Annotated in this window: 42 protein-coding genes, 1 other RNA gene and 1 pseudogene; 27 read left to right on the top strand and 17 right to left on the bottom strand. The window is 44.3% G+C overall.

Going from position 1 to position 53,155, the window contains the following annotated elements; all coding sequences use genetic code 11:
• The 6 genes from RTR63_RS03670 to purB all read left to right on the top strand — a co-directional run.
• Positions 1–306, top strand: a 306-nt coding sequence (locus tag RTR63_RS03670) for an LrgB family protein (protein WP_312522716.1), incomplete at its 5' end; no start/stop codon positions are given.
• Between the two features lie 147 nt (positions 307–453).
• Positions 454–1,275 (top strand): 2,3,4,5-tetrahydropyridine-2,6-dicarboxylate N-succinyltransferase, encoded by an 822-nt coding sequence (dapD, locus tag RTR63_RS03675; protein WP_312522718.1) that lies wholly within the window; start codon positions 454–456, stop codon positions 1,273–1,275.
• A gap of 103 nt (positions 1,276–1,378) precedes the next feature.
• The gene (locus RTR63_RS03680) at positions 1,379–1,783 is read left to right on the top strand and encodes a carboxymuconolactone decarboxylase family protein (RefSeq protein ID WP_312522720.1); all 405 of its coding nucleotides are present in this window, start codon (positions 1,379–1,381) and stop codon (positions 1,781–1,783) included.
• Positions 1,784–1,855: 72 nt separating this feature from the next.
• Positions 1,856–2,578 (top strand): 7-carboxy-7-deazaguanine synthase QueE, encoded by a 723-nt coding sequence (gene queE, locus RTR63_RS03685; protein WP_312522722.1) that lies wholly within the window; start codon positions 1,856–1,858, stop codon positions 2,576–2,578.
• A 59-nt stretch (positions 2,579–2,637) separates the two neighbouring features.
• Positions 2,638–3,654: a multidrug resistance efflux transporter family protein gene (locus RTR63_RS03690; RefSeq protein WP_065252818.1), complete on the top strand. Its 1,017-nt coding sequence runs from the start codon at positions 2,638–2,640 to the stop codon at positions 3,652–3,654.
• A gap of 80 nt (positions 3,655–3,734) precedes the next feature.
• Complete coding sequence (gene purB / locus RTR63_RS03695) at positions 3,735–5,117, top strand: adenylosuccinate lyase (protein ID WP_065252819.1); 1,383 nt, start codon at positions 3,735–3,737, stop codon at positions 5,115–5,117.
• A gap of 121 nt (positions 5,118–5,238) precedes the next feature.
• On the opposite strand, the gene nfsA is transcribed toward purB, so the two are convergent.
• The 6 genes from nfsA to pepN form a co-directional block, all read right to left on the bottom strand.
• Positions 5,239–6,015 (bottom strand): oxygen-insensitive NADPH nitroreductase, encoded by a 777-nt coding sequence (nfsA, locus tag RTR63_RS03700; protein WP_312522724.1) that lies wholly within the window; start codon positions 6,013–6,015, stop codon positions 5,239–5,241.
• Between the two features lie 70 nt (positions 6,016–6,085).
• Positions 6,086–6,949, bottom strand: a complete 864-nt coding sequence (locus RTR63_RS03705; RefSeq protein WP_179286556.1) for an HpcH/HpaI aldolase/citrate lyase family protein — start codon at positions 6,947–6,949, stop codon at positions 6,086–6,088.
• Between the two features lie 123 nt (positions 6,950–7,072).
• Complete coding sequence (locus RTR63_RS03710; RefSeq protein ID WP_312522725.1) at positions 7,073–8,428, bottom strand: solute carrier family 23 protein; 1,356 nt, start codon at positions 8,426–8,428, stop codon at positions 7,073–7,075.
• 39 nt (positions 8,429–8,467) lie between these two features.
• Positions 8,468–9,253 (bottom strand): nitroreductase family protein, encoded by a 786-nt coding sequence (locus RTR63_RS03715; RefSeq protein ID WP_312522726.1) that lies wholly within the window; start codon positions 9,251–9,253, stop codon positions 8,468–8,470.
• A gap of 21 nt (positions 9,254–9,274) precedes the next feature.
• Positions 9,275–10,552 (bottom strand): YbfB/YjiJ family MFS transporter, encoded by a 1,278-nt coding sequence (locus tag RTR63_RS03720; RefSeq protein WP_312522728.1) that lies wholly within the window; start codon positions 10,550–10,552, stop codon positions 9,275–9,277.
• Between the two features lie 55 nt (positions 10,553–10,607).
• Positions 10,608–13,307: an aminopeptidase N gene (gene pepN / locus RTR63_RS03725; RefSeq protein ID WP_409418193.1), complete on the bottom strand. Its 2,700-nt coding sequence runs from the start codon at positions 13,305–13,307 to the stop codon at positions 10,608–10,610.
• A 183-nt stretch (positions 13,308–13,490) separates the two neighbouring features.
• On the opposite strand from pepN, the gene RTR63_RS03730 reads away from it, so the two are divergent.
• Positions 13,491–13,958: an MgtC/SapB family protein gene (locus RTR63_RS03730; protein WP_198001250.1), complete on the top strand. Its 468-nt coding sequence runs from the start codon at positions 13,491–13,493 to the stop codon at positions 13,956–13,958.
• 93 nt (positions 13,959–14,051) lie between these two features.
• Here RTR63_RS03730 and uvrB read toward each other — a convergent pair whose 3' ends face one another.
• Positions 14,052–16,169 (bottom strand): excinuclease ABC subunit UvrB, encoded by a 2,118-nt coding sequence (gene uvrB / locus RTR63_RS03735; RefSeq protein WP_312522731.1) that lies wholly within the window; start codon positions 16,167–16,169, stop codon positions 14,052–14,054.
• Between the two features lie 442 nt (positions 16,170–16,611).
• On the opposite strand from uvrB, the gene metK reads away from it, so the two are divergent.
• Together metK and RTR63_RS03745 are read left to right on the top strand one after the other, a co-directional pair.
• Positions 16,612–17,778 (top strand): methionine adenosyltransferase, encoded by a 1,167-nt coding sequence (metK, locus tag RTR63_RS03740; RefSeq protein ID WP_007115720.1) that lies wholly within the window; start codon positions 16,612–16,614, stop codon positions 17,776–17,778.
• Positions 17,779–17,864: 86 nt separating this feature from the next.
• Positions 17,865–18,176, top strand: a complete 312-nt coding sequence (locus tag RTR63_RS03745) for a DUF3144 domain-containing protein (RefSeq protein WP_065263831.1) — start codon at positions 17,865–17,867, stop codon at positions 18,174–18,176.
• A gap of 108 nt (positions 18,177–18,284) precedes the next feature.
• Here RTR63_RS03745 and RTR63_RS03750 read toward each other — a convergent pair whose 3' ends face one another.
• Entirely contained in the window at positions 18,285–18,644 is a 360-nt protein-coding gene (locus RTR63_RS03750) for a hypothetical protein (RefSeq protein ID WP_312522733.1), read from the bottom strand.
• A gap of 378 nt (positions 18,645–19,022) precedes the next feature.
• Between RTR63_RS03750 and prpB the strand changes: the two genes are divergently transcribed.
• From prpB to acnD, 4 genes are all read left to right on the top strand, one after another.
• Positions 19,023–19,916 carry a methylisocitrate lyase gene (gene prpB / locus RTR63_RS03755; protein WP_312522735.1) on the top strand — a complete coding sequence of 298 codons (894 nt, stop codon included), beginning with the start codon at positions 19,023–19,025 and terminating at the stop codon, positions 19,914–19,916.
• A 90-nt stretch (positions 19,917–20,006) separates the two neighbouring features.
• Complete coding sequence (gene prpC / locus RTR63_RS03760; RefSeq protein WP_312522737.1) at positions 20,007–21,176, top strand: bifunctional 2-methylcitrate synthase/citrate synthase; 1,170 nt, start codon at positions 20,007–20,009, stop codon at positions 21,174–21,176.
• 90 nt (positions 21,177–21,266) lie between these two features.
• Positions 21,267–23,003 carry an AIPR family protein gene (locus RTR63_RS03765; RefSeq protein WP_312522739.1) on the top strand — a complete coding sequence of 579 codons (1,737 nt, stop codon included), beginning with the start codon at positions 21,267–21,269 and terminating at the stop codon, positions 23,001–23,003.
• Complete coding sequence (gene acnD / locus RTR63_RS03770) at positions 23,000–25,606, top strand: Fe/S-dependent 2-methylisocitrate dehydratase AcnD (RefSeq protein ID WP_312522741.1); 2,607 nt, start codon at positions 23,000–23,002, stop codon at positions 25,604–25,606. Before RTR63_RS03765 ends, acnD begins: the two co-directional genes overlap by 4 nt.
• 78 nt (positions 25,607–25,684) lie before the next feature.
• Here acnD and RTR63_RS03775 read toward each other — a convergent pair whose 3' ends face one another.
• Entirely contained in the window at positions 25,685–27,163 is a 1,479-nt protein-coding gene (locus tag RTR63_RS03775; RefSeq protein ID WP_312522743.1) for an anti-phage dCTP deaminase, read from the bottom strand.
• A gap of 378 nt (positions 27,164–27,541) precedes the next feature.
• Entirely contained in the window at positions 27,542–28,807 is a 1,266-nt protein-coding gene (serS, locus tag RTR63_RS03780; RefSeq protein ID WP_060994290.1) for a serine--tRNA ligase, read from the bottom strand.
• 293 nt (positions 28,808–29,100) lie between these two features.
• On the opposite strand from serS, the gene RTR63_RS03785 reads away from it, so the two are divergent.
• The 6 genes from RTR63_RS03785 (at position 29,101) to RTR63_RS03810 (ending at position 35,155) form a co-directional block, all read left to right on the top strand.
• Positions 29,101–29,787, top strand: coding sequence for a YcxB family protein (locus RTR63_RS03785; protein WP_312522745.1), 687 nt, complete (start codon positions 29,101–29,103; stop codon positions 29,785–29,787).
• Positions 29,788–30,059: 272 nt separating this feature from the next.
• Entirely contained in the window at positions 30,060–30,653 is a 594-nt protein-coding gene (locus RTR63_RS03790) for a Dps family protein (RefSeq protein ID WP_409418194.1), read from the top strand.
• Between the two features lie 318 nt (positions 30,654–30,971).
• Positions 30,972–32,105, top strand: a complete 1,134-nt coding sequence (gene nrdB, locus RTR63_RS03795; RefSeq protein ID WP_312522746.1) for a class Ia ribonucleoside-diphosphate reductase subunit beta — start codon at positions 30,972–30,974, stop codon at positions 32,103–32,105.
• 40 nt (positions 32,106–32,145) lie between these two features.
• The gene (locus RTR63_RS03800; protein ID WP_007115706.1) at positions 32,146–32,406 is read left to right on the top strand and encodes a 2Fe-2S iron-sulfur cluster-binding protein; all 261 of its coding nucleotides are present in this window, start codon (positions 32,146–32,148) and stop codon (positions 32,404–32,406) included.
• A 271-nt stretch (positions 32,407–32,677) separates the two neighbouring features.
• Positions 32,678–34,582, top strand: coding sequence for an RNA polymerase sigma factor RpoD (rpoD, locus tag RTR63_RS03805; RefSeq protein WP_203172040.1), 1,905 nt, complete (start codon positions 32,678–32,680; stop codon positions 34,580–34,582).
• 228 nt (positions 34,583–34,810) lie between these two features.
• A complete protein-coding gene (locus tag RTR63_RS03810) occupies positions 34,811–35,155 on the top strand; it encodes a YbeD family protein (RefSeq protein WP_312384040.1) in 345 nt (114 codons plus the stop codon).
• Between the two features lie 120 nt (positions 35,156–35,275).
• Here the strand turns inward: RTR63_RS03810 and RTR63_RS03815 are convergent, their stop codons facing one another.
• A complete protein-coding gene (locus RTR63_RS03815; RefSeq protein ID WP_312522747.1) occupies positions 35,276–37,651 on the bottom strand; it encodes a hypothetical protein in 2,376 nt (791 codons plus the stop codon).
• Positions 37,652–37,865: 214 nt separating this feature from the next.
• Between RTR63_RS03815 and RTR63_RS03820 the strand changes: the two genes are divergently transcribed.
• Positions 37,866–38,759, top strand: a complete 894-nt coding sequence (locus RTR63_RS03820; RefSeq protein WP_312522748.1) for an ATP-binding protein — start codon at positions 37,866–37,868, stop codon at positions 38,757–38,759.
• On the opposite strand, the gene RTR63_RS03825 is transcribed toward RTR63_RS03820, so the two are convergent.
• From RTR63_RS03825 to RTR63_RS03835, 3 genes are read right to left on the bottom strand one after another with little or no spacing between them, the layout of a single operon-like run.
• A complete protein-coding gene (locus RTR63_RS03825; RefSeq protein ID WP_219332721.1) occupies positions 38,752–38,994 on the bottom strand; it encodes a hypothetical protein in 243 nt (80 codons plus the stop codon). The two genes, RTR63_RS03820 and RTR63_RS03825, sit on opposite strands and share 8 nt — an antisense overlap.
• A gap of 58 nt (positions 38,995–39,052) precedes the next feature.
• A complete protein-coding gene (locus tag RTR63_RS03830) occupies positions 39,053–39,295 on the bottom strand; it encodes a hypothetical protein (RefSeq protein ID WP_219332720.1) in 243 nt (80 codons plus the stop codon).
• A complete protein-coding gene (locus RTR63_RS03835; RefSeq protein ID WP_312522750.1) occupies positions 39,261–39,851 on the bottom strand; it encodes a hypothetical protein in 591 nt (196 codons plus the stop codon). Before RTR63_RS03835 ends, RTR63_RS03830 begins: the two co-directional genes overlap by 35 nt.
• Before the next feature lie 165 nt (positions 39,852–40,016).
• On the opposite strand from RTR63_RS03835, the gene RTR63_RS03840 reads away from it, so the two are divergent.
• From RTR63_RS03840 to RTR63_RS03860, 5 genes are all read left to right on the top strand, one after another.
• The gene (locus RTR63_RS03840) at positions 40,017–41,366 is read left to right on the top strand and encodes a DUF2868 domain-containing protein (RefSeq protein WP_312522751.1); all 1,350 of its coding nucleotides are present in this window, start codon (positions 40,017–40,019) and stop codon (positions 41,364–41,366) included.
• Positions 41,367–41,368: 2 nt separating this feature from the next.
• Positions 41,369–41,926, top strand: a complete 558-nt coding sequence (locus tag RTR63_RS03845; protein ID WP_312115098.1) for a hypothetical protein — start codon at positions 41,369–41,371, stop codon at positions 41,924–41,926.
• A 32-nt stretch (positions 41,927–41,958) separates the two neighbouring features.
• On the top strand, positions 41,959–43,503 hold the full coding sequence (locus RTR63_RS03850) for a DUF3482 domain-containing protein (protein WP_312522753.1): 1,545 nt from the start codon (positions 41,959–41,961) through the stop codon (positions 43,501–43,503).
• A gap of 170 nt (positions 43,504–43,673) precedes the next feature.
• Positions 43,674–44,372, top strand: a complete 699-nt coding sequence (locus RTR63_RS03855) for a VIT1/CCC1 transporter family protein (protein ID WP_312522754.1) — start codon at positions 43,674–43,676, stop codon at positions 44,370–44,372.
• 215 nt (positions 44,373–44,587) lie between these two features.
• Positions 44,588–46,081, top strand: coding sequence for an alanine/glycine:cation symporter family protein (locus RTR63_RS03860; protein ID WP_312522756.1), 1,494 nt, complete (start codon positions 44,588–44,590; stop codon positions 46,079–46,081).
• Between the two features lie 89 nt (positions 46,082–46,170).
• On the opposite strand, the gene RTR63_RS03865 is transcribed toward RTR63_RS03860, so the two are convergent.
• Entirely contained in the window at positions 46,171–47,310 is a 1,140-nt protein-coding gene (locus RTR63_RS03865; protein ID WP_312522762.1) for an MFS transporter, read from the bottom strand.
• Between the two features lie 509 nt (positions 47,311–47,819).
• On the opposite strand from RTR63_RS03865, the gene RTR63_RS03870 reads away from it, so the two are divergent.
• Positions 47,820–48,836 (top strand): alpha/beta hydrolase, encoded by a 1,017-nt coding sequence (locus tag RTR63_RS03870; RefSeq protein WP_312522757.1) that lies wholly within the window; start codon positions 47,820–47,822, stop codon positions 48,834–48,836.
• A gap of 833 nt (positions 48,837–49,669) precedes the next feature.
• On the opposite strand, the pseudogene RTR63_RS03875 reads toward RTR63_RS03870, so the two are convergent.
• A pseudogene (locus RTR63_RS03875) lies at positions 49,670–51,067 on the bottom strand (DEAD/DEAH box helicase); the annotation flags it as partial.
• A 751-nt stretch (positions 51,068–51,818) separates the two neighbouring features.
• An RNA gene (gene ffs, locus RTR63_RS03880) (signal recognition particle sRNA small type) lies at positions 51,819–51,915 on the bottom strand.
• A 325-nt stretch (positions 51,916–52,240) separates the two neighbouring features.
• Between ffs and RTR63_RS03885 the strand changes: the two genes are divergently transcribed.
• Entirely contained in the window at positions 52,241–53,032 is a 792-nt protein-coding gene (locus RTR63_RS03885) for an SIMPL domain-containing protein (RefSeq protein WP_312522758.1), read from the top strand.
• Positions 53,033–53,155 lie beyond the last annotated feature (123 nt).

A 53,155-nucleotide genomic window follows, 5' to 3' on the forward strand; every position in this document is an offset into this window, starting at 1 on the left:
TCTACCCCATTTGCCATTGATTTGGCACAGCAGATTCATGGTTCAGCGGCGCTCGTCTCGCTATTTACGCTAATCACTGGAGTGGTCGGCATGGTGATTGGCGATATGGTACTGGCCTGGTCAAAAATCCGTTTCCATCTTGCCCACGGCGTGGCATTGGGTAATGCGTCACATGGTTTTGGTACTGCAAGAGCCAGTCAGCGCCACGAAAGCGAAGGCGTGATTGCCAGTCTGACGATGGTATTGGCAGGGTTATTTATGGTATTTTTTGGTCCTGCGCTGATTCATTTAATGACGGCTATTTAACACATGCCTTTCAATACGCACCTTGATTTTACAACACCTCAAAGCTCTCTAGTCATGAAAACTTGCCAAAATGACGTATTAATATTTGCCAAACAAAATAAAATTAGCGACAATGACCTACCTTTTTTTGGATTGTAGGAAAAAATTATGTCATTACAACAGATTATTGAAGATGCGTTTGAAAACCGTGCCAACTTCAACCCCAATGACGCCACCGACGATGTGCGTGCCGCCGTCAATGATGTGCTCGCCCAGCTCGATGCGGGTACCTTGCGTGTGGCAGAAAAAAAAGACGGTGAATGGATCGTCAACCAATGGGTCAAAAAAGCAGTATTATTATCCTTTCGTCTGAACGACAACCGCATCATGAATGGCGGTCGTGACCTGCAGTTCTTTGATAAAGTCGAAACCAAATTTTCAGATTGGGGCGATGAACAATTTGCCAAAGCAGGCGTGCGCGTGGTGCCGCCTGCCGTCGCGCGTAAAGGCTCATTCATTGCCAAAGGCGCTATCTTGATGCCATCCTACGTCAATATCGGCGCCTATGTCGATGAAGGCACGATGGTCGATACGTGGGCGACGGTGGGGTCATGCGCCCAAATCGGTAAAAACGTGCATCTATCAGGCGGTGTCGGCATTGGCGGCGTCCTTGAGCCGCTACAAGCCAACCCAACCATCATTGAAGACAACTGCTTTATCGGTGCGCGCTCAGAAATCGTTGAAGGTGTGATTGTTGAGGAAGGCTCGGTGATTTCGATGGGCGTGTATATCGGTCAATCAACCAAAATCCTAGACCGGGAAACAGGCGAAATCAGTTACGGCCGTATTCCTGCAGGGTCAGTTGTGGTATCAGGTAGCCTACCAAGCAAAGACGGCTCGCATAGCTTGTACTGTGCGGTAATCGTGAAAAAAGTAGACGCACAAACGCGTAGCAAAACATCTATTAATGATTTGCTCAGAATGGACTAGATTTTTAGTCAAGATAACAGTAAATTATTTAAAGCAAATCAGCCATGGTTTGCTTTTTTTATAGCCTTCAGAAAATTTTATAGCCTTTATTAAAGGAAACAGTATGTCGTCACAACAAAACACCACCTATGACAACGGCATTGCAGTACGCAAACAAGTCATGGGCGAAGCGCATGTGGAGCGTGCCATGTCACAAGTTACCGAATTTACTGCGCCACTACAAGACTGGATCAATGAACACGCCTGGGGCTCAACATGGCAACGCGACGGCAGTCATGGGAAAGGAATAGACCGTAAAACCCGCTCGCTAGTCACCCTTGCCTTTTTAATCGCGCAAAAATCCCCAACAGAACTAAAAGGGCATATTCGCGGGGCGATTAATAACGGTGCAAGCGTGGCAGAAATTCAAGAAGTGCTACTGCATAGTCTACCTTACTGCGGCGCACCAGCGGCTCAAGAAGCCTATCGTGCTGCAGTGGACGTGTTAACCGAAATGAAATTGCTTTAACCGCTGAACACAAAGATTTATTGGCATAAATTTGATAAAATAAACGCTAATTTTTATTAGTTAATCACATTTATGCCAAATTCAACGCTACCCATCCGCAATACCGCCATTCCCACCACTGACCCCGAAGCAGGACTTAAAGTCACTGAAATTTTTTATTCGCTGCAAGGTGAAGCCTTGACTGCAGGATTACCGACGATTTTTATTCGCTTGACGGGCTGCCCGCTGCGCTGCGTGTATTGTGATACCGAATATGCCTTTGTCGGCGGCGAGCGCATGAGTTTGGCAGGGATTTTGGCAGTGTGTGAGAGTTTTCCGTGCCAGCGTATTTGTTTGACAGGTGGCGAGCCTTTAGCCCAGCCCAATGCAATCGCTTTGATGAATTTGCTACTTTCGCATGGCTACGAGATTTCGCTTGAAACTTCGGGCGCACTGTCCGTGGCAGAGGTGCCAACGGCGGTATCTAAGGTTATGGATATCAAAACCCCAAGCTCTCAAGAAGCCGATAAAAATCTGTGGCAAAACCTCCCCTACTTAACTGCCCATGACCAAATCAAATTTGTCATTATGAATCGCGACGATTATGACTGGTCAAAACAAATCCTCGCAGACTACCAACTGGATAAAAAAGTCGCGACGGTATGGTTTTCTCCGATGTTTAATGTGGAAGAACGTCAAACCAATATACCTACCCTTGCCACTGACTTGGCAGAATGGATACTTGCCGATGCGCTGCCAGTGCGTTTTCAACTGCAACTGCATAAAATCATTTGGGCAGATGCCAAAGGCAAATAGCCGCTGTCAACTAGCCGCTGCCAAATCGTTAGAACACAACTTAGGGAAATATCAAGCCGATGGGAAAAATGATTGTTTGGGGGCTGATTGCGTCGGCTTTTTTTAGCACGTCGTTTGTACTGTATCAATTGATGAGTGTACAAGGCGGACATTGGTTTTGGTCAGCAAGTTTTCGCTGTTTTTTTATGTGGCTGTTGTTATCGGTTTTTATTTTGCTGCAAAACAAATTGAATCCGTCCAAGCTGATAGCGCTATGTAAACTATTTGCCAGTCATTGGCAGTTTTGGTGTGTGACGGGCGGTATTGGGCTTGGCACATATGGACTGCTGGCGTTTGCGGCAGATTATGCCGAAGGATGGGTGATTGCCGCAACCTATTTATTCACTGTGGTGGCAAGCTTGGTGGTGCTGAGTTTTTTTGGGCAATCATTTCAAAAAAAAGTCATTGTGTATTCGGTGATTGTATTTATCGGTGTGGTACTTGCCAATGTGGGTGAAGGGTTAAGGCATAGCACGAGCCAAGGCACTGATTGGCATGCTTTGTTGCTATTTGGTGCGCTGCCTGCCTTTATTGCCAGTTTTTGTTTTCCCTTAGGTAATCAATTGATTTGGCAAGCAGCACAACCCAAAGGGCACTCTACCCATCCTACCGATGCAATAAGCAAGGCAGCGAACAATGAAACGAGCAAATTGCTACAAAAAGTGCCGCAAGTGACTTCCCCGCTGCTATCAAATCCCTTGCATAAAGTCTGGCTGATGTCGCTAGGGTCATTGCCGATGTGGTTGGTATTAGGCATCATGGTACAACCGCCCGCGCCCAGTGTCTCACAAATGACCATTAGTTTTTTGGTTGCCTTGATGGCAGGTGTGCTCGGTACGACCACTTTTTTACATGCCCGTAGTCTTGCCAAACAGCCACAACAACTGGCCGCCGTCGATGCCACACAAGGCAGTGAAATTATTTTTGCGTTGTTAGGCGGCATGTTGCTGCTGCACACGCCGATGCCGTCAGGCTTAAGTTTTGTGGGGATTGCGTTGGTGATTATTGGGCTTGTGCTGTTTGCCAAGCAACGCTAGCGGTAGTCCACGTTGTGATAGTTTGCTATAATGCAGGCACTTTTATTTTAACCCTTTATTTAACCGATTAGGATTATTTGATGAATACTTTGACCGCTCTTTCACCTATTGATGGTCGCTATGCCAGTAAAGTGGATAGTTTACGTCCTTACCTGTCAGAATTTGGCTTGATTCATGCCCGTGTGACGGTGGAAGTGCGCTGGTTGCAGACCCTTGCCAATCATGCAGATATTCATGAAATTCAGCCTTTTTCGGCAGCGACCAATGAGCGCTTGGACGCGATTGTAGCCAATTTTAGCGAAGCAGACGCGATGCGTATCAAAGACATCGAACGCACCACCAACCATGATGTCAAAGCCGTTGAATACTTTTTAAAAGAAAAAATTGCCGACATCGATGCGCTAAAAGACGCGGGTGAATTTATCCATTTTGCCTGTACCTCTGAAGACATCAATAACTTATCACACGCGTTGATGTTAAAATCGGGTCGCGACGTACTGGCGCAATCGATGCAAAAAATCATTGATGAGATTGCAGCGCTCGCAGAAATCCATGCCGACCAACCCATGCTGTCACGCACGCATGGGCAAACCGCAAGCCCAACGACTTTGGGTAAAGAAATGGCAAATGTGGCATACCGTCTGCATCGCCAACTCAAGCAATTTAATAACGTAGAATTGCTAGGTAAAATCAATGGTGCAGTGGGCAACTACAACGCGCACCTGTCAGCTTATCCACAAATTGACTGGGCAAAAAATGCCGAACACTTTGTTACCAGTCTTGGGTTGACCTTTAATCCCTATACCACCCAAATTGAGCCACATGACTATATCGCCGAATTGTTTGACGCGCTGCGCCGTTACAATACCATTTTGATTGATTTTAACCGCGATGTATGGACGTATATCTCCTTGGGTTATTTCAAACAAAAGCTCAAAGATGGCGAAGTGGGCTCATCCACCATGCCACACAAAGTCAACCCAATTGACTTTGAAAACTCAGAAGGTAATCTAGGTATTGCCAATGCCATGCTCGCGCATTTGGGTGAAAAACTGCCGATTTCTCGTATGCAGCGCGACTTGACCGACTCAACGGTCCTTCGCAATATGGGGGTAGGTTTTGCTCAAAGTTTGATTGCCTTTGACGCCTGCTTAAAAGGTATTGGCAAATTAGAGCTTAACGCTAGTCGTCTCAATGAAGACCTAGAACTTGCACAAGAAGTGTTGGCGGAGCCAATCCAAACCGTGATGCGTCGCTACAATGTTGAAAAACCTTATGAGAAACTAAAAGCCTTGACCCGCGGTCAAGCCATGACTCGTGAGATGATGGTCAACTTTGTCAATGGCGATGAGCTGGCAGCCGTGCCAGAAGATGAGCGTCAACGTTTGGCTGATTTGACCCCTGCCACTTATACCGGTAATGCAGCGCAGCAAGCCAAAAACTTGAAAAATTTATTAAAATAAGACTTTTTCGCTCATCAAAAATCAAAAAGGACGCCTAAGCGTCCTTTTTTTACGTGACTTTTTTTTAAATCGAGTTTTTTACAGAATTTTTTTTAGGTGAGTTTGTTGATTAAACTTTGGGTTATTTTTTGGCATAGCCTTGTTGGTTAAGATAAGGCAGCACCTCGGGACGTACGGGTTTATCCAAATAACTTTCAATGGTTTGCACCCAATCCGACCCTGCTTGACCACGCGCCGCATAATAGTCTGCAACGGTTTGGTTATACTGGTCTAATGCGGATTTGTCAGCGGGTTCATATTGGTTGGTGGAAACTACCAAGGCCTTTGGCAAACGTGGACGCATGGCAGGGTTTTGGTCAGGATAACCCAATGCCATGCCAAATAGCGGCACCACGCCTTGTGGCAGTTTGAGTATGTCGCCCATCCGTCTGATGTCATTGCGGACGCTGCCCAAATACACACCACCCAATCCAATGCTCTCAGCCGCTAGCAGCAGATTTTGCGCCATAATGGCTGCATCAACCGCCCCAACAATGGTGACTTCAGTCCAATCAATTTGCGCATTGGGTACAAGGGTTTGGTGGCGGTGGTTGTCCATACAAAAAATTAGTAGCTCGGCACACTGCTCCACATAGGGATGACCGTATTTTTCTCCGTCTTTGGCTTGCTGGGCATCGGCGCAAATACGGCGTATGTCATAGCGCTGCGTTGCATCTGTCACCCGAATGATGCTTGCTGACTGCAAAAATCCCGATGATGAGCCTGCCATCCCCGCTTCGATAAGCTGCTCAAACGTCGCTGCATCTATTGGCTGATTGGTGAATTTGCGAATTGAACGATGATTGAGTATCGTCTCTAGGGTGGGTTTACTGTCGCTATGCTCACTATGTGTTGTCATAATTTACCTTGTTATGATTTGCCTTGTTATGGTTTGTGTTGTTATAAGTTGGGTTAGGGTTTGATTAGCCTTAGGGTTGGTATGTTTGAATCAGCTTTTGGGCTTGCACAATCACCGGAGTATCGACCATCTGTCCATCCATGGCAAATGCCGCAAGCCCTGTCTGTGCATAATGGTCAGCCACTTTTTTGGCAAAGGCAAGCTGTGCTTGGCTGGGTCTAGCCAGTGCATTGACAATAGCGACTTGGTTTGGATGAATACATAGCATCCCTGAAAAACCCAAATCGCGCCACCCATTGACACGCTGGGTCAAACCGTCATCATCATTGAAAGGCGGGTATACGCATTCAATCGGTGGGGTGAGCGCATTGATAGCACTATGCAAGCTTAGCTGATAACGGATTTGGTTGGCAACCATCTGACCTGCCTCGCTGTCTGCGCGCACGCCCAATTTTTCACAGATATCCAAAAAGCCAAAACTGAGCGCAGTCAAGCCTGCCGCAGCGGCGATGTCGGGTATATTTGCCATGCCTTTGGGCGTCTCAATCAAGGCAATCATGGGTTTGGCGAGCGCATGACGGACGCGGTCAATCTCTATGGCGTGCTCGACTTTGGGTAGCACTACCCCAATCACGTTGTTGATTGCGGACGCTGGCAAAGATTTTAGCAAATCAATATCGCCCGCTTGGTGGTTACTACTTGCGGCATTGATACGCACCCAAACAGGCTGGGCATCGGCGCCGCTTAGATAATTGACCACATTGTCACGTGATTGCATTTTGACACTATCACTGACCGCATCTTCTAAGTCAATTATCACCGTATCTGCGCCACGGGCAAAGGCTTTTTCCACCCGCTCAATATTGATGGCGGGTACAAACAAATAACTGGTTGCGCTCAATCCCTTGGGTTTTGCTACATTGTTTTCGCTCATGCGACATCCTTTTTCGTCCATTTTTGTTGACATATTTTTCTTTTTGGCAAACAACTTATCAAACAGCTTATCAAACAGCTTATCCAGCAACAACGCCCTACCCAAAGTAGCGCGTTTTTTAGCTTATTTTAAAACCGTCAATTTGGCTTTTTCACTGCGGCTAAACAGTAAATTTAACACGATGGCGACCACTGTCGCAGTACCGATACCACCCAAATTAAATTGTCCAATATGTAAGCTAAAATCCCCAGCGCCCATAATGACGGTCACTGCAGCAATGATTAAATTAGCATTTTTGCTAAAATCAATGTGATTATCCAGCCAAATTTTGACCCCTGCTACCGTGATAAGCCCGAACACCACGATCGAGGCACCGCCCAATAATGGCGCTGGGATGGTATGGATAAGCGCGCCAAATTTTGGTGACAGCCCCAGTAGCACAGCAATCAAGCCTGCCACCACAAAAACCGTGGTCGAGTATACTTTGGTCACTGCCATCACGCCGATATTTTCCGCATAGGTTGTCACGCCCGTACCGCCCATGCTCGATGACATCGCTGTACATAGACCATCAGCAAAAAAAGCCCGTCCCATATAGGGCGATACCGCTTGTCCTGTCATGGCTTCCACCGCTTTGATATGTCCTAAGTTCTCGGCGATTAAAATAAAGGCAACCGGGGCAATCAAAATCATTGCGTTGATATCAAACGTCGGATGATAAAAATTGGGTAATCCGACCCAAGCTGCTTGGGCAACTGGGGTAAAATCAATCGGCTTGCCATACCCAAGCACATTGGTGAGCACAAAATATGCCATATACGCCAATACCAATCCAATCAGTAGCAACAAACGACGCAGCATACCGCGGCTAAACACAGCGACCGCACTGATACACAATATCGTCATCAACGCAACCCAACTATCAAACTGGTTGCCCGACACGCCTTTGATAGTCACTGGCGCCAAATTTAGCCCGATAATCATCACAATCGCACCGGTTACCACAGGCGGCATGAGTTTCTCAATCCAGCCAACCCCTGTTTTCATCACAAGTAATCCGACCATGGCATAAAAAACCCCACAGACAAAAATACCACCGAGCGCCACGGATAAATTACCGTTAAAGCCTGAGCCTGTATAAGCCGTCGCGGTAATCACGGGCGCGATAAAGGCAAAACTTGACCCTAAATAACTGGGTACTCGCCCACCCGTTAAAAAGAAAAACAGCACCGTACTGAGCCCCGCCATCAAAATCGCAAGGTTGGCATCAAAGCCCATCAATAACGGCGCAAGCACCGTTGCCCCGAACATCGCAAACGCATGTTGCAGCCCAAGTAGCAGACTTTTATCAGCAGGTAAATACTCGTGGATACGCACAGGATGATGATCTAAATGCCCATCGTAAGGCTGCCATTTTGGGAACCAGCCGCTATCATTACCGGTATTTTGATGGGTTGGTTGTCTTTGCGAATTTGCCATAATTTTGCTCTCATCTGTCAACTGCGCGAATTTTACACGTTATTTTTGTTTTGTCAAAAAACCCTGCGCTTTGAGCCAATCTTCTGCAGCAGCGACATACGGTTGACTGTAGTAATCGGCAAATTTTTGACGGTATGGCTTACGCTCACGCGCTTCATTAAACGCCAAAATGGTTTGCTCATAATCGGCGAGCATTTGTGGTAACGCGTCAACTTGATACTGATTGTCAAAATACACCGCAGATTTTGGTAAACGCGGTTTTAGGCGCATTTCCACGCTAGGTTTACCGATACATAAGCCAAAAATTGGATAGGTATATTTTGGTAGCTGCAGCAGTTCGATTAAGTCATTGGCAATCATACGCAAACCACCAATCGGACAGGTGGCATAACCCAAACTCTCTGCCGCCACCGTGGCATTTTGCGCCGCTAATGCTGTATCAGTAGCGAGGGTAATCAATGTATCACTATCCTTAAACCCCTCAAAGCTGCCGTCATACGCTTGACTGCTCAAATAGGAGCGATAGCCATCCATCACAAATACCAAAAACACACTACATTGGGCAATCTGAGGGTTACGCGGTTGCAAATCGACGATTTTTTGACGTAACGCTTTATCGCTAATATTGATGATGCTGTAGTGCTGTCCGTTTTGCCAACTAGGTGCTTGCTGGGCGCATTTGATGATGTCGTTTAATTGCGAATCTGGCACGGTGGCGCTACTGTCAAACTCTCGATACACCCGATGATTTTGTAAAAGCTCAATGGTTTGATTGCTCACAGTTTGATTACTCGTAGCTTGGTTATTCACAGTTTGATTACTCATGATTGCCCCGTTAAAAGTGATTTAAACATGATTTGATGATTGTTGATGTTGATACGGTCGCCAAAGTAGCGCCACCCCAATAAGCAAAACAATAGCTGAGACGGGTAACAACGCAAGCCAAATATTTTTGCCTGTTGCAACTAGCGCAGTTAAGGGTCCGATAAGCTGCCCAAATGCAAAACTTGCGGTCATCAGCGCACTTAAATTGTATTTAGGGTAGTGGGTGACTTGGCTTGCCGCCACTTGCAGCCCTGCCATCGTCACCACCATAAAGGTGCCGCCCACCATCAGCGCTGACAACATCAAACCTGCCAACGACTGCCAAAGCGCAGGCAATAACGTACCGACCGCCATGATAATTTGCGACACTCGCCAAACGCCGAGTAAAGAAACATTGTTATAACGGCGTTGTAACCCCTGCGACAACACCACCGACAAAGCCGCCGCCAAGCCAAAAAACGGCCAAATCAGTAAATAACTTTGCCCTGATAACCATTGCTTGGCGATTTGTGGCAAAAAAGTCGCAGGCAAAATATAGCCAAACCCGAATAAACCATAGGCGGTTAATACATTCGCTAATTTTAGCTTATTAGGTGTTATGCTAGCGGTAGGATTGGTATTTGTGGCTTTGGTATGGGTAGCTTTGGTATGGGTAGCTTTGGTATGAGAGGTTTTGGCAGCGGCTGTTGAGGGAGATTTTGAGTTGATTTTCACCAGCAAAAAGGTGACAAGCAGGGTGGCGAGCAGCGCAATCCCGCCTAGATACTGCCATAATCGACTCGATAATGGGCTCAATGATGATTGAGCCGCGATAGTCACTGTCGCTGATTGAAAAATAAAATAGCTACAAATCAATCCTGTGAGGGTGATACCGATACCGACACCCGTATAAATCAAGCCACTGCTGGCTACCTGTCTTGATTTTAACCAATTGATTGCAAACGCACTGATAGATACCAGCACCCAAGCGCTTGCCACACCCGCCAAAAAGCGTAACACCAGTAACCAACCAAAACCGCTTAGCGAAGCCAGCCAAGTGGAAAGGGTCACCAAGGTCAGACCTAACACGACAAAAAGCGGATGTCGGTTACTTTTAAGCAGTGACAGCGCCCCGACCAAATAGCCAATATAGTTGCTACTTGATAACCACGCCGTTTGCGCAAGATGGACCGTGCCTTCTTGTATCATCAACGGCAAAATCGGTGTAAAAGCAAATCGCCCGATTCCCATTGCCACCGCAAGCGCAGTAATCGCTAGGATAAAGCAAAATATAATCTGCTGTCGGTCAGATTGTGACATTTTGCACTACCCCTTGATTTTATTGACACGGCTTGTCAGCGTTTAAGCTTGCATTTTAAAGATTGTTGAGCATACTTTGCAAGGTTTCCTTCACATTTTTGGACGACATATTAGCTTGGCTTAATATCAAAGCCTGTTTAACCATTGACTTTTTGTCTGCTACCAAGGCATTCCAATTTGATAAACCTTGAATCAAACGTGACGCCAACAGTGGGTTACGTTTATCCAAATCTTGCATCATGCTCAAATACTGCTCAACGCCTTGCTGTGTCCAAATTTTGGTGGGCTGCGCAAGCAATCCGCCGAGCACCGCCCGTACCCGGTTTGGGGTATTGATGTCAAAGTCTTGATGTGAGGTTAACGCAAAAATATCAGCAACACTCGCCTGACTGTCATTGGCTTGGACACCAAACCATAAATCCATCACCAATGCATCATGGTGAAAGCGTTGGTAAAAATCGGCAAGCCATTCGGCTTTTTGCGGCAAACCATGCGCCACCGCCGCATTTAACGCGCCTAAACGCTCAGTCATACAAGACGCTTGTTGGTATTGGGTAATCGCCCAGTGTTTGGCATCACTCACGCCTGCCAATAACGCCATATCCAGCACCACATTTCGCCACGCCCGCACGCCCATGGCTTCGGCTGTATCTTCATACGCGGTAATCGGCAGTTTGGCATACGCCCTTTGCCAAATGTCTTTAAGCTGTACCGCTACGGCTTTTTTGACCGCTTGATGACGGGCACGAACTTGGCTAGGGTCATAGTCGGTTTGAATCGCACTACCCAGCTCTCGCTCGCTTGGCATATCTAGTAACCGCGCCGCTAGCATGGGATCGGTTTCTGATAGCGCTGGCAGACTGGCTTTTAGTGCCGTGATATAGGCATCGGTATCAGCATTTTGCAATAAAATACGATTGACCAACAACTGCGCCGCTTGCCAACGGTTAAAGCCATTGGTCTCATACTGCATCAAAAACGCCAAATCATCATTGCTATACTCAAAATTGAGCTGAACAGGCGCGGAAAAATCACGAAGCAATGACACCACAGGGTCAAAATCCGCCTTAGCAAATAACCCATCAAATTCAAAGCTCTGGCTATCATCTTTTAACAATACCAAGTCTTCTTTCGCCAACTCACCCGTGGCACGGTTAAAAATCGCCATTTTAACAGGAATCGGCAAGGCTTTTGGTGCAGGATAGCCTGCCACTGGGCGCGTGTTTTGGCTTAGCGTCAAGATAAGCTTGTCAGCTGTTTTTTCAAAATGCCCCGACAACACAGGCGTGCCTGGCTGGGTGTACCAATCAATAAATGTTTCAATACTTGGGTCTGCAACGCTCAGTGCAGATAACAAGTCTTCAACCGTGACCGCTTGCCCGTCATAACGGCGAAAATATTCGTCCGTGCCTTGGCGGAATTTTTCTTTGCCAAGCGTATTGGCAATCATGCGCACGATTTCTGCGCCTTTCTCGTACACTGTGGCGGTATAGAAATTGTTAATCTCAACAAAATGGTCAGGGCGTGGCGGGTGCGCCAATGGGCTGGCATCTTCAGGAAACTGCGCCGCTCGCAATGTTGCCACATCATCAATCCGCTGTACCGCAGCAGAATGCAGACTTTCGGAAAAAGACTGGTCCCGAAATACGGTAAAGCCTTCTTTTAGACACAGCTGAAACCAGTCACGGCAGGTGATACGGTTGCCCGTCCAGTTATGGAAGTATTCATGGGCAATCACCGCTTTGACATTAAAATTACGGCGATCGGTGGTGGTCTCTGGGCTAGATAGTACGCAAGCGGTGTTAAAGATGTTTAATCCCTTGTTTTCCATCGCGCCCATATTAAACTGGCTCACCGCCACAATCATATAGCGGTCAAGATCATACGCCCGTCCGTAGTTGTCTTCGTCCCATTTCATTGAGTCTTTTAACGCTTGCATGCCGACATGGCACTGCTCGATGTTTTCATGCTTGGCGTATAATTCAAGCAGCACCTCACGCCCTTCACTGGTGACATACTGATCGGTCAATACGTCCAAATCTGCCATCACGCAAGCGAATAGATAACTCGGTTTTTTGGTGGGGTCTTGCCACACTGCAAAATGACGGTCGCCCGCAAGCTCGCCTTGGTCGATTAAATTACCATTGGCAAGCAGCGTTGGGTAAGTTTTATCGGCTTCAATGCGTGTGGTGAAGGTGGCAAGCACATCGGGACGGTCCGGATAAAAGGTAATTTTACGAAACCCTTCTGGCTCACACTGGGTACAGAACATTTTGTCCGCCCCTTCCCCTGCTTGGTATAACCCTTCAAGACTGGTATTGGTTTGCGGCACGATGGTGACAACGGTAGTAATCTGACAAGTGTCTGGCGCGTTAACAATCGTTAGGCTTTCTTGGTCTAGTTGGTAGTCGCTTTCGCTTAAAATTTTGCCGTTTAAGGTAATTGATTCAAGTTGCAATTCTCGTCCAAAGAGTACCAAATCGCCTGCTGTGTTTCTTGTCATGTCAAGATTGGCGGTGACGGTTGCATGCTTTTTATCAGCGCCGTCAAACAACTCGATGTTAAGGTCAATGTGATTGACGCTAAAGACTGGCGGTGTGTAGTCTTTTAGATAGATTTTTTGCGGTTGATTACTATTTAATTGGTGACTATTTAAACTGGGGTCTGGTGTGGGTATATTGGTGGGTACATCCGGCATTTCGCTGTTTAATAGCTGTGGATTTTCGGTTTGGTTGGTTTCGGTGACGTTGGTCATATATTTCTTTAGCTCGCAATGTGTTGTTAAAAATTATTCTCATTCAATGTGGCTATTATGCCATAATTAATGACGTTTTTTGGTCACAAACCATAATGACTTTGTTATTACATTTGCATGCTATTTTTTTTATTTTTATCGGATAAAATTTCAACTTTTTTTGACTCGCTTGTTGGTGACATGATGGATAATTTTGTAGGTAATTTATTTGATTTAGATTGGAAATTGATGGTCGTTCACATGTTTCAAATGGTGATAGCATTTGTGTTGGTGTTACCTGTCGGCTACAATCGTGAGAACAGTCGACAAAACATTGGGCTGCGCACCTTTCCGCTTGTAAGCCTGGCAAGCTGTAGTTTTGCGCTGCTTGCGTTTGAAGTGCAAGGCGATGACCCCAGTGCAATGGGGCGCATCGTAAGCGGCGTGGTAACGGGGATTGGCTTTATCGGCGGTGGGGCAATTCTCAAAAAAGATGGCATGATTGAAGGGACATCGACAGCGGCTGCGATTTGGTCGGCAGGCTGTGTGGGCGTGGCAGTGGCGATGGGGCGGCTAGAAATTGCGGTATTGATTAGTGTGTTTATGGTAGGGATTTTTTATTTTGTTAGTCCATTAAAACAAAAACTTAGCAAGGATAATGATGATGTTTAATGTAAAAAGTTGGATGATAGCTTAAACTTGCCCCAAGAAAAGCTGTTACTCTTCTTGGGGTAAAACCGCACATTTAACACCCATCGTCCACTATCATTGCAACACAAACTCTCTTAGGCTCACCACCTTATCGCGCACTTTTGCCGCTTCCTCAAACTTCAAATCACGCGACAAGGCTTTCATTTCTTTTTCTAGCCGTGCAATCTCTTTGGCAAGCAAATCAGGCGAACGCAAAATCGAAATATCCACATCAGGGAACGCATGGGTGACCGCAATCGCTTGGTTATCATTCGGGGCTTCTGCCTCGCCTGTGTCGATTTTGTCGGTAATCTGACGGCGAGCGGACGTCGGCGTGATGCCATGTTCCTCGTTATACGCCATCTGTTTGGCACGGCGACGCTCGGTTTCTTCAATCGCTTTTTGCATACTTGGGGTAATGCTGTCAGCGTACAAAATCGCCTTACCATTGACATGGCGCGCGGCACGACCGATGGTCTGAATGAGCGAACGCTCCGAGCGTAAAAAGCCTTCTTTATCCGCATCAAAAATCGCCACCAAACTCACCTCAGGCATATCCAACCCCTCACGCAACAGGTTGATACCAACCAGCACATCATGCACGCCTGTCCGCAGTTCGTGGATGATTTTCATCCGCTCCACCGTGTCAATATCCGAGTGCAAATAAGCGACTTTGATGTTGTACTCTTTTAGATAACCGGTCAAATCTTCTGCCATGCGTTTGGTGAGCGTGGTAATCAGCACTCGCTCATCTTTGGCTTTACGAATGTTGATTTCTGATAGCACATCATCAACTTGGGTCAAGACAGGGCGAATCTCTAGTATCGGATCGACCAGACCTGTCGGACGCACCACTTGCTCTACGATTTGCTCGCTGTGCTCAAGCTCGTACTGCGCCGGGGTCGCCGACACATACACTGTACTTGGGGTAATACGCTCCCATTCTTCAAACATCAGCGGGCGGTTATCCATCGCAGATGGCAGGCGAAAGCCATAATTGACCAAAGTTTCTTTACGACTTCTATCGCCTTTGTACATCGCGCCGACTTGTGGCACGGTTACATGGCTTTCATCAATAAATAGCAAGGCGTCGGGCGGAATATAGTCAAACAACGTCGGCGGTGCTTCACCCGCAGGACGTCCCGATAAATGGCGCGAATAGTTCTCAATGCCGTTACAGTAGCCAAGCTGTTGAATCATTTCCAAATCATAAGTGGTGCGTTCTTTGATACGCTGGGCTTCAATCAGTTTGTCATGCGCTCGAAAATACTCAAGGCGTTGTTCAAGCTCGGCTTTAATAGTGCCACTGGCTCTTTCTAACTTGTCTCGTGGGGTGACGTAGTGTGATTTTGGATAGATGGTAATGCGTGGCACACTGCGCACGTTCTTGCCTGTCAACGGGTCAAACCAAGTGATTTTTTCCACTTCGTCATCAAACATACTGATACGCACCGCAAGCTGTTCAGACTCAGCTGGGTAAATATCCAGCACTTCGCCACGCAAACGGTAAGTACCTCGCCCAAAGTCAAGCTCGTTACGCGTATATTGCAGCTCCACCAAGCGTTTGAGCATGGCAGTGCGGTCGATTTTGTCACCCACTACGATGTGAAGAAGCATTTTTAGGTAGCTTTCTGGGTCACCGAGACCATAAATACAAGACACCGATGCAATGATAATGGCGTCACGACGTTCGAGTAGCGCACGCGTGGCGGACAGTCGCATTTGGTCGATATGGTCGTTGATGGCGCTGTCTTTTTCGATAAAGGTATCGCTGGCAGGTACATACGCTTCAGGCTGATAATAGTCATAATAACTGACAAAATACTCCACAGCATTGTGGGGAAAGAATGCCTTAAACTCGCCATATAGCTGGGCGGCAAGGGTTTTGTTGTGTGCCATGATAATGGTAGGACGCTGGCATTGGGCAATCACTTTTGCCATGGTGTAGGTTTTACCTGAGCCTGTCACCCCTAAGAGCAACTGACCGTGCATGCCTTTGTCGACACCGTCAACCAATTTGGCAATCGCTTGCGGTTGGTCGCCTGATGGTTCAAATTCGGTCACCATCTCAAAAGGTTTACTTGAGATTTGGGTGCCACTGGCATTGACACCGGTGATTTGGGCATCATCTTGGATTTGGCGGGCAAGTTGGCTAAGTTCACGTTCGGATCGGGAAGATTGAGGTGGTCGCATTTTATTGTCTTTATAGTAGTCATAGATGGGTAAATAATGGGGTTGATGGGTAAGAAGTTAAAGCAAAATAACGCGAAATATTGTATCAGTGACGGGTTATATCGAAAAAGACCACCCATTAACAAACCAGCCCTCATCAAATTTGTTCAAATTACCCCATTAACCTATTCCAGTTAGGCATTTAAAAGCATTAGGTTAATTTGGCAAAATCCCTTATAATATCCCCTAACTTTTTCCACTGTAGCGGCAATGACTTGTATGAGTCATTTTGCTATTAGTCATATTAATCATTTTTTCGTTAATCATTTTGCAAACTTGCTCGTGCTGTATCGCAGTCCGTGACTTTCTATTTTTGCTTTGTTCTCGTTTTGAAGATGTAAAATAGAGATAGGTTTGCAAAGCGATTAATTTTCTATCACCCTTGATGTAATGAGAAAATTAAATGCGTGAATATCAACTATTTACCTCTGAATCCGTCAGTGAAGGTCACCCAGACAAACTCGCTGACCAAATCTCTGATGCTATCCTTGACGCCATCCTTGAGCAAGACATTCATGCGCGTGTGGCGTGCGAAACCTTGACCAAAACAGGCGGCGTGGTGCTGGCGGGTGAAATCTCTACCACCGCCAATGTTGATTTTGAAAAAATCGTGCGTGATACCGTTCTGCGCGTTGGCTACAATAGCTCAGAATTAGGCTTTGATGGCGCCACCTGTGCGGTTATCAATATGCTTGGCAAACAATCTCCCGAAATCGCCCAAGGTGTTGACCGCTCGCGCCCTGAAGAGCAAGGTGCCGGTGACCAAGGTTTGATGTTTGGTTATGCCACCCATGAGACGGATGTGTTGATGCCTGCCCCCATTCAGTTTTCCCATCGTTTGATGGAAAAGCAAGCGCAATTGCGTAAAGACGGCACATTAGCGTGGCTGCGTCCCGATGCCAAAGCGCAAGTCACGGTACGCTATGATGGCGACAAACCTGCGTTTATTGATGCGCTGGTACTATCAACCCAACACGATCCAAGTATCTCGCAAAAAGACTTGCATGAAGCAGTCATGGAAGAAATCATCAAGCCTGTCATTCCAGCCGCGATGCTGCACAAGGACACAAAGTATCATATCAACCCAACCGGGTTATTTGTGATTGGTGGTCCTGTGGGCGATGCGGGTTTGACGGGTCGTAAAATCATCGTAGACACGTATGGCGGTATGGCGCGTCACGGCGGCGGTGCGTTCTCAGGTAAAGACCCATCAAAAGTTGACCGTAGTGCAGCCTATGCAGGGCGTTATGTTGCCAAAAATATCGTAGCGGCAGGACTGGCGGAGCGCTGTGAAATTCAAGTAAGTTATGCCATCGGTGTAGCAGAGCCAACCTCTATTTCTGTCAACACTTTTGGCACGGGCAAAATCAGCGATGACAAGATTGTCGATTTTATCCGCCAGCATTTTGATTTACGTCCGTATGGTATCACGCGTATGCTTAACCTACTCCAGCCCATGTATGAGCAAACAGCGAGCTATGGTCACTTTGGTCGCCAAGGCACTGAAACCGCTTTTACTTGGGAGCGTACTGACCGCGCAGCACTACTTAGAGCAGACGCAGGTTTATAATTTTATTGACGTAGTACAAGATTTGTAGGGTGCGTTTTACGCACCTTTTTAACGTTTAATTGATGGTAGAGAATTAGAGAAAAGTTATGAGCGAAAACACCAACCAAATCACCGAAGAAATGAACGCGTTTTATGAGCGTGCTGATGAGTTTATCCAGCTTGCCAATACCCTTCGCACCGATGATATACACGCAGGTAAAATCAATGCCTCCATGTTGTATGCGGTCGCACGTTTTAGCGCATGGACAGCGGCAACGGGCTTTGTCAAAGGCGCTGATTATGCCAAAGAAAAGCAAGATATTATCGAACATTTCACCAAGAATTTTGAGCGAATGTTGTCTGACAATATTGACGACTATGCCGAAAACTTCCAAAAATACATGCAAATTGGCAATTAATTGCAGTCCAACAACACGAGCATTTCATTAAAAAAGCGTATTGAATCGTCATACGCTTTTTTTATTGCAGTGCTTATCATCTAAACCCGCAATTATTTGAACAATTAATTATTTAAACCATCGATAAAACAACCAACCTATTATCAAGATGACCAAGATAATCACACTCACCCGTTTCACCCATCTTGGCAATAACGGTAGGGTGATATTTTCTTGTTTAAGATGATTATCAAGCCCTTGTGTCAATGTGCTAAAGCCTTGCTCTTTAACCCCTGCTGATGGCGCAGGATGGGCTGTAGACGGCGTTTGACTGTTTGCCGCTAACGCTTGATTTTCATACGCATCAATTTGTTGTTTTGCTTCGTCTAAGCTAATCCCCTGCTCTTGTGCGTGGGTTTTGATGGCGATGACGTAGTTTTTTTTATCGACCAGTTGTTTGATATGACTCGGTAACGTTGATTGTGCCATAAGTAATTCCTCAAATTTCAACCTGTATATCATGCCTAGTTTGTTAAACTTATTTTAGAAGAATGTAGCAACGAACGCCTATTTATTGTAAATAAATGTAAATAAACACTTCACACTTTGCGCAAAATATTCACCTTTTAAAAGTTAGAGCGACTAATTATGTAAAAATAGAAGTTTACTATTCATTTTACGCATAATTTTATTTTTACTTAATTTAGTTTTTAAAAACAGCGTACTGACAGCCAGTTTTTTTGTGCGTATACTTATGGATATACTAAGGCAAAGCAGCAAATAACCTGCCTTGCCCTAAACCTAAAGCAGGGCTGATTAACCCTAACTTTGCTATTTTCCCCTTCAATCATGTAAAAAGGAAGCAACATGGCACCTATCTCTGCAGGTCGCAAATTCCGTGACGCCATCGAGTCTGAAAAAGCCGAAGGTCGTCCCCTTCAAATCGTTGGCACTATCAATGCCTATACTGCCATGATGGCAAGCCAAGTCGGTCATAAAGCGATTTATCTCTCAGGTGGCGGTGTTGCTAACGCCTCATTTGGTTTGCCCGACCTCGGTATGACGAGCCTTAACGATGTATTGACTGATGCTACCCGTATCACCAATGCGGTTGACACGCCATTATTGGTTGACATCGACACGGGTTGGGGCGGCGCATTTAACATCGCCCAAACCATCAAACAGATGGAAAAAGCAGGCGTTGCCGCAGTCCATATCGAAGACCAAGTGGCGCAAAAACGCTGTGGTCATCGCCCCAACAAAGAAATCGTCTCAACCAGCGAGATGGTTGACCGACTAAAAGCTGCGCTGGATGCCAAAGTTGACCCAGATTTTGTGGTGATGGCACGAACCGATGCGCTGTCAGTGGAAGGTTTGGAGGCTGCGGTTGAACGTGCGGTGGCGTTTCAAGAAGCAGGCGCGGACATGATTTTTGCTGAAGCATTGACCGATATCGCCATGTACCGCAAATTTACCGACGTGTTAGACATTCCCGTGCTTGCCAATATGACTGAGTTTGGGCAAACCGACCTTTATAGCACTAAAGAGCTGTTTGACGTGGGCGTTGACATGGTACTTTATCCATTATCTGCGTTTCGTGCGATGAACAAAGCCGCCCTCAATGTCTACCAAGCCTTAAAAGATGAAGGCGTACAAACCTCTGTGGTTGACACCATGCAAACCCGTATGGAATTGTATGATTTCTTAAATTACCACTCATATGAGCAAAAACTTGACGCATTATTTAAATCAAAAAAATAATTGGCGAACTATGCTCAACACTTAATGCCAAATATTTAAGGCTAAACACTGAATGCCAAACATTTAATAAAGCTAAAAAGGAGTTTTACCATGTCAAAAGATACCCCAGTGACAGACGCGAGCGACAACAAGCCAAAACCCAAAAAAAGCGTTGCCCTATCAGGGGTACCAGCGGGCAACACTGCCCTATGTACCGTAGGTCGTACAGGCAATGACTTAAGCTATCGTGGTTATGATATTTTGGATTTGGCAAAAGACAGCGAGTTTGAAGAGGTAGCGCACCTACTGATTCATGGTCATTTGCCAAACCGTCATGAGCTAGCGGCGTACAAGAAAAAACTCAAAACCCTGCGTAACTTGCCGGTCAATGTACTGGCGGTGTTAGAAGCCTTGCCTGCCCACGCCCACCCGATGGATGTGATGCGTACCGGCGTATCAGCACTGGGCTGCACCTTACCTGAGCGTGAAAGCCAACCTACCTCAGAAGCCCGTGATATCGCTGACAAGCTTATCGCCTCATTAGGCTCAATGCTACTATACTGGTACCACTATAGCCACAATGGCAAAGTCATCAGCCTTGAGAGCGACCAAGACAGCATTGGCGGTCACTTCCTTGAACTCCTACAAGGTGAAGCCCCTAGTGAATCGCATATCAAAGCCGTGCACATCTCACTCATCTTATACGCTGAGCATGAGTTCAATGCGTCAACCTTTACTAGCCGCGTGATTACGGGGACTGGCTCGGATATGTACTCCGCCATCTCAGGCGCAATCGGTGCACTTAAAGGTCCAAAACATGGCGGCGCCAATGAAGTGGCGTATGACATCCAAAAACGCTACCGCAGTGCCGACGACGCAGAAAAAGACATCCTTGAGCGTCTTGAGAAAAAAGAAGTTATCATTGGCTTTGGTCACCCTGTGTATACCGTGAGCGACCCACGCAACGTGGTCATCAAAGAAGTGGCTCGCAACTTGTCCAAAGAAACGGGCGACATGACCCTATTTGACGTGGCAGAACGCCTAGAAACCGTGATGTGGGACAACAAAAAAATGTTCCCAAATCTCGACTGGTTCTCAGCGGTCAGCTACCACAAAATGGGCGTGCCGACAGCCATGTTTACCCCATTATTTGTGATTGCGCGTACCGCAGGTTGGTCAGCGCACGTGCTTGAGCAACGTGCCGATGGCAAAATCATCCGTCCTTCTGCCAACTACACAGGCCCTGATGACCAAAAATTTGTGCCGTTAGATAAGCGTTAATGGTTATTGTTTTGAAAAATCATAAAGCTACTAATATTTCTAGTAGCTTTATACATTATTAGATACATAATTTCAACTCGGAAACTTATTATGAAAGATGAAATCTTAAAAAGCTTTTTGCTAAATTTTATTGAACAACATGAACTTGAAGAACAATCTCTAGATGATTCATTTGAGGATTTTGTCAATTTTAATATTATTTCTAAATTATATCCACGTGACATTAATTTAGATAATTTATCAACAGGCGGAGGAGATGATACTGCCTTAGATGGTTTAGCAATTATTGTAAATGGAAATATTATTACAGATGAAACTGAAATTGATTTTTTAAGAAAACAAAATGGTAGTTTAAATGTAATTTTCGCTCTTATACAATCTAAATCCTCACCAAAATTTGATGGATCACAAGTAGGAAATTTTATTTCAGGAGTGAAAAATTTTTTTAGCCCAGAATCATTTTTGCCTGAAAATGATAAGATAAAATCTTTACGCTTAATCAAAGATAAAATTTATAAAGAATCTATAAATTTCGATGAAGAGAGTCCTGTTTTAAAACTTTTCTTCGTTAGTTCTGGTGAGTGGAAAGAGCCAAAGCAAATTACTGGCAAGGTTAAAATGGAACTTAGTGAACTCGAAGCAAAGAGTTTTTTCAAGAATGAAATTAAAATTGATTTTTATGATGCCAACAAATTGAAAGAAACATATAGAGAAATTAGCAGAAAGATTGTTAAAGAAATACCGTTCAATAATCATGTTTCATTACCAAATATGCCTGACGAATACAATGTAAGACAAGCATACATAGGAAATATTTCTGTACTAGATTACCTTAGTTTAATCGAAGACCAAAATAAAAACTTATCGAAAGATTTATTTTACGATAATATTCGTGATTTTCAGGGCGATAACAAAGTCAATAAAGAAATTAGGGATACCATTATATCATCTAAAAATCAACTTTTACTTTCTCTTATGAATAATGGAATAACAATTATTGCAAAAAAAGTAGAGAAAATTGGTTCAAAAATGAAACTTACTGATTTTCAGATTGTTAATGGATGTCAAACAAGCCATATACTTTTTGCCAATCGAGAAAACTTATTAAATGATACTCAAATTGTTTTAAAGGTGATTGAGACAATAGACTTAGACGTTACAAATAAAATTATAAGAGCTACTAATAGACAAACGGAAGTTAAAGATGAAGCTTTTGAATCCTTAAAACCGTTTCACAAAGACTTGCAGGAATATTATAAAGCTAAATCAAAGGATATCACTCATCCAATTTTTTATGAAAGACGTTCTAAAGAATATCTAAATGTACCTAATATTAAATCCAATCAAATTATAACTTTAGCCTCACAAATTAAAGCTTATGTTGCAACTCAATTACAACAACCGCAAAGTACACACCGTTACTTTGGTGAACTTTTAGAAAGCAATAGCAGTAAGTTATTTAAAAATAAAAATGAATTATCGAATTATTATCTTTCTGCACTGATAATTAATAAACTTGATTACTATTTAAAAAAACCTAAATTAAATAAATTTAAATCCTTTAAATATCAGATTGCATTACTAGTATATAGAGACCTTAAAAATAAGAAAACTAAATCTTTTGGTATAAATGAAATGATAGCATATTGTTCTAATTCTCAAAAAATAAACCCTATTTTTAAAAAATGTACAGAAATTATTGAAAATGAATTGTCTACGATGAAGATTGATAAAAATCAAGCCATCAGAAGTAAGGATTTTACAAATAAACTTATTTCTAGACAAAATGATTTAAATACCGCACAACAAGGAGAAGTTATCAAATGAATAGCCAATACAAAAAAACCCTACCCAACTCCGACTTAGAATACTTTGACACCCGCCAAGCGGTGAACGACATCACCCCAGACGCGTATGATAAACTTCCCTACACCTCGCGTATTTTAGCTGAGCAATTGGTGCGTAAAGTCACTGATTCAAATGAATTGACCGCTGCGCTTAAACAGCTCATCAACCGCGAGCGTACGTTAGACTTTCCTTGGTACCCTGCGCGTGTGGTGTGTCACGACATCTTAGGTCAAACTGCCCTTGTGGACTTGGCAGGCTTGCGTGATGCTATCGCTGAGCAAGGTGGCGACCCAAGCAAGGTCAACCCTGTGGTGCAAACTCAGCTGATTGTTGACCACTCGCTTGCTGTGGAATGTGGTGGTTATGACCCAGATGCGTTTGAAAAAAACCGCGCTATCGAAGACCGCCGCAACGAAGACCGTTTTCACTTTATCAACTGGACAAAGACTGCCTTTGAAAACGTCGATGTGATTCCCGCAGGCAATGGCATCATGCACCAAATCAACCTGGAGAAAATGTCACCTGTTATCCAAGTACAAAATGGCGTCGCGTTCCCAGATACTTGCGTGGGTACAGACAGCCACACCCCGCACGTGGATGCACTGGGGGTGATTTCGGTGGGTGTCGGTGGACTGGAAGCAGAAACCGTGATGCTCGGTCACCCATCGATGATGCGACTGCCTGATATCGTGGGCGTACACCTCAAAGGCAAACGCCAAGCAGGCATCACCGCCACCGATATTGTGTTGGCATTGACTGAGTTTTTGCGTAAAGAGCGCGTAGTCGGTGCCTATGTGGAATTCTTCGGTGAAGGCGCAGACAGTCTATCCATCGGTGACCGCGCCACCATCGCCAACATGACCCCAGAATATGGTGCAACCGCAGGGTTATTTTATATTGATGGGCAAACCATCGACTATTTACGCCTCACAGGGCGTGAAGACAAACAAGTCGAACTGGTGGAAAACTATGCCAAAACTGCAGGGCTTTGGTCATCTGACCTAGCCAATGCCGACTATGAGCGTGTACTTGAGTTTGATTTGTCACTCGTGACCCGTAACATGGCAGGTCCTTCAAATCCCCACGCGCGCGTATCGACTTCTGAGCTTTCTGCCAAAGGCATTGCCCATGCCGAAGGTGAAGCCGTGCCTGAATCAGAGAATGGCTTAATGCCTGATGGTGCGGTGATTATCGCGGCTATCACCTCGTGTACCAATACCTCAAACCCTCGTAACGTGGTGGCAGCGGCATTACTTGCCAAAAAAGCCAACGAACTTGGCTTGACCCGTAAACCTTGGGTGAAATCATCCTTCGCCCCTGGCTCAAAAGTGGCTGAATTGTACTTGCAAGACGCTAACCTATTGCCGGAACTGGAAAAACTCGGCTTTGGTATCGTGGCATTTGCCTGTACCACTTGTAACGGTATGTCGGGTGCGTTAGATCCTGCGATTCAGCAAGAAATCATCGACCGCGACCTGTATGCCACGGCGGTGCTATCAGGCAACCGCAACTTTGATGGACGTATCCACCCGTATGCCAAACAAGCCTTCTTAGCAAGCCCGCCATTAGTCGTCGCGTATGCGATTGCAGGGACGATTCGTTTTGACATCGAAAAAGACGTGCTTGGCGTGGTCAATGGTAAAGAGATTCGCCTGATTGACATTTGGCCATCGGATGAAGAGATTGACGCGATTGTGGCAAAACACGTCAAACCTGAACAATTCCGTCAAATCTATATCCCGATGTTCAACCTTGACCGCAGCGAAAAAGCCGACAGCCCACTGTACAACTGGCGACCTATGTCAACCTATATCCGCCGCCCACCCTACTGGGAAGGCGCGCTAGCCGGTGAACGCACCCTCAAAGGCATGCGTCCATTGGCGATTTTGCCTGACAATATCACCACCGACCACTTGTCGCCCTCCAATGCGATTTTAGCAAGCTCGGCAGCAGGCGAATACTTGGCAAAAATGGGCTTACCCGAAGAAGATTTTAACAGCTATGCCACCCACCGCGGCGACCATTTAACCGCGCAACGTGCCACCTTTGCCAATCCAAAACTGTTCAATGAAATGGTGAAAAATGACGATGGCAGTACCAAACAAGGCTCACTGGCTCGCGTTGAGCCTGAAGGTCAAGTGATGCGGATGTGGGAAGCTATTGAGACCTACATGAACCGTAAGCAGCCACTCATCATCATCGCAGGCGCGGATTATGGTCAAGGCTCTAGCCGTGACTGGGCTGCCAAAGGTGTGCGCCTAGCTGGGGTAGAAGCGATTGTGGCGGAAGGTTTTGAGCGGATTCACCGTACCAACCTTATCGGTATGGGCGTGCTGCCGCTTGAATTTAAAGCTGGGACGACGCGTATCACGCTAGGGCTAGATGGGACTGAGACGTATGATGTGATTGGTGACATCTCGCCACGTTGTGATTTGACGCTGGTGATTAATAAAGAAGGCTCTCAGCCGCTTGAAGTGCCGGTGACGTGCCGTCTTGATACCCAAGCGGAAGTGGATACTTACAATGCCGGTGGCGTGTTACAAAAATTCGCGCAAGACTTCTTAAAAGGTGAAGTGGCGTAATATAAGACTAAAAAATTCACATATTTGATAACTTAAATAAGACATAAGTTAATTATGTCTTATTTTTTTAAATGTAATTTAAAAATTATATTTTTTAAGTTTTTCTATAACATTTTTCTCAGTTTCTTTAACTGAATATAAATTTTGTCCTAATCGAAGGGTTGCATTTTTCGAATCCCATTCAACTTTTTTACCATCTTTTTTTCTTACGATTTTTTTACCATCACCTTGTGACATAGAAAATAAATCTAAGAAACTTTTAGGGCCAACACCGACAAAAGGTTCAAAATTTAATTTATTTACTTGATTATCAATTGAAATTGAGTCCTTCCAAAGTTTTAAGGCTTTACTTTTTGGGTATGGCTCAATAAAAAATACTTCTTTAATACCCGCTGAAATTATATGTTTAGCACAATTATGACAGGGGAAAGTTGTTACAAACATCGAAGTGCCAATTGTCGAGTTATGTGTTCTCCCACAGGATAATATAGCATCCATCTCTGCATGAACAACTCTTCCATATTCGGTTATATATTTCAATGGACTTTGTTTAATAATGGTTTTTAAGGTATCTTTATTTTCCTTATGTAATACCTGATCATCATTAAAATACGAATTGAAGCTTTTAACAATATTATTGAAAATTTCTTCAACAATTTTTTCCCTTTCCACTTGATTACTATCATGACCAAGCATGTAGTCTCTGCCCCCTTTTAAATCATAGATTTTTCCAGTTTCTTCATCAAACTCTGGCCAATACTGGCCACCCCCAAACTTTGGAATATCATTCGCACCTGTTGAAATAATATTTCTATCTTTTGAAATAACTGCTCCAACTTGTCGTGATAAATCTGCTGAGCGCAAACTTGAAGTAAATGCCATATACATCGCAAATTCATTGAATGTCGGAGTTATATAAGGTTGTCCAAATAATAATGAAATAAACCTTTCGCACGAATTACGTAAGTGAATAGAAGATCTATTATCATATTTAATAAAGTAATCAGCTAGATGGAATGCCTCTGTTGTGTGTTGCCCATAGTCATTTTCTTCCCCCTCATCACGCTTTATTATATTTTCTGCTTCCTCCTCATTCATACCAACTTCATTAATCAATACATCTTTTCTTTTAACAGGTGATTCATAGAGAGAAACTTGGAAAAAATTTCTACCATAAACTGTTCTCAGATTTTTGATTTCCTCATCATGCTTTAACGAATTAACAATATATACTATTCTTTTCTCATTACTGTTTGACCTTGCATTTGCAATATACTCAATGACTTTATCAGATAAATATCTATTGTCATATTTCTTTCTAACACTATTACCCTCATCCATAAGTTTGGTATATCTTTCAAAGGAGTTTGACCAGTGTTCAGTAATTCTTTTCTCAAGAAATGCTTTGGAAATTGAAATTTCTTCAACACTATAATTAAAGTCATCATTGAATATTGACTTGAGAACATTTGATAAAGTTTTCAGACTACTACCAACGGCACCAACAAGCCCGATAACTAGAAACTGCTCTTTTGTGGGTATATTACTTAATGGCATAATTTTTCCTTTTCATACGAATAAAAATGTTTCTTTTTGCAGTATAATCTATATATTTTTTTATTATACAAAATTTTTAAAATATAAATTTTTTAATGAATAATATTATGTAATCCCTTCACTTTATGACTCAATCTAACAAAACCTTTCATTCAAATTTACTGGTATTTTTAAAAATTTTTTTAATAATATCAATTATTTAAAACCATTACCGCGCGACTTGGTTTCTAGAAGTATTCCCTATTCTCATCGCCTTACCCATATTGATCTTTAACCACAAAAAATACCCACTCTCTCGCCTACTTTATCCAAATAACTTAGGCAGGTTTATTGATTGGTCAAAAAAAACAGCCAGTTATGACTGGCTGTTTTTTTTGCTTAACCGATTTTTTCCACGCCCATATACGGACGTAACACTTCAGGCACCGTAATCGTACCATCCGCATTTTGGTAATTTTCCATGATGGCAAGCAGAGTACGACCCACCGCAAGACCTGAGCCGTTCAACGTATGCACCAGCTCAGTTTTTTTGCCGTCTTTGACACGCGCTTGCATACGCCGCGCTTGGAAGTCGCCACAGTTTGAACAGCTTGAGATTTCACGGTAGGTAGTCTGAGACGGTAGCCACACTTCGATGTCATAGGTTTTCACCGCGCCAAAGCCCATATCACCACCACACAGCACAATCACCCGATACGGCAAGCCAAGCTGCTGCAAGATATATTCCGCTTGTCCTGTCATGTCCTCTAAGGCTTGCATTGAAGTCTCAGGATGGACGATTTGCACCATTTCCACTTTTTCAAACTGGTGCTGACGAATCAAGCCGCGCGTATCTCGCCCGGCACTGCCCGCTTCACTACGAAAACAGGGGGTATGGGCAGTCACTTTGATGGGCAGAGCTTCGGGGTCTAGGATTTTGTCGCGCACACTGTTGGTAAGCGGCACCTCTGACGTGGGGATTAGGTAATACTCTTTTTCACCGCGCAGCTTAAATAGCTCTTCTTCAAACTTTGGTAGCTGCCCTGTACCCAGTAGGCTGTCGGCATTGACCATATAGGGCACATACATTTCCGTATAGCCGTATTTGTCAGTATGGGTAGTAAGCATAAACGCAATCAAGGCGCGGTTGAGTTTGGCAAGTTGACCTTTTAGCACGCTAAACCGTGAGCCAGTCAGTTTTGCCGCCATTTCAAAGTCAAGTAGCCCCAAATCTTCGCCCAAGTCGCTATGGTCTTTGACCTCAAAATCAAATTGGCGCGGCTCGCCCCATCGACGCATTTCGACATTGTCGTTTTCATCTTTACCTGCCGGCACGCTGTCATCAGGCAAGTTTGGGATGGTTAAAGCTGCCGCTTGAATTTTTTCCTGCAAGGCTTTGAGCGCGTCTTCCGCTTGTTTCATGTCGCTACTGATGGTTGCCATTTCTGCCATCAAGGCGTCCGTATTTTCGCCATTACGTTTCATCAAGCCGACTTGTTTGGCGCCCGCATTTTTTTTGGCTTGTAATTCTTCGGTTTTGACTTGAATGGATTTGCGCTGTTCTTCGACTTGCTGCCAAAATGCTTTATCAAGCTCATAGCCGCGTTTGGCAAGTTTTTCAGCGACCGTGTCTAGTTCTGTACGCAGTAATTTTGGGTCGATCATGGCGATAAGTTCCTTAAATTGTTCAAACTTGAGTTAAAGCAGCAAAATGGCTGTTGATATCAGCGTGTATGATACCAAGATTGCAGCGATTTTTCACGGTAGCGACTAGAAATACACGGCAAATTGACGATTTATCGGTATGCGCTTATCGGCGTTCGCCCCTCGCTGCATTGGCGGTAAAACAAAAATTTATCAAAAAGTGCGTTGTTAGGTTTATTTTTGGGTCAAGGTTGGGTAAGATAAGCCTTCTTTTATCGTTTTGTAACTATCGTTTGATAGTGAGTGAATTATTTATGGCTCTGTACCCTTACACCCTACAACCTGTGAATTTGAATCTGACCGAGGACGAGTTTCGTCAAGCACAGCTACAGCTGTTTGATGCCAACAACCAAACTTTGACCAAAATCACCCCAAAAACTTGGGCAATTTTGGCAGTCATTGTGGTGCTAGCGATTTTAGGTCTGATTTTTGTGCACGGTTATTCCACCATTATTTTTTGGTTGATGCTCGTGGGTGTGGTGATTTATTTGCTGGCGCGTACTTACGGTCTTAAATGGTATGTCAAACGAGAATTTGAAAAACAAATGGCAAGCCAAAGTATGCCCCCAGAGATGCAACAAATCAAGCTTGGCGTACAGCAGCACGGGGTAGTGATGTCCATGCCTGCCCCCAACATGCCCGCCATGCCACGCGGCTACAATCAGCCTTTGGTACGTAGCAGCGGTATGCAGCAAGCGGTTATCAAATGGGATAGTGTCACCAATTGGCAAGAAACGCCTGATTATATTTTTATGATGTTTGATGTCAAAAATCCAAAAACGGGTGAAAGCCAACAAGGTAGCCAAATCGTCCCCAAACGCCTTGCCAACCAAAAATTCCCGATTGATACCCTACGTCATCATTTACAGCAAAACATCGGACAACCAGGTTTTGATTTAACCGACAAACCGACTGATAAATATTTCCCGGAAAACAATTAAGACTAAGACAACGATTAAGAAAAAACTAATTATTGATGACCACAAAAACTGCAGCCAAGAAACTGCAGTTTTTTTATGGCAGCAAGCAAAACTATTTACCAAATTTGCACACAGCTGTGCCAAATGTTTGATATTATTTTTAGGGTAATACCGTACATTTTAATTGATTAAATTAAACGTACTGATAAAAACGATTAATTTTAATAACAGATTGTTTAGGCTTACAATTAAGTCCTAAACAAATAAAAATCATCATTTTAGGAGATAACAACATGGCAAAACAAGCCACTACAAAACAATCAGCAACCAAACAAGACTCAGAACAATTAGACAATACCGATAAATCAGGTGAAAAAGTGACTCCCTCCAAATCTACTGCTTCCAAATCTGCCTCAAGTAAAACACGTGATATCAGCTTAGCCGCTGCAGACATGAGCGCCATTGTTGAGCAATTAAATACCTTATTAGCCAACTATCATGTGTTCTATACCAATGTGCGTGGCTATCACTGGAACGTGCGTGGCTCAGATTTCTTTACCCTCCATGTGAAGTTTGAAGAGTTATATACTGCGCTGCAAGTCCAGATTGATGAAATTGCTGAACGCATTTTGACCTTACAAGGTACACCACTACATGCTTATAGCGATTTCTTAAAAATCTCAAGCATCAAAGAAGACAAAAACGTCTCTGACGGTGTGGCATGTGTGAAAGGTATTTTAACGGGTCTGACTATGACCATCGCTAAAGAACGCGAAATCATTGACTTAGCGGATGAAGATGACGATCAAGGCACTGCCGACCAATTGACTGCGTACGTGCAAGAACAAGAAAAATTGGTGTGGATGTACAATGCCTATCTTGGCTAATCGTCCCATCTGACCAAAAAGACGGCTTTAATAGTCGTCTTTTTTATTGCGTGGTAAAATAAAAACACAATATATAGATTTTCAAATGTCAATAAATTTAATTAGTTATTTTTTTGATATACAAATAGTTATATATTTCAATATGTTATAAATTTTATCCTTAGAAATCAAGTCCTTGGGTGGATTGCAATTTCTATATGTTGTTATCTATAATAGCCAAGCATACTAGCCAGTTGATGCATTTGTTAGCTGATTTACTTGTTAACTGATACTGCTACGCCACTTGTCTTGAACTTTGATTGAAGAAGATTCACCGCTATGTCATATTCCATCTTTTGCCAAACCAAAAATGACCCATTGCTTGAGCCGATGTTTTTTGGTCAGCCTGTCAATGTGGCACGTTACGACCAACAAAAATTCCCTGTTTTCGAGCAGTTGATTGAAAAGCAATTGTCGTTTTTTTGGCGTCCAGAAGAAATTGACGTTTCCAAAGACCGCTTGGATTTTAGCAACTTGTCAGTGCATGAACAGCATATCTTCTTAAGCAACCTAAAGTACCAAACCTTGCTTGATTCGATTCAAGGTCGTAGCCCCAATGCCGTGCTACTGCCGCTGGTATCGATTCCTGAATTAGAAACCTGGATTGAAACATGGTCATTTTCTGAGACCATCCATTCTCGCAGCTATACCCACATTATTCGTAACGTGGTCAATGACCCAAGCAAAGTATTCGACGATATCGTTGACAATCCTTTTATCCTAGAGCGCGCGACAGGGATTGCCAAGTTTTATGACGAGCTGTATCAACTATCTCAGCTATATAACCTATACGGTGAAGGTCGTCATGTCATCGATGGCAAGCCCGTCGAGGTTAATTTACGCCTGCTTAAAACCAAATTGTATCTATGTTTGGTGGCTATCAATGTGCTAGAAGCGATTCGTTTTTATGTGTCGTTTGCCTGTTCATTTGCCTTTGCTGAACGCAAACTGATGGAAGGTAATGCCAAAATCATCAAAATGATTGCCCGTGACGAAGCGCTTCATCTAAACGGCACCCAGCATATGATTAATTTGATGCAATCGGGCAAAGATGACCCTGACATGGTAGAAATCGCCCAAGCCTGCCAACAGCAAGCCATTGAAATTTTCAAAGACGCGGCTGAACAAGAAAAAGCATGGGCAAAATACTTGTTTAAAGATGGCTCAATGATTGGCTTGAATGAAAATATCTTGGTGCAATACGTCGAATACATTACCAACCTACGTATGGATGCGATTGGCTTACCGCCGATTTTTGGAGCGATTAAAAACAACCCGATTCCTTGGATTAATGCTTGGCTCTCCTCAGACAACGTGCAAGTCGCGCCCCAAGAGTCAGAAATCACCTCTTACTTAGTCGGTCAAATTGACGCAGAGCTCAGTGATGATGCGTTTGATGATTTTGAATTGTAATTCGTCATACGCTTATTTTATTTAGGCAATATAATCGATTATGGCATGGATTTTTACCAACAACACGCAGTTTTATCTGCATGACGCCGAGACGTTGCTACAAGGCATGCTTCGCTCAAAAATCCCTGCCAATCACCAATGCCTTGAAGGTTATTGCGGTACTTGTAAGCTCAAATACCGCCGTCGCCACCATGACACCCGTATCGAATACATCAATGAGCCACTGGTGATGTTAGACGATGACGAAATCCTACCCTGCTGTTGTCAAGTCAGAGGGGCAATCGAGCTTGATATCGATTAATTTACCAAAATAACCCGTCAAAAACTGCGCGAAAGGCCGCATAAAGCGAAAACTTACCCGCTTTGCCTTTAATTTTCTCCCCGCGAACCTCATATAATCCGTTATAATAATAGGTTGACTACCGCTTTTTAATCATACTAAATCTTTATTTAGTCCTCGACTGTCATTTGCAGGGTGTATCCCTTGATAAAAATGAAGAAATACAGTCATTAGCTTATTTGTCGTGCTATTACATTATTTATTTTTTTAACCAATATCAAAGCGAGCCCTCATGAGCGAACATTCAACTTCTCAATTAGCCACGCTGATTCAATTAGGTAAAGAGCAAGGTTATCTCACCTATGCTGAGATTAATGACCAACTCCCCGAATCGGTAACTGAAAGTGACCAAATTGATGATATTATTCAAATGCTCACAGACGTTGGCATCAAGATTTTTGAGACCGCGCCTGATGAAGACGACATTATGCTTAGCGATGATGCGGATGATGACGAAATTGCTGTCGATGAAGCCGCTGCGGTACTTGCCTCAGTAGAATCTGAGCCAGGTCGCACCACCGACCCTGTGCGTATGTACATGCGTGAGATGGGTACGGTTGACCTACTCACCCGTGAAGGCGAGATTGCGATTGCTAAGCGTATCGAAGATGGTATTCGAGATGTACAACATGCCATGACCTTTTGGCCAGGTACCGTGGCCATGCTCATTAATGAATACCACCAAACCTTTGAAGGTGAAAAGAAAGTCTCGGATATTATTACCGGTTTTCTTGACCCTGAAGCTGCTGATGTCATTCCCCTTGCCGATGACGAAGAGGTAGAAATCGCGTTACCGATTATCAAACCCAAAGTCAAAGACGACAAAGCCGAGGATGAACTCGATGATGAAGCTGAAAATGCCGATGAAATCGAAGAGGCCGATGGCGACGTCAGCGAAGATGCCGATACCGAAGAAGCGAGCGGTCTTGACCCTGAAGAAGTGCGTCTGCGCTTTGAAGAATTAGAGCAATTGTTCACCAAGGTCAAAGATTTATTAGCCACCCATGACCGTGATAGCGACGTCGTCAAAGCGGCGATGAATGAGCTTGCCAACTGCTTTATGCTATTTAAGCTCAATAGCCGCGTCTCTGACAATATCATGGATATGATGCGTGAAGTGTATGAAGACGTGCGTAAAAACGAACGTCATATCATGAAACTGGTCATTCGCCGCGGTAAAATGCCAAAAGATGAGTTTCGCAAAACCTTTCCGCATAATGAAACCAACCTTGACTGGCTCCCTAACCGTATCGCAGGCAAACCTGCCTTTGCCGACACGTTAGAGCGGGTACTTGATGAAGTGCTACAGTATCAAGGGCGTATTCAGCAGCATGAGCAAAATCTTGGCATGAGCATCGACCAAATGAAAGTGGTCGCACGTAACATGTCTGTGGGTGAAGCCAAAGCCCGCCGCGCCAAAAAAGAAATGGTTGAGGCGAACTTACGTCTGGTTATCTCGATTGCTAAAAAATACACCAACCGCGGTTTGCAGTTCCTTGATTTGATTCAAGAAGGCAACATTGGCTTGATGAAAGCGGTAGATAAATTTGAATATCGCCGTGGTTATAAATTCTCCACCTATGCCACTTGGTGGATTCGCCAAGCCATCACCCGCTCGATTGCTGACCAAGCGCGTACCATCCGTATCCCTGTGCACATGATTGAAACCATCAATAAAATCAACCGTGTATCGCGCCAGCTATTACAAGAAATGGGACGTGAGCCTACCCCTGAGGAGTTGGGTGAACGCTTAGAGATGGACGAAGTCAAAGTCCGTAAAGTACTCAAAATCGCCAAAGAGCCCATCTCAATGGAAACCCCAATCGGCGATGATGAAGACAGTCACTTGGGTGATTTTATTGAGGATTCGAGCATCTCAAGCCCAGTGGATGAAGCAACGGCACAAGGGTTAAAAGAAGCTACCCGTGAAGTGTTAGCCAACCTCACCGAACGTGAAGCCAAAGTGCTTAAAATGCGTTTTGGTATTGATATGTCTACCGACCATACCTTAGAAGAAGTGGGTAAACAATTTGATGTCACCCGTGAGCGTATTCGTCAGATTGAAGCCAAAGCGCTGCGTAAACTGCGCCACCCTTCTCGCTCGGAACATTTACGTTCATTTCTAGAGAATGATTAATGTTATATCCATCCAAAAAAGCCGAGACAATGTTCTCGGTTTTTTTATGGGAGGATTTATGAATGTGATTTTTCTATAAATGTGGCTTTTTATGAATTGGGTTATAAATGGGGTTATGGATAGTTTTATGGATGGGGCTTTTTTCAACGCCAAACCCCAACGTCTTGAAATTATCGGTTTTACCCTCATTTAGACCCTAAAGAAATTTATACAACCTTAGGTGATGCCATGAACGATAAAACAATTACGCTTAATAACTTGGAAGCCGCTGCATGTAGTACGCGAGCGGCGAAACCTACGGATATCCAGCACCCAGAATTGTGGAATTTTCCGATGGACTATCCGTTAAGTATCATCGGTCATGAAGGTCACAAAGAGACACTACTCGATGAAGTAAAATTAATTTTGGGTAGCTTATTTCCTGAATTTGATTTGGCAAGTTTGACTATTAATCCATCGCGTACCGGTCGTTTCCACTCCGTACGTGCCAATGTATATTTGACAGAAGCCGAGCAAGTCAATAACTTATATAAAATGCTGGATGAAGCGGCAAGTATTCGTACCGTATTATAAACCTGTCATGGTTAAAATGGCACGATTGATTGACGTACAAAAAAGCGGGATACATCAGTTATCCCGCTTTTTTTATCTGTTTTATATGGGTCATTAGCAGTTGATGCTTCGTTTGCCCGATTATTGACTCAAAAGTAACAACTGATAGGCAGCCTTGTAGGCATCATAATCAAAATCATAGCTCGCCTCAAAGTGAGGTTTGAGTTTTTCAATTAACTCATCATCCCCCTCGTCAGATAGGCTGATATACTTGGCTTGGGTGTGCATGTCTTCGATAGCGATTTCGCCCAGTAATTGATTAAACTTATCACGCGCCTGCTTTTGCTTGGCAATATCGGCAGCCGTTATGGGTGCGGATTTAGCCGCGTCGCGTGATGCAGATGCGGTGGCTTTGTCTATTTTTGCACAGATTTTGGCAAGGCGGGTGCGTGATGTTTTATCAAGTTTATCTGTGTCCAACAGTAGCGAACAAGCTTGTTGTTCTTGGCTTTCCTCAACAACATCTACTGCAGCTTCCGCCGCCACTGCAGCTGAACTTTCTACATCGCTGGGTTTGTCGCTGATAGTTTGATACAACTGGCTAAAAATCTGGGCGTCAGATTTGCCTTGCGCTTTAAGTCTAGCAATCTGTTGCAAGTATTGCTGATTGCGATAGGTTTTATCAACAATCCCTGCGATATGTTCAGCAAGTTCCTCATCGACATACGCATCAACGTCTGTAACCGCTTCTTGCTGACGGCTATCAGTATTCATGACTGCATCATTATCGGCCTGTATTTTTGCAAGTTTGGTTGCAGCGGCGTTTAGCGCCGCCATATCTATTTCATTGAGGCTTGCTTCATCTTTTTGCAACACAAACTGGTAGGTATAGAGGGTGACAAAGGTCTCGACAAACCCTTTGTTTTGTTTGAGTAGGCTATAGGACAAAGCTTCTAAATTCTTATCACTGTCAAAGACTTTGGATTGTTTTGTCGCCGCCCATAGATTGTTATCTTTTGATGCTTGTTGCCAAGTGACTGCTTTGTTGAAGATATCAGGATTGACGCGGGCTTTGCCATAATCATAAAAGTTAACCACTGTGCGCATTTGGGTCTTGGGCTGATTGGTAGTCGGCGTGGTTTTTTCAAATGCTGGTAAATCACTCATTGCCACCACATTAAGTAGTTGATTTTGGCGGTTGAGTCCATAGCTGATACGGATGTCATCATCCATTGAGATAAAGCTGCTATTTGCCTCTTTGCTTATTTCAGCTTGCAGCGCTTTAAAGGCTTGCGGATTGGCGTCGATGATTTTTGCCAGTGCAGCGGCACTGACCAATTTGTCTGATTGGTATTTGTCAAAGGCTGCTAACGCTTTTGCGGTTTGACCCAATTCTTCACTGATTGATTCGTCTGTGGTTGGCTCATCAGTGGTTGACTCGTCGGTGGCTGTTTGAGTCTCTAAACTGTCCATTGCCTCTGCAGCATCGGCACTGGCTGGGTCAGCAGCGCTGTCATCTGATTGCGCGCGCATTTTGTCAATGGCTTCATACAGGCGCATGGCAGATTCATACGCTTTTTCTTCAACGCTTGCCAACTCATGGCTGTCAAAGGCTTTTTTCATCAGATACCTTGGGCTAACGGCAAGGCTACTAAGCTGCTTTAGTTCATCATCTTTGACAAAATCGGCTGGATTGATGAATGATTTTAGGTAGCGCTCATTGACGTGGAAGAACAGCAAATACTCTGCTAGCATTTGATTGTAGCCAATGCGGTAGCCAATGCGCTGGCTCACACCTTTGGCTTTATCTTCAGTAGTCAAAGCCAATGTCTGATAATCGCTTTCTTTGGCAAGGGTGGCATTTAGCAGTGACATCTGTTCAAATACCTTGAATAAGGCTCTTTTATCTATCTTTTTATCTTTTAGCAGTTTGCTATAGTCATATTCAATGTAGCGTCCATCATATTGCGGGTCGGTAGCAAACTCAGAGAGTCCCGATAAGTCAGCATATACTTTTGAGCGCGCGAAATCAGCCGCTAGTGGCACTTTGATAAACGCCCCCGCATTGTTCTGCACGTAGCGAAATTCAGGCACGATTGACATTTGCCCTCGGCGAAGATCTACCACACCTGTGGAGGCAAACTCAAAGCGCTTGGTTAAAATATCCATCACTTGCCCCACTTCGCTTTGTTCACGGGTTTGGTGATTGACCCCCTCTGTAACCAAGGCTTGTTGGCGAGCATCAAGGTGCTGTGCTGTGCTCAGCTGCCCGATAAGTTTTAAACGATTAGGGCTTGCAGCTAACGCTTGTGCGCTACGTAAGTGCGGGCGCACCACATTGACTCGATAGTCATAAGCATAGCTTTGGCGACTGAGCAAATTTTGGTTGGCCTGCAACACACGTTGAGACAGCGGCTGACTCGCGCTAGGCTGCGTGGCACAGCCGTGAATCCCCAGCATGACAATAGCAAAAGTGAGAGGTTTGATACTAAAGGCGATGGCTTGTTGCGCATTCATTGATCTTCCTTAACAAATTTTATCATAAATCCTATCTTTATAACTGAATTGATTTTTTTTGTAAACAAAAAGCCAGTGTTATGCTGCAATGTTTACAAAGATAATGGGTAATCTAACGGAGTTTTGCTATCATACGAACTAAATACCGAAAAATTGCTTAAAAACCACTCATTTAAAAACCAATTACTTAAAAATCACTCAGAAGAACCCTTGTATGTCGCAACTCACTCTACCCACTAACCTAGAACACTTACTTTCCCAATTTTTACAGGCACAGCTGCCCAAGCCCATACAACTTGACCCAAGCGTGCTTGCCTACCGCTGGCAATCCAATAGCCGCACAGGCAGTGGTGAACTGGTGCCTTTAACCGTAGATTTGCGATTGACGTTGGATGATTTGCTTGGCATTGATGGGCAAAAAAATAAACTGATGCAAAACACGCGCCAATATTTAGCAGGCTTACCTGCCAATCATGTACTCATGACAGGCACGCGTGGGGCGGGAAAATCGTCGCTCATTCGGGCATTGCTCAATCAATATAAAGCGGATGGGCTTCGTATTATCGAAGTGTCACGAGATGATTTGGTAATGTTAGAGCCGATTCGCCAAGCGGTACGAGACCTTCATAAAGCCCAGCCCAATCATGGCTGTCATTATGTGGTGTACTGTGATGACTTAGCGTTCAATGGGCAAGATGAGAATTATCGCACACTCAAAAGCGTGCTCGATGGCGCGCTAGATAGCGAGCAAGACAAACTACTGGTCTACGCGACCAGTAATCGCCGTCATCTACTACCGCAACTGATGAAAGACAATGTGAGCATTTATAATGGGCAAACCGATGAAGTCAATCCGTATGAGACAATTGATGAAACCGTGTCGTTGTCTGACCGCTTTGGGCTGTGGCTGTCGTTTCATCCCATGACCCAGCCTGTGTATTTAGATATTTGTGCGCATTATTTGGCGCAAGCAAGTTTGTCCTTTGATGAGGAAGCAAAAGCCGCTGCCTTGCGCTTTGCCAGTGAGCGTGGCGGACGCTCTGGGCGCGTGGCGTATCAGTTTAGTCGGTATTTTATTGGCATGAAACGACTACAAAATATTAAGTAATAAGGATTTGAGTTGCCTCACCCTTATCATTGACAATCAATAAGCGATTACTATCATCCCGCGCCAATTCTTTCATAATTTGGTCTTTGAAACTTAACGATTGAGCGATAATAGCACTATAGGTACTTAAGCCCGTTTCTTCTTTAAGACGTTTTAACGTCTCTACTGCTTTGGGTGATAAATCAATTTGGATTCTTTGAGCTTTAGTTTGGATATCTTCTTTTTTAGCCGACATTCTATTACCTTAAAATAAGTGCATTACTGTTTCTTAGAAATGCACTTATCACGTTAAATTAAACAGTTATACTCATAAAAAATGGCAATACTATTGGCGAAATAGTAACTACAATATTCATGACTGACGCTAAAACTTCTAGCTTTTTTGCCTTTTCTTCAATATCTTCTATTGCAACTACTTTCACATCAGTCTCAGCCAATTCAGACGTAAGAATAATGGTTTGATTGATTTGAAAATTATTACAATTCTTGAAATTAAAAGTATTAATTGATATATCTAAATTTTTGGTTTCTCGCATAAATTCTTTCTCTTAATAAATGGTTAAAAGTTAATAAATTGGCTTTTAAACTAAACGCTTTATTAAAAGAAATATTATGAATGTATTTAGCCACAATGTACTCTGTAAAGTTGACAACTAGTTTTTGATAATATTTTCTAAAGTTACTGAAAAAAACTAATATAAACTCAATGTCACATTGATAACTACGATTTGAAAATTTAGCTTTTAAATTTTTTAAAAGTTGAAAAAAATACTCATTATTATAAATGCCGTATCTTCTGATATCATTTCCAGGTTTTCTAATAGCATCTACAAGTAAACTAAGAGCTAAATCTAAATATTCTATATTTTTTCTTATATTATTTTTAACATTATTCAATAAATCGCATATACTTTTTTTAATCGCTTCTTTATCAGAGTAATTTTCTTTAGTGAATTCAAATGGAAGCCATTTAGTGGTATTCAAACCACTTAGTTCTAAAGTCAAATAAATATCATTCAAACTTGAACAACCTTTAAGTAGGTTGTCGAAATTTAAATTTTCAATTAAATCTAATTGACTAATATTATGCACTTAGATTATCACCTTTAAGTTCTTTATCTAAAATTTATCGATATTTTATCTTTTTAAAACATATTTATCAATATAAAAGTTGATAGATTTTTTAATCGGTCTTTAATTATTAAGTTCAAAATAAATTCTGTTATTATAAGACAAATTATTTCTAGAACCTAAAAAATGTACACATCTCAAGACCAACTGACCGAACTGGTGCGCAGGCTGGAAGAAAAACAGCATATCTTTGCCGCCGATCCGATCCTTATCACGGAAAAACTGCAACATGAGTCGGGTGAGCCCCTGACCAAATTGCGCCGCCGTGCCACACGCATTGATAATGACGGTAAACTTGCGCAGCTACTTACCACCATTGATACCCGCGTCAATGGCGTGATTTGGGGATTGACCGTACTGTGGTTTATTCTAGGCTTTGTCGCGTTATTTGGCTTGATGCAAGCGCAGGTGGTGAACTTTTTTTATGTGCTAGCCAGTTTATTAGGGTTTAATACCATTATCTTGCTGGTTTGGCTCGGTTGGATGCTGTTCTCACCGCGTAACAAACCCAGTTTTTTTGGTGCTTTTTTTACCCCGGCAACCCTAGTGCGTGGCAAAGATGTTGTCACCCAAACAGCGGTCGAGCTATATCAAGACCAGCTCAATCACGCTGGCACCAAATGGTACGTCAGTCGTATCAGCCACCAGTTTTGGTTAGCCAGCCTATCGGGGATGTTGGTATCATTAATTCTATTGTTATTGGTGAAAAATTATAATTTTGTGTGGGAATCAACCCTACTACAAGACAGCAACGTGGTGGAAGTGGTCAAGCTGATGTCTTGGCTCCCCCATTGGGTAGGCTTTCCTACGCCAACGGCACAAGATATTATCACCGCGCAAATGAATCCTGAAACCACGCCACAGATGATTTCGTTTCGCTGGGCGATGTTATTAATCGGCAGCCTACTGATGTACGGTATCGTGCCGCGTTTGCTCGCATGGCTATGTTGTCTGGTGATGGTACGCTCAAGTCGTATGAAACTTGATATCAAACAGCCGTACTATCAAAAAATTATCGATTTTTGGCAGCGCAAAGTGATTGACCCCGATGACAGCCCTACGGAGCAAAAACCTATCGCACCCACTGCCCAAATCAGCCTAGCCAACAAACTTGCCGTGTTGCTCGAATACCCGCAAGCCAACCCGCAATGGTATGCCAAAACCGTTGGTATGGCGGCGCAAGACTTTGGTCGTATCGATGATCGTGATGACTTGGAAAAACTGATTGCCTACCTTCAAAGCAACCCTGTTCAAGTGCTCGTCGGTATCTCCAATCTCGCACTTCCCGACCGTGGCACCCTGCGAAAACTCGATAATATCGCAAGCGCGGCAAAAGGTGGCATGATTGTGCAACTGCTCGATGCCAATCAAGGCTACCTGCCGAGTCCGAGCGAAATTGAAACCATCAAAACCCGTCAACTACAATGGGAAACCGCGTTGGCAGAACGCCAAATTGCCCTAGTAAGAGAAAATTAACCATGAATGCCACAATCAGCTATGCCGATGTAATTGATAGCATTGCCCAGACTGCTGCACAGCTTACGCTCGCAGCGCAAAGCGCTTTTGTGCAAAATCTACTGCGTCAATTTGTGCAAAATTTACCAGCCGATTGGCTTGACAATGAACTCGACAGTGAAAAACCCTACTATCAAGCCCTGTTTGACGCCATAAATACTCAGACTTGGCAACCCGATAGCATCGAACAGGCGCTAAATGCGCTCGATGACATCATGTTTGCTATGGGCGATAGCTATCCACACAGCACCAGTGACGCGATTTTACTGATGCTTGATATGCTTGGGGTTTATCTATCTTTGACAGCCATGGAAGAAAAATCCGAAGTAAGTGATGGTTGGGTGATTTTAACTGCGGAAGGCTATTTGGATTATTATGACCAATTGGCAGAAGATAGTAGCGAAAACACCGACGATGTTGCCCATAGTTTTGATGATTGGCTGGCACATCCACTGGCCCAAACTGCCTTCAATCATGTCAACCATGCCCTAGAACTTGCCAAAAGAACTTGCCAAAAATAGCTCGCGCTGAATATATAAAGGTTAACAAAATAATGGATAACAGAGACATAACCACCCAAGAAAAATTGACAATTGATTTAACCAAAGATTATTTGCCAGCGACGGCTACTGACAGCGCGACCCATCCAAGCACTGATATCGCTACGCAGCCAACCAATCATCCATTAGCCCAAGCTGAACAAAACCCCTATCCAAGCCGCAAAATCAGCATTGGCGAAAATGAAGCGTTAAAATTGGCGGTTGTGGGGCATACCAATACCGGTAAAACTTCGCTACTACGCACCCTGCTGCGTGATATGTACTTTGGCGAAGTCAAAAATGCGCCTGCCACTACCCGTCATGTGGAAAAAGCCATGATCAATGACAGCCAAACGGGTCAAGGCTTGGTGGCACTGTATGACACGCCCGGTCTAGAAGATGCGTCAGGGCTACTTGATTGGTTAGAAGACAATACCGCCGCCCGCCGTGACGGTGTGGAGCGGTTACAGCAATTTTTGGCAAGTGCACCTGCACAAGACGAGTTTAGCCAAGAAGCCAAGGTCATTCGTCAGCTGATTGCCAGTGACATGGCTGTCTATGTGATTGATGCGCGTGAGCCTGTGCTCGGCAAATATAAAGATGAGTTGACGGTGCTGTCATGGTCAGCCATCCCCGTCATGCCTGTATTTAACTTTACTAAGGGTCAAGATAGCAATATCAATGAGTGGCAGCAGATGCTCGCGCGCCGCAACTTGCATGTATCTACGCGGTTTGACTCAGTGGCGTTTGAGTTTGATGATGAAATCAAACTGTGGCAAAACTTAGAAACCATGCTGATACAACCTGAAATTATCAAACAACTGATTGAGCGTCGTAAAGCCGACTGGGATGATTTGTACGATGATGCCAATATTATCATTGCGCATTTTTTATTAAACGTTGCCGCCTTTGTTGAAACCATTCACGAGGAGGATGATCCACTGCCTACCTTGCAAAAAATGCAAGAAAAAGTACGCCAAGCTGAACGCAGTATGCAAGACGAACTATTAAACCTGTATAAATTTTATGACAATACCGTCACCACCACACCGCTTGAGCTGACTGAATATCGCCGCGATCCGTTTGATAAAGACGTACTAGCCAGTTATGGGATTCGTACCACAGGCGGTGCGGCGGCAGGCGCGCTGATTGGACTGGGTATTGATGTCGCCACCCTTGGCACGTCACTGGGACTGGGTACGGCGCTCGGTGGTTTGGCAGGTGGCTTACTGTCAAATACCAGCGCGATTGCCGACAAAATCAGTGGCGTCAAACGGCTGCACATAGACCCTGCTACCCTGACCTTACTGGCGACTCGAGCGATGGACCTACTGACTGCGCTACGCCATCGTGGTCATGCGGCGACTGATAGCATCATGGCGAACCAATCGCTCGCGCCTTGGTCAGTTGATAGATTGCCAAGTTTGCTCAAAAAAGCGCGTGGTAAGCCCGAATGGTCATCGCTCAACACAGGTAGACAAGCCACTGTATCTGCCAAGCAGTCGCATGAGCTGCGCGATGAGGCAGCTTGGCAACTATCACGTCAATTAAGACGCTGATTTATTAGGGTAAAAACATGGTAAAGAATCTGGCTGAAAACTATCTAGCCTTGTTAAGGTTATTATTTGCTAAGCCCACTATAAGAATTTATTAAGTTAATTTTGTTATGTTTACCTTTTCATCTATCTTTTTTAATCTATGTCAATTTTTTGTTTTTGAGGGCAAGACCATGTATTCAGCACATCATGAACCGCATTTTAGTAATCGCAACAACTGGCTACGCGCAACCGTGCTCGGCGCCAACGATGGTTTAATTTCCACCGCTAGTCTATTAATGGGGGTTGCGGCAGCGCAAGTGGACAGTCACACCTTGCTGTTGACAGGGGTGGCATCGCTGATTGCTGGCGCAATTAGTATGGCAGCGGGCGAATATGTCTCCGTCTCTTCGCAAGCGGATACCGAAAAAGCCGACTTGGCAAAAGAAGCCTATGAACTTGAGCATAATTCAGACCGCGAGCTAAAAGAACTGACGCATATTTATGTTCAGCGCGGCTTAACGCCTGCTATGGCACATGATGTTGCGGTAGCACTCACCGCTCACAATGCCCTAGAAGCGCATGCGCGCGATGAAATTGGACTTACCGATACCGCATCCGCCAATCCACTACAGGCAGCCGTGGCATCGGCTTTATCCTTTATCACAGGGGCGCTGCTACCGGTGCTGTGTATTTGGCTATTACCAAAACAATATTTGGTCGGCGGTTTGGGCACAGTAACCTTGATAGGATTGGCAGTTTTGGGGTGGTTATCGGCGTATTTGGGGGGTGCCAAAATTTTCCCTGCCATTGTGCGGGTGGTAATTTGGGGCGTGGTCGCGTTGGTTACTACCAACCTTATCGGTGAAATGTTTGGGGTAAAAACAGGTTAGTCAATCACTTTTTATCGCATTATTTATCGCCAATTTTTATCATTACCATTTGCAAAACCAATTTTTTCTTATAAGATAAGGAAACTGTAATAATTCAGCAAGTTTATAGAAACTATTATTGGGTGGTAGAGTAGCGTTTCTATAAATTAAACAGTTGGCAAATAGCGAAAAATCCTATGGGGTTTTAGCTTTCTACGGTAGTGGGAGATAACGTTATGCAAGATTTTGTCAATGCGATTAATGATTGGGTATGGAGTCCCGCATTAATCTATTTATGTTTGTTGGTTGGTTTATATTTTTCGATTCGTAGTCGTTTCTTGCAATTGCGTCATTTTGGTCGCATGATTCGATTGCTGATGGACGGCAAAAGCAGCGATCAGGGGGTGTCTTCATTCCAAGCACTCGCTATGTCACTCGCAGGTCGTGTGGGTACAGGCAATATTGCCGGCGTCGCAACGGCGATTACTTTTGGTGGTCCTGGTGCATTATTTTGGATGTGGATGGTAGCTTTCTTGGGTGCCAGTACCGCATTCGTTGAGTCAACGCTTGCGCAGATTTATAAAGAGCGTGATGATAAAGGCTTTTTTATCGGTGGTCCAGCCTATTATTTTGAAAAAGCGCTGGGTCAAAAATGGTACGCGGTGTTATTTGCGATATCGGCAATCGCGGCTTGTGGTTTATTGTTACCAGGCGTACAGGCCAATTCGATTGCTGAAGCGATGAACAATTCACTGGGTGTCGCACCTAGCGTTTCAGCCGCGGTAATTGCGGCACTACTTGGCTTTATTATCTTTGGTGGCGTCAAGCGTATTGCCTCCTCGGCTGAGTTGATTGTACCTTTTATGGCACTCGCCTATATCATCGTGGCGATTGTTATCATCATCATGCATATTGGTCAGTTACCTGAAGTGCTAGCATTGATTTTCCGCTCTGCGTTTGGTATGGATTCTACGTTTGGTGCTGTGTTGGGTCTTGCCGTTCAATGGGGGGTGAAACGTGGCGTTTACTCCAATGAAGCAGGCCAAGGTACAGGTCCTCACCCATCGGCAGCCGCTGATGTGTCACACCCAGCCAAACAAGGGTTAGTACAGGCGTTTTCAGTATATGTCGATACGCTATTTGTTTGTTCGGCGACAGGTTTCATGCTAATCATTACCGGTATGTATAACGTACAAGACCCTGCCAACAAAGAAGCCTTCTTGTATCAAGGGGTTAAAGGCGTTTCGGCAGGTCCAGGTTATGTGCAAACTGCGATGGAAAACATCATGCCAGGCTTTGGCTCAGTGTTTGTAGCGATTGCTTTATTCTTCTTTGCCTTCACCACCATCATGGCTTACTACTATATTGCAGAAACCAATATCCGTTATCTCACTCGTACCGTAAAGCTAAATTGGGCAATCCCTGTACTCAAAGTAGTGATTTTATTTGTGGTAATTTATAGCTGCTTAAAAACCGCCGACTTGGCATGGGCACTGGGTGACTTGGGCGTTGGTTTGATGGCTTGGCTCAACATCATTGGTATCTTATTCTTGCAAAAACCTGCGTTTGCCGCACTGCGCGATTATGAAGCACAGGTCAAACAAGGCAAAGATCCGATCTATGATGCACGCGCTAATGGCGTACACAATGCGCCAATTTGGGATGAAATTTCAGCCAAATACCGTAAAGAATTCGGTGAACATCCCGACCATGATCGCTTTGTACCCTAATTTTAATATGTGACTACTTTAATGCTTTCACTTGACAGCCGTTAAAAAAATAAGCCCCATTGATTGGGGTTTATTTTTGTGATGAATGATTATCTTTTGATTGGGATTTTAATTAACCCAAAAAATGCAATCAGTAAGGCGATGACCTGTACAGCCAGCAGCGTATAGACTGTATATAGCCATTTGCCTTGTGCATATGCCAGACCACACGCCCACGCCCCGATACTACCACCGATGTAGTACGCCATATAATATAAACCTGACGCCAGCGACCGCCCTTCTTTGACATTCACCGCGATATAAGTAATGGTCGCCGATTGGGTAATAAACACCCCGGTCGACATCACCGCAAGCGCTACAATCACCAAGGAGATAGGCGCAGCCAGTGTCATCAGCACGCCCATCATCGAAATCATCACCGCCACGCGCACCATACGGGCAGCGCCGTATTTGGCAATTAAACTACTTGCAATCGGTGTGACCACCACCCCAATCAAATACACCGCAAAAATGTTAGCAAGCCCTGCACTCGATAGATTGTAGGGTGTATCTGCCAAATGCAAATTAACATAGGTAAAACAGCCCACTAATGAAAACAACACGCACGCGCCAAGCAGTCCTGCGGTCACCACATAACGGTTGCGCACATGTTTATTCAGCATGTGCAGCGCCGATGCAAAGTTTGGATTGGCATGAAAATGACGTGAGCGCGGTAATAACCAAGCCACCAAGGCAGCGCCTAGCACCGTCAACACGCCCATGAACACAAAGCCTTTTTCCCAGCCGATAAGCTCTTCTAGATGCCCCAAGATAAAGCGCCCTAAAAATCCCCCAAATACCGTACCTGAGACATAGTAGGACATCATTTTTGCCATCTCTTTGCCCGCGTACTCTTCCCCGACATAGGCAATCGTCACCACTGTAATGCCAGGTACCGCCAACCCTTGCATAAATCGCCAAATAATGATACTGGAGAGTGAGTCAGATAGCCCAATCATCATCGTGGGTATTGCCATAAAGGCAATGGATGCCACAATGATATTTTTACGACCCACGGCATCAGACAACATCCCCATAAACGGTGACATGATGGCAATGGCAATCACTGTCGCCCCAACTGTCATGCCCACTTGTGTTTCAGTCGCTGAGAATGCTTGCATCATAATCGGCAAAATCGCTTGAATCGAATAAACCTGCAAAAATGCAAACGCGCCAATCATGCCAATCATGATTTTGACTATCAATGAGGGTGGCGTTGTCGGTGGTTTGGTATGCGGTTGTTGAGAGGGCGGTTGTTGAGAAGGCGGTTGATTTTGCGGTTGGCTATGGGGTGGATTGCGGCTAGTTAAGTTAATGGATGTTAGTGTGTGAGTATCAGTATCAGTGAAATGATTGGAAGAATCTAAATGCCCAGTGGCATGTTGTGCTTGAGAAGTCATAGGTGACCTTTTTACAAAGTATTGCCTGTCATAAAAATGCCTATACTAGCACTAAAGCGCGGTATTTATTGTTAAAAGAAGTTTAACCCTAAGCCGTACTTTGCAAGCCCTTCACGTTAATTAAAGGTATTTAAAGGCCTTCAATGACAAATTTGGCGTCCTAGCGTGTAATATTTTTAACACATGGCTGTTTGTCAAAACATCCGTATTTTTCAAAACATGACTATCCAGCCATGACAAAACTGCAGTAATATTTAGCACATTGTGGAAGTTAACCTTAAAATCAATAGGATTGAATTATGCCAAAGAATTTAAAACAGCCAATGCCCGCTGCCATGCAAGCGTATTTGACACAGCTGCATCAAGTGATTGTGCCGTATCTGTTAGCGCAAGGGGTTAAGCCCAATGCCATCAACGCACGTGAGGCGTTAGCCAATTTGACAACCGCATTTGTCACTGACGCACCCAATATGGCAAAAATCATCGATACGGTGCTGGTGACGCCAAGCAATTTTCGTGGTTATAACGTACCGCTTAGGCTATTTGTACCGAGCAACTGCCCCCTGCCAAATGAACAAGCAACGGCTGACGTGCCGGTAATGGTGTATTTTCATGGCGGTGGTGGCATGGCAGGTAGCGTCACCGTGTATGATAAACTCTATAAAAAATTGGCCGAAGCGACAGGCTGCGTGGTAGTAGCGCCCGAATATCGCCTTGCACCAGAAAACCGCTACCCTGCCGCGATTGATGATGCCCACTCGATTTTAACGTATTTAACAGCGACCCTACAGCAAGTCGGTTATGCCTGTAACGGCAAGCTTATCATAGCGGGTGATAGCGGTGGCGGTGCGATTACTGCCAGCTTGGTGCAAGATTGGCTTGCCAACCGTGTGAGCACAGACTTGGCTATCACCCATCAAATTTTGATTTATGCCAGTCTAGATTACACCATGTCACAGCCTTCGATTGAGGAAAATGGCACGGGTTATTTACTAGAATCTAGCAAAATCCGCTGGTATTTTGACAATTATTTTTCAGCGTATGATGACCGTGAGCTGAGCTCACCGTTTTGGACCGATATGGCCACCCTACTACATCATTCGCCGTATCAAGCCCCAAAGACACTGCACCTAACGGCTGGTTATTGTCCGCTGCGTGATGAAGATATCGGCTATCATGACGTACTAAAAGACGCAGGCGCGCCATCCCAACTCGTCCATTTTGCGGATATGCCGCACGCGTTTTTGAATATGGAAAATCTGTGCCCTGAGCAATGCAAACAACTGTATCAAACCGTTGGCGAATTTTGCCAATAACCAAACGCCCCAAACACCTACACAGCCGGATAAAATTTGCCCAGTCTGATGACAAGCCAAAATAAGCTACCCAAAAAAAAGCACCCAATTCGGTGCTTTTTTTTACTGATCATAGCTTATAGCGGTTTGCCTGTGCTATTGCGGCGGCTACGTTTTGGCGCATCCCAACCATCTTGTTTACCAGCCGGTTTAGCGGATGGCTTGCTTGATGAAGCATAACGGTCAGACGATGACTTAAATCCTTCCGATCTTGATGATTTACCGGCAAATGGTTTGTCTGATTTTCTGAAACCCTCAGATTTAAACCCATTTGAGCGTGAATCACCAGCACGTTGACCATCTTTTGCCGGATATGGTCTGTCGCTACGTTTTTTAAGCGGTTGACCAAAGGTTTCTTCTACGATTGGACGTGGCTTGCGAGCGCGGTCATCGCCACGAAACTCGCTAGAGCGTTCGGTTTTTTTGGCAAAAGGTTTGTCACCAAAACGGTCATTTTTTTCAAAGCGGCTAGGACGCTCGCCATGACGCTCACTGCTGTTACGGTCAGTGTTGTAACGTGGTTTATCACCTTGATAACCTTTAAAGCCATCTTTGTTAAAGCTACGGTTATCATCGCGGCGACGATCTGCATACTCACCTTGGCGAGGCTCACGATTGCCTTGGCGTGAATCACGGTCAAAATTTGGTTTATCCGATGATTTAGCGGCGCGGTGAAAATCGCCCTGACTGTTGCCATGACGGTTATCTGAATCGCGGTGACGAGGCGGCGCACTCGCATCATCACGCCCAAAACGACTATCGCTGTTGCCTTGGTGACCTTTGTCAAAACGCTCGCGTTTTTCAAAACGTGCCGAACTATCGTTGCTCGCTGATTTGCCATAGCGTTCTTGGTTGTCAAAACGTGGCTTGTCCGCAAAGCGACGCTCGCTCGAAGGTCTGTCGCTTGAACCAGCAAAACGTTGTGAGCGACTGCCACGGTCATCACGACCGCCACGGCTATCACTGCCGCTGCGACCACGACCGCGACCGTCACGACCATTAGGCTTACCACGACCTTCAAATTTTTCCACAAAACGCGGTTCTAAACCTTCAACTTGCGCTTCATTGATATCACGTTTTAGGTAACGGGCAATATTGCCAAATTGACGACGGTCATCGCGGCTACATAGGTTGATAGCAATACCAGTACGACCAGCACGACCTGAGCGACCGATACGATGCACATAGTCTTCCACTTGGCGCGGTAAATCATAGTTAAATACATGGGTAATATTAGGTAAATCAAGACCACGTGCTGCCACGTCTGTTGCTACCACGATGTCAAATTTGCCACTGCGTAAATCTGAAACGATACGATTACGCTTGCTTTGTGGCAAGTCACCATGCAGATAACAGGCTTTGTGTTCCCATTGTTGTAGGCGCTCAGCGACTTCTTCACTGCTGCGTTTGGTCGCGGTAAAGATAATCGCTTGACCACGCTCTGGGTCACAGATCAGCTGCTCTAATAATTTATTTTTGTGGTCAAAGTTGTCACAGAAGTACACTTTTTCATCGATGTGTGCGGTTTCAACTTTGATGTTGATACGCTCTGGGTCTTTGGTAAAGCTTTCAGCGATTTTACCGACTGGACCATCCCATGTCGCAGATGACATGATGGTTTGGCGATGCGGGGGTGTGGCTTCCAAAATCGCATTGATATCATCGGCAAAACCCATGTCTAGCATACGGTCTGCTTCATCAAGTACCAACATAGTCAAATCAGATAGGTTCACACGCTGCGCATTGATATGATCTAGCAAACGACCCGGCGTCGCCACGATGATTTGTACGCCTTTTTTCAGCGCACGGATTTGACCACTGTATGCCGCACCACCCACAAGTGGCACACTGTATAAATCTTTCATGGCTGAGCCATATTTGCGGATGCTGTCTTGTACTTGGTTAGCCAGCTCACGCGTCGGTGTCAAAATCAACGCTTGTACGACTTTTGGCTGTTGGCGACCACGTTTGCCACTTGCGGTTTTTTCTGCCGCTTTTTCTTTGGCTTGTAGTTCGCTTAGTTGATGCAAAATTGGTAATACAAACGCGGCAGTTTTACCACTACCTGTTTGTGCGGATAATAGCAAATCACGACCCGCTAATGCCGCAGGAATCGCGCGCGCTTGGATAGGCGTTGGTGTGGTATAACCCGTTGCGACAATACTTTTTAGTAATGAACCTGAAAGACCCAGTGCGGTAAAACCATTTTCGCTAGGGTTAGCACCATCAGACGTTGGCGCATCTGTTGCTACAGTTTCAGTCGCTACAACATCCGTTGTCGCAGTTGCTTCTGTGTCATCAACTGGGGCGTTGTCAGTAGGCTCATTGCTGTTGGCTTGGCTATTGCTATGGGTATGGCTAAAAAAATTATCGATTGAGTTATCAGCAAAATCTGTGGTTGAATTAAAATCAGTCATGTAAGTCCTTAAAAAATAAGTTAATCAAAGTGTCGGTGGTAACCTTGATTGAAAACACGCAACAAGCAAAAGCCCTCAAGCTGACTGCACTTTCAAAATGGATAAGCAAAATGAATAGGCAAAATTATCAGCTATCATTAATCACAAATATCGTGTTAATCGCTTTAAAGCATTGTAATCGTGTCTGTAAGACTTATTTTCACTATAAAAATAGTGACAAAACCTACTGTCAGACTTATCAAAACTTTTGAAACAGTAAAACCATCAAAAAGTTCGTATCGCGGCATTCACAAGAATGCTTAAAAAAATACAATGCTAAATATTAGGTTATCATCGGAAGATTATCAGCGCTTACAATGGCGCGCTTGATATTAGGCAGATGGATAAGCTAGATTAATTGGAAAATTGACGTTGCTCTTAGCGTTTAGGTAGCGTATATGAGTCATTATTGGTCAGTTTTCTTTCGCAATTAAAAAACTTACCAAGTGAAATAGGCATCAAAAACACCTACTTAAAAAAGTGATAACCCCACTAGCACATCTTCGGCACACTGGCTGGCTGCTACCGTTGCTACCTTCCGGTCCTGGCGGGGTTCACAGCAGCTAGTTGCGAAGCTACCAATGGGGTTACCGAAGCGGTATTCTAGAGAATTTGGCGACCAAATGCAAATTGTTTTTATCATATATACCAAATTTTTGTATTTATTTCACTTTTACACACGCTAAACCATCACCAAGCAACATTCGGGTAAATTTTTGTCGAACTTCTTACCCTTTTTCTACAATTCTTGCGCTGCAAATGTTACAAAATATTTTATAATGCCCCTTCAACAACACATTGAATGAGCTAAATTGAATGAGCTAAATAGCAGTTTAATCAGCAAAAGATTCATGCCAACCCATATAAAGAAGCACTAGAAAAAACTAGGAAAAAACAAAAGGAAACACTATGACACACTTAAGCACCGCGACTAATAGCTATGCCAATCATACAGTGACCAAACGTATTGCAGCCAGCTTGCTTGCTATGGCGACGCTATTACCTTTTACCAGTGTTTCAGCCGCTACCTACCCTGTAAACCCATCCCCTGCGAACTCATCAATGACCAATACTTTAAACTACGGCTTGCTTAACTTTGCTGCCTCTGCAAGTAAAAAAGTCAGCAATGACCAAATCAATGCTACCCTTAGCAAAACTGTGCAAAACAAATCAAGCAGTGAGGTGGCTAATCAAATCGCTACCACGTTGAACCAAGCGGTTGCCATTGCCAAAAAATACCCACAAGTGCAAGTCAGTACGGGCAATCAAGCGACCTATCCGCAATATGACAAAAACCAAAAAATCATTGGTTGGACGGGAACTGCAAGCTTGAATTTAAAAAGCACCGACACAGTTGCCGCTAGCAAATTGATTGCCGAATTGCAAAGTTTTATGACGGTTGATGGATTAGACTTTAGCGTGTCTGATGCCGCGCGCAAAGCCACCGAGCAAGAATTGATGATGGAAGCTTCCAAAAACTTCCAGCGCCAAGCGCAAACGCTGCTGCCTGTCTGGGGAGCAAAAGGCTATCAATTAGTCTCGTTGGAGTTTAGTCAAGGAGGCGATTATCGTGCACCGCGCGCGTATGGCAGTGTAATGATGCTAGAAGCCGCCAGTGCCAAAGTCGCTGACCAAAACTTCCAAGCGGGTGATAGCACCATTACGGTTACTGCCAATGGTACCGTCCAACTGGTCAAATAAGCCGATTTTAACCACAAAAAAACCTGTTGAATCAACAGGTTTTTTTGTTTGTCTGTTACTCACTAAGCAATACTTAGTAAGAAATTTCTGCACGGCGGTTTTTTGCCCATGCTGATTCGTCAT

The organism is Moraxella sp. CTOTU47724 (assembly GCF_032014955.1).
Lineage (GTDB): Bacteria > Pseudomonadota > Gammaproteobacteria > Pseudomonadales > Moraxellaceae > Faucicola > Faucicola tetraodonis.

What these genes read in the sequence shown, in the direction of transcription:
- RTR63_RS03720 (WP_312522728.1), bottom strand. Translation starts at nt 10,552, where the DNA reads ATGTCACAATCTGACCGACAGCAGATTATATTTTGCTTTATCCTAGCG.
- RTR63_RS03745 (WP_065263831.1), top strand. Translation starts at nt 17,865, where the DNA reads ATGAGCGAAAACACCAACCAAATCACCGAAGAAATGAACGCGTTTTAT.
- RTR63_RS03815 (WP_312522747.1), bottom strand. Translation starts at nt 37,651, where the DNA reads ATGAATGCGCAACAAGCCATCGCCTTTAGTATCAAACCTCTCACTTTT.
- queE (WP_312522722.1), top strand. Translation starts at nt 1,856, where the DNA reads ATGCCAAATTCAACGCTACCCATCCGCAATACCGCCATTCCCACCACT.
- RTR63_RS03855 (WP_312522754.1), top strand. Translation starts at nt 43,674, where the DNA reads ATGTATTCAGCACATCATGAACCGCATTTTAGTAATCGCAACAACTGG.
- RTR63_RS03830 (WP_219332720.1), bottom strand. Translation starts at nt 39,295, where the DNA reads ATGCGAGAAACCAAAAATTTAGATATATCAATTAATACTTTTAATTTC.
- rpoD (WP_203172040.1), top strand. Translation starts at nt 32,678, where the DNA reads ATGAGCGAACATTCAACTTCTCAATTAGCCACGCTGATTCAATTAGGT.
- serS (WP_060994290.1), bottom strand. Translation starts at nt 28,807, where the DNA reads ATGATCGACCCAAAATTACTGCGTACAGAACTAGACACGGTCGCTGAA.
- RTR63_RS03885 (WP_312522758.1), top strand. Translation starts at nt 52,241, where the DNA reads ATGACACACTTAAGCACCGCGACTAATAGCTATGCCAATCATACAGTG.
- dapD (WP_312522718.1), top strand. Translation starts at nt 454, where the DNA reads ATGTCATTACAACAGATTATTGAAGATGCGTTTGAAAACCGTGCCAAC.
- RTR63_RS03800 (WP_007115706.1), top strand. Translation starts at nt 32,146, where the DNA reads ATGGCATGGATTTTTACCAACAACACGCAGTTTTATCTGCATGACGCC.
- purB (WP_065252819.1), top strand. Translation starts at nt 3,735, where the DNA reads ATGAATACTTTGACCGCTCTTTCACCTATTGATGGTCGCTATGCCAGT.
- acnD (WP_312522741.1), top strand. Translation starts at nt 23,000, where the DNA reads ATGAATAGCCAATACAAAAAAACCCTACCCAACTCCGACTTAGAATAC.
- prpC (WP_312522737.1), top strand. Translation starts at nt 20,007, where the DNA reads ATGTCAAAAGATACCCCAGTGACAGACGCGAGCGACAACAAGCCAAAA.
- RTR63_RS03730 (WP_198001250.1), top strand. Translation starts at nt 13,491, where the DNA reads ATGGATAATTTTGTAGGTAATTTATTTGATTTAGATTGGAAATTGATG.
- RTR63_RS03790 (WP_409418194.1), top strand. Translation starts at nt 30,060, where the DNA reads ATGGCAAAACAAGCCACTACAAAACAATCAGCAACCAAACAAGACTCA.
- nrdB (WP_312522746.1), top strand. Translation starts at nt 30,972, where the DNA reads ATGTCATATTCCATCTTTTGCCAAACCAAAAATGACCCATTGCTTGAG.
- pepN (WP_409418193.1), bottom strand. Translation starts at nt 13,307, where the DNA reads ATGACCAACGTCACCGAAACCAACCAAACCGAAAATCCACAGCTATTA.
- RTR63_RS03775 (WP_312522743.1), bottom strand. Translation starts at nt 27,163, where the DNA reads ATGCCATTAAGTAATATACCCACAAAAGAGCAGTTTCTAGTTATCGGG.
- RTR63_RS03750 (WP_312522733.1), bottom strand. Translation starts at nt 18,644, where the DNA reads ATGGCACAATCAACGTTACCGAGTCATATCAAACAACTGGTCGATAAA.
- nfsA (WP_312522724.1), bottom strand. Translation starts at nt 6,015, where the DNA reads ATGACAACACATAGTGAGCATAGCGACAGTAAACCCACCCTAGAGACG.
- RTR63_RS03715 (WP_312522726.1), bottom strand. Translation starts at nt 9,253, where the DNA reads ATGAGTAATCAAACTGTGAATAACCAAGCTACGAGTAATCAAACTGTG.
- uvrB (WP_312522731.1), bottom strand. Translation starts at nt 16,169, where the DNA reads ATGCGACCACCTCAATCTTCCCGATCCGAACGTGAACTTAGCCAACTT.
- RTR63_RS03850 (WP_312522753.1), top strand. Translation starts at nt 41,959, where the DNA reads ATGGATAACAGAGACATAACCACCCAAGAAAAATTGACAATTGATTTA.
- RTR63_RS03860 (WP_312522756.1), top strand. Translation starts at nt 44,588, where the DNA reads ATGCAAGATTTTGTCAATGCGATTAATGATTGGGTATGGAGTCCCGCA.
- RTR63_RS03705 (WP_179286556.1), bottom strand. Translation starts at nt 6,949, where the DNA reads ATGAGCGAAAACAATGTAGCAAAACCCAAGGGATTGAGCGCAACCAGT.
- RTR63_RS03765 (WP_312522739.1), top strand. Translation starts at nt 21,267, where the DNA reads ATGAAAGATGAAATCTTAAAAAGCTTTTTGCTAAATTTTATTGAACAA.
- metK (WP_007115720.1), top strand. Translation starts at nt 16,612, where the DNA reads ATGCGTGAATATCAACTATTTACCTCTGAATCCGTCAGTGAAGGTCAC.
- RTR63_RS03845 (WP_312115098.1), top strand. Translation starts at nt 41,369, where the DNA reads ATGAATGCCACAATCAGCTATGCCGATGTAATTGATAGCATTGCCCAG.
- RTR63_RS03785 (WP_312522745.1), top strand. Translation starts at nt 29,101, where the DNA reads ATGGCTCTGTACCCTTACACCCTACAACCTGTGAATTTGAATCTGACC.
- RTR63_RS03710 (WP_312522725.1), bottom strand. Translation starts at nt 8,428, where the DNA reads ATGGCAAATTCGCAAAGACAACCAACCCATCAAAATACCGGTAATGAT.
- RTR63_RS03865 (WP_312522762.1), bottom strand. Translation starts at nt 47,310, where the DNA reads ATGATTGGCATGATTGGCGCGTTTGCATTTTTGCAGGTTTATTCGATT.
- RTR63_RS03870 (WP_312522757.1), top strand. Translation starts at nt 47,820, where the DNA reads ATGCCAAAGAATTTAAAACAGCCAATGCCCGCTGCCATGCAAGCGTAT.
- prpB (WP_312522735.1), top strand. Translation starts at nt 19,023, where the DNA reads ATGGCACCTATCTCTGCAGGTCGCAAATTCCGTGACGCCATCGAGTCT.
- RTR63_RS03825 (WP_219332721.1), bottom strand. Translation starts at nt 38,994, where the DNA reads ATGTCGGCTAAAAAAGAAGATATCCAAACTAAAGCTCAAAGAATCCAA.
- RTR63_RS03840 (WP_312522751.1), top strand. Translation starts at nt 40,017, where the DNA reads ATGTACACATCTCAAGACCAACTGACCGAACTGGTGCGCAGGCTGGAA.
- RTR63_RS03820 (WP_312522748.1), top strand. Translation starts at nt 37,866, where the DNA reads ATGTCGCAACTCACTCTACCCACTAACCTAGAACACTTACTTTCCCAA.
- RTR63_RS03810 (WP_312384040.1), top strand. Translation starts at nt 34,811, where the DNA reads ATGAACGATAAAACAATTACGCTTAATAACTTGGAAGCCGCTGCATGT.
- RTR63_RS03690 (WP_065252818.1), top strand. Translation starts at nt 2,638, where the DNA reads ATGGGAAAAATGATTGTTTGGGGGCTGATTGCGTCGGCTTTTTTTAGC.
- RTR63_RS03680 (WP_312522720.1), top strand. Translation starts at nt 1,379, where the DNA reads ATGTCGTCACAACAAAACACCACCTATGACAACGGCATTGCAGTACGC.